This window comes from Klebsiella sp. KPN54798 (assembly GCF_021184225.1).
Taxonomy (GTDB): Bacteria; Pseudomonadota; Gammaproteobacteria; order Enterobacterales; family Enterobacteriaceae; genus Klebsiella; species Klebsiella pneumoniae.
The window spans coordinates 170,014-227,684 of record NZ_CP089234.1 but is presented as its reverse complement, the minus strand read 5'-3'; the positions used below and the strand labels follow the sequence as shown (position 1 = coordinate 227,684).

48 protein-coding genes, 1 tRNA gene and 5 pseudogenes (2 of these 54 only partly in view) are annotated in these 57,671 nt (G+C 57.7%); 24 read left to right on the top strand and 30 right to left on the bottom strand.

What is annotated here, in order from left to right; translation table 11 throughout:
* The 4 genes from dppD to dppA form a co-directional block, all read right to left on the bottom strand.
* Positions 1-97, bottom strand: the start of a protein-coding gene (dppD, locus tag LPQ25_RS01110) for a dipeptide ABC transporter ATP-binding protein (RefSeq protein ID WP_002921785.1). Its footprint begins 887 nt before the window's first position; the window shows 97 of its 984 coding nt (coding positions 1-97); it begins with the start codon at positions 95-97; its stop codon lies off the left edge, out of view.
* Between the two features lie 10 nt (positions 98-107).
* Positions 108-1,010, bottom strand: a complete 903-nt coding sequence (gene dppC / locus LPQ25_RS01105) for a dipeptide ABC transporter permease DppC (RefSeq protein WP_004145207.1) — start codon at positions 1,008-1,010, stop codon at positions 108-110.
* Between the two features lie 9 nt (positions 1,011-1,019).
* A complete protein-coding gene (gene dppB, locus LPQ25_RS01100) occupies positions 1,020-2,039 on the bottom strand; it encodes a dipeptide ABC transporter permease DppB (RefSeq protein ID WP_002921786.1) in 1,020 nt (339 codons plus the stop codon).
* 134 nt (positions 2,040-2,173) lie between these two features.
* Entirely contained in the window at positions 2,174-3,781 is a 1,608-nt protein-coding gene (gene dppA, locus LPQ25_RS01095) for a dipeptide ABC transporter periplasmic-binding protein DppA (protein WP_002921789.1), read from the bottom strand.
* Between the two features lie 656 nt (positions 3,782-4,437).
* On the opposite strand from dppA, the pseudogene LPQ25_RS01090 reads away from it, so the two are divergent.
* A pseudogene (locus LPQ25_RS01090) lies at positions 4,438-5,800 on the top strand (IS3-like element ISKpn1 family transposase).
* Positions 5,801-5,944: 144 nt separating this feature from the next.
* Here the strand turns inward: LPQ25_RS01090 and LPQ25_RS01085 are convergent.
* From LPQ25_RS01085 to LPQ25_RS01065, 5 genes are all read right to left on the bottom strand, one after another.
* Positions 5,945-6,021, bottom strand: a tRNA-Pro gene (locus tag LPQ25_RS01085).
* A gap of 119 nt (positions 6,022-6,140) precedes the next feature.
* Positions 6,141-7,535, bottom strand: a complete 1,395-nt coding sequence (locus LPQ25_RS01080; RefSeq protein WP_004188216.1) for an ankyrin repeat domain-containing protein — start codon at positions 7,533-7,535, stop codon at positions 6,141-6,143.
* Positions 7,536-7,726: 191 nt separating this feature from the next.
* A complete protein-coding gene (gene eptB, locus LPQ25_RS01075; protein WP_004152427.1) occupies positions 7,727-9,400 on the bottom strand; it encodes a kdo(2)-lipid A phosphoethanolamine 7''-transferase in 1,674 nt (557 codons plus the stop codon).
* Positions 9,401-9,642: 242 nt separating this feature from the next.
* Positions 9,643-10,848: an L-lactate MFS transporter gene (locus LPQ25_RS01070; protein WP_002921907.1), complete on the bottom strand. Its 1,206-nt coding sequence runs from the start codon at positions 10,846-10,848 to the stop codon at positions 9,643-9,645.
* A gap of 241 nt (positions 10,849-11,089) precedes the next feature.
* Positions 11,090-11,671, bottom strand: coding sequence for a lipase (locus tag LPQ25_RS01065; RefSeq protein WP_014906797.1), 582 nt, complete (start codon positions 11,669-11,671; stop codon positions 11,090-11,092).
* Positions 11,672-11,876: 205 nt separating this feature from the next.
* Here LPQ25_RS01065 and tag point away from each other — a divergent pair, with 205 nt between their 5' ends.
* Together tag and LPQ25_RS01055 are read left to right on the top strand one after the other, a co-directional pair.
* On the top strand, positions 11,877-12,458 hold the full coding sequence (tag, locus tag LPQ25_RS01060; RefSeq protein ID WP_004145213.1) for a DNA-3-methyladenine glycosylase I: 582 nt from the start codon (positions 11,877-11,879) through the stop codon (positions 12,456-12,458).
* Positions 12,436-12,876 (top strand): N-acetyltransferase, encoded by a 441-nt coding sequence (locus LPQ25_RS01055; protein WP_004181509.1) that lies wholly within the window; start codon positions 12,436-12,438, stop codon positions 12,874-12,876. Before tag ends, LPQ25_RS01055 begins: the two co-directional genes overlap by 23 nt.
* Here the strand turns inward: LPQ25_RS01055 and LPQ25_RS27260 are convergent.
* Together LPQ25_RS27260 and LPQ25_RS27255 are read right to left on the bottom strand one after the other, a co-directional pair.
* A complete protein-coding gene (locus LPQ25_RS27260) occupies positions 12,845-13,936 on the bottom strand; it encodes a molybdopterin dinucleotide binding domain-containing protein (RefSeq protein ID WP_325175775.1) in 1,092 nt (363 codons plus the stop codon). The two genes, LPQ25_RS01055 and LPQ25_RS27260, sit on opposite strands and share 32 nt — an antisense overlap.
* Before the next feature lie 181 nt (positions 13,937-14,117).
* Positions 14,118-15,119, bottom strand: a pseudogene (locus LPQ25_RS27255) (molybdopterin-dependent oxidoreductase); the annotation flags it as partial.
* Positions 15,120-15,340: 221 nt separating this feature from the next.
* Here LPQ25_RS27255 and LPQ25_RS01040 point away from each other — a divergent pair.
* From LPQ25_RS01040 to ghrB, 6 genes are all read left to right on the top strand, one after another.
* Positions 15,341-16,003, top strand: coding sequence for an OmpA family lipoprotein (locus LPQ25_RS01040; RefSeq protein ID WP_002921917.1), 663 nt, complete (start codon positions 15,341-15,343; stop codon positions 16,001-16,003).
* Between the two features lie 103 nt (positions 16,004-16,106).
* A complete protein-coding gene (locus tag LPQ25_RS01035; RefSeq protein ID WP_002921918.1) occupies positions 16,107-17,123 on the top strand; it encodes a LacI family DNA-binding transcriptional regulator in 1,017 nt (338 codons plus the stop codon).
* Between the two features lie 111 nt (positions 17,124-17,234).
* Positions 17,235-17,984 carry a sugar phosphate isomerase/epimerase family protein gene (locus tag LPQ25_RS01030; RefSeq protein WP_014906795.1) on the top strand — a complete coding sequence of 250 codons (750 nt, stop codon included), beginning with the start codon at positions 17,235-17,237 and terminating at the stop codon, positions 17,982-17,984.
* 3 nt (positions 17,985-17,987) lie between these two features.
* Positions 17,988-18,923, top strand: coding sequence for a sugar kinase (locus tag LPQ25_RS01025; RefSeq protein ID WP_014906794.1), 936 nt, complete (start codon positions 17,988-17,990; stop codon positions 18,921-18,923).
* 104 nt (positions 18,924-19,027) lie between these two features.
* Positions 19,028-20,308 carry an MFS transporter gene (locus LPQ25_RS01020; RefSeq protein WP_002921927.1) on the top strand — a complete coding sequence of 427 codons (1,281 nt, stop codon included), beginning with the start codon at positions 19,028-19,030 and terminating at the stop codon, positions 20,306-20,308.
* A 24-nt stretch (positions 20,309-20,332) separates the two neighbouring features.
* The gene (gene ghrB, locus LPQ25_RS01015; RefSeq protein WP_004145219.1) at positions 20,333-21,304 is read left to right on the top strand and encodes a glyoxylate/hydroxypyruvate reductase GhrB; all 972 of its coding nucleotides are present in this window, start codon (positions 20,333-20,335) and stop codon (positions 21,302-21,304) included.
* Positions 21,305-21,412: 108 nt separating this feature from the next.
* Here ghrB and LPQ25_RS01010 read toward each other — a convergent pair whose 3' ends face one another.
* Complete coding sequence (locus LPQ25_RS01010) at positions 21,413-22,123, bottom strand: DUF3053 domain-containing protein (RefSeq protein WP_002921929.1); 711 nt, start codon at positions 22,121-22,123, stop codon at positions 21,413-21,415.
* A gap of 440 nt (positions 22,124-22,563) precedes the next feature.
* Here LPQ25_RS01010 and LPQ25_RS01005 point away from each other — a divergent pair, with 440 nt between their 5' ends.
* The 3 genes from LPQ25_RS01005 to cspE all read left to right on the top strand — a co-directional run bounded on the left by LPQ25_RS01005 (position 22,564) and on the right by cspE (position 24,920).
* The gene (locus tag LPQ25_RS01005; protein WP_004188196.1) at positions 22,564-23,919 is read left to right on the top strand and encodes an MFS transporter; all 1,356 of its coding nucleotides are present in this window, start codon (positions 22,564-22,566) and stop codon (positions 23,917-23,919) included.
* A gap of 245 nt (positions 23,920-24,164) precedes the next feature.
* Positions 24,165-24,455, top strand: a complete 291-nt coding sequence (locus LPQ25_RS01000; RefSeq protein WP_002921931.1) for an HTH-type transcriptional regulator — start codon at positions 24,165-24,167, stop codon at positions 24,453-24,455.
* Between the two features lie 252 nt (positions 24,456-24,707).
* Positions 24,708-24,920 carry a transcription antiterminator/RNA stability regulator CspE gene (cspE, locus tag LPQ25_RS00995; RefSeq protein ID WP_000014594.1) on the top strand — a complete coding sequence of 71 codons (213 nt, stop codon included), beginning with the start codon at positions 24,708-24,710 and terminating at the stop codon, positions 24,918-24,920.
* A 97-nt stretch (positions 24,921-25,017) separates the two neighbouring features.
* Here the strand turns inward: cspE and LPQ25_RS00990 are convergent, their stop codons facing one another.
* From LPQ25_RS00990 to LPQ25_RS00970, 5 genes are all read right to left on the bottom strand, one after another.
* Entirely contained in the window at positions 25,018-26,637 is a 1,620-nt protein-coding gene (locus LPQ25_RS00990; protein ID WP_014906793.1) for an ATP-binding cassette domain-containing protein, read from the bottom strand.
* A gap of 300 nt (positions 26,638-26,937) precedes the next feature.
* A complete protein-coding gene (gene hokA / locus LPQ25_RS00985; RefSeq protein WP_002922102.1) occupies positions 26,938-27,090 on the bottom strand; it encodes a type I toxin-antitoxin system toxin HokA in 153 nt (50 codons plus the stop codon).
* 326 nt (positions 27,091-27,416) lie between these two features.
* A complete protein-coding gene (gene glyS / locus LPQ25_RS00980; protein ID WP_002922127.1) occupies positions 27,417-29,486 on the bottom strand; it encodes a glycine--tRNA ligase subunit beta in 2,070 nt (689 codons plus the stop codon).
* Between the two features lie 9 nt (positions 29,487-29,495).
* Positions 29,496-30,407, bottom strand: coding sequence for a glycine--tRNA ligase subunit alpha (gene glyQ / locus LPQ25_RS00975; protein ID WP_014906792.1), 912 nt, complete (start codon positions 30,405-30,407; stop codon positions 29,496-29,498).
* Between the two features lie 127 nt (positions 30,408-30,534).
* Positions 30,535-30,834 (bottom strand): YsaB family lipoprotein, encoded by a 300-nt coding sequence (locus LPQ25_RS00970; protein WP_002922129.1) that lies wholly within the window; start codon positions 30,832-30,834, stop codon positions 30,535-30,537.
* Between the two features lie 179 nt (positions 30,835-31,013).
* Here LPQ25_RS00970 and LPQ25_RS00965 point away from each other — a divergent pair, with 179 nt between their 5' ends.
* A complete protein-coding gene (locus LPQ25_RS00965; protein ID WP_004173929.1) occupies positions 31,014-32,009 on the top strand; it encodes an acyltransferase in 996 nt (331 codons plus the stop codon).
* Between the two features lie 26 nt (positions 32,010-32,035).
* On the opposite strand, the gene yiaA is transcribed toward LPQ25_RS00965, so the two are convergent.
* The 4 genes from yiaA to xylA form a co-directional block, all read right to left on the bottom strand.
* A complete protein-coding gene (yiaA, locus tag LPQ25_RS00960) occupies positions 32,036-32,482 on the bottom strand; it encodes an inner membrane protein YiaA (RefSeq protein WP_015875234.1) in 447 nt (148 codons plus the stop codon).
* A 31-nt stretch (positions 32,483-32,513) separates the two neighbouring features.
* Positions 32,514-32,885, bottom strand: coding sequence for an inner membrane protein YiaB (gene yiaB, locus LPQ25_RS00955; RefSeq protein WP_002922133.1), 372 nt, complete (start codon positions 32,883-32,885; stop codon positions 32,514-32,516).
* 168 nt (positions 32,886-33,053) lie between these two features.
* Positions 33,054-34,508: a xylulokinase gene (gene xylB, locus LPQ25_RS00950; RefSeq protein WP_004150156.1), complete on the bottom strand. Its 1,455-nt coding sequence runs from the start codon at positions 34,506-34,508 to the stop codon at positions 33,054-33,056.
* A 92-nt stretch (positions 34,509-34,600) separates the two neighbouring features.
* Positions 34,601-35,923 carry a xylose isomerase gene (gene xylA / locus LPQ25_RS00945; RefSeq protein WP_002922139.1) on the bottom strand — a complete coding sequence of 441 codons (1,323 nt, stop codon included), beginning with the start codon at positions 35,921-35,923 and terminating at the stop codon, positions 34,601-34,603.
* Between the two features lie 505 nt (positions 35,924-36,428).
* Here xylA and xylF point away from each other — a divergent pair.
* The 4 genes from xylF (at position 36,429) to xylR (ending at position 41,600) form a co-directional block, all read left to right on the top strand.
* Entirely contained in the window at positions 36,429-37,424 is a 996-nt protein-coding gene (xylF, locus tag LPQ25_RS00940; RefSeq protein ID WP_004210164.1) for a D-xylose ABC transporter substrate-binding protein, read from the top strand.
* 64 nt (positions 37,425-37,488) lie between these two features.
* Complete coding sequence (locus LPQ25_RS00935; protein ID WP_002922346.1) at positions 37,489-39,030, top strand: xylose ABC transporter ATP-binding protein; 1,542 nt, start codon at positions 37,489-37,491, stop codon at positions 39,028-39,030.
* Entirely contained in the window at positions 39,008-40,189 is a 1,182-nt protein-coding gene (gene xylH, locus LPQ25_RS00930) for a xylose ABC transporter permease XylH (RefSeq protein WP_002922349.1), read from the top strand. Before LPQ25_RS00935 ends, xylH begins: the two co-directional genes overlap by 23 nt.
* Positions 40,190-40,421: 232 nt before the next feature.
* Positions 40,422-41,600, top strand: a complete 1,179-nt coding sequence (gene xylR, locus LPQ25_RS00925; protein ID WP_002922351.1) for a D-xylose utilization transcriptional activator XylR — start codon at positions 40,422-40,424, stop codon at positions 41,598-41,600.
* Positions 41,601-41,638: 38 nt separating this feature from the next.
* Here xylR and LPQ25_RS00920 read toward each other — a convergent pair whose 3' ends face one another.
* Positions 41,639-42,457, bottom strand: a complete 819-nt coding sequence (locus LPQ25_RS00920; RefSeq protein ID WP_004188166.1) for a protein bax — start codon at positions 42,455-42,457, stop codon at positions 41,639-41,641.
* A 314-nt stretch (positions 42,458-42,771) separates the two neighbouring features.
* Between LPQ25_RS00920 and LPQ25_RS00915 the strand changes: the two genes are divergently transcribed.
* Both LPQ25_RS00915 and avtA read left to right on the top strand, forming a co-directional pair.
* On the top strand, positions 42,772-44,805 hold the full coding sequence (locus LPQ25_RS00915) for an alpha-amylase (protein ID WP_004145234.1): 2,034 nt from the start codon (positions 42,772-42,774) through the stop codon (positions 44,803-44,805).
* A 170-nt stretch (positions 44,806-44,975) separates the two neighbouring features.
* Entirely contained in the window at positions 44,976-46,232 is a 1,257-nt protein-coding gene (avtA, locus tag LPQ25_RS00910) for a valine--pyruvate transaminase (protein ID WP_002922359.1), read from the top strand.
* Between the two features lie 42 nt (positions 46,233-46,274).
* Here the strand turns inward: avtA and LPQ25_RS00905 are convergent, their stop codons facing one another.
* From LPQ25_RS00905 to LPQ25_RS00875, 7 genes and pseudogenes are all read right to left on the bottom strand, one after another.
* Positions 46,275-46,760 carry a 4Fe-4S dicluster domain-containing protein gene (locus LPQ25_RS00905; protein WP_002922360.1) on the bottom strand — a complete coding sequence of 162 codons (486 nt, stop codon included), beginning with the start codon at positions 46,758-46,760 and terminating at the stop codon, positions 46,275-46,277.
* A gap of 109 nt (positions 46,761-46,869) precedes the next feature.
* Positions 46,870-46,962, bottom strand: a pseudogene (locus LPQ25_RS00900) (IclR family transcriptional regulator); the annotation flags it as partial.
* A gap of 42 nt (positions 46,963-47,004) precedes the next feature.
* Positions 47,005-48,846 carry a selenocysteine-specific translation elongation factor gene (selB, locus tag LPQ25_RS00895; RefSeq protein ID WP_002922367.1) on the bottom strand — a complete coding sequence of 614 codons (1,842 nt, stop codon included), beginning with the start codon at positions 48,844-48,846 and terminating at the stop codon, positions 47,005-47,007.
* On the bottom strand, positions 48,843-50,231 hold the full coding sequence (selA, locus tag LPQ25_RS00890) for an L-seryl-tRNA(Sec) selenium transferase (protein WP_014906788.1): 1,389 nt from the start codon (positions 50,229-50,231) through the stop codon (positions 48,843-48,845). Before selA ends, selB begins: the two co-directional genes overlap by 4 nt.
* A gap of 105 nt (positions 50,232-50,336) precedes the next feature.
* Entirely contained in the window at positions 50,337-50,945 is a 609-nt protein-coding gene (locus LPQ25_RS00885; protein ID WP_014906787.1) for a glutathione S-transferase, read from the bottom strand.
* 106 nt (positions 50,946-51,051) lie between these two features.
* Positions 51,052-51,183, bottom strand: a pseudogene (locus LPQ25_RS00880) (hypothetical protein); the annotation flags it as partial.
* Positions 51,171-51,388 (bottom strand): annotated as a pseudogene (locus LPQ25_RS00875) (hypothetical protein); the annotation flags it as partial. The pseudogenes LPQ25_RS00880 and LPQ25_RS00875, both read right to left, overlap by 13 nt.
* Before the next feature lie 524 nt (positions 51,389-51,912).
* Between LPQ25_RS00875 and mtlA the strand changes: the two are divergent.
* From mtlA to mtlR, 3 genes are all read left to right on the top strand, one after another.
* A complete protein-coding gene (gene mtlA / locus LPQ25_RS00870; protein WP_002922397.1) occupies positions 51,913-53,820 on the top strand; it encodes a PTS mannitol transporter subunit IICBA in 1,908 nt (635 codons plus the stop codon).
* A gap of 100 nt (positions 53,821-53,920) precedes the next feature.
* On the top strand, positions 53,921-55,069 hold the full coding sequence (mtlD, locus tag LPQ25_RS00865; RefSeq protein ID WP_004145239.1) for a mannitol-1-phosphate 5-dehydrogenase: 1,149 nt from the start codon (positions 53,921-53,923) through the stop codon (positions 55,067-55,069).
* Complete coding sequence (mtlR, locus tag LPQ25_RS00860) at positions 55,069-55,665, top strand: mannitol operon repressor MtlR (RefSeq protein ID WP_002922401.1); 597 nt, start codon at positions 55,069-55,071, stop codon at positions 55,663-55,665. Before mtlD ends, mtlR begins: the two co-directional genes overlap by 1 nt.
* On the opposite strand, the gene LPQ25_RS00855 is transcribed toward mtlR, so the two are convergent.
* Positions 55,654-55,878 (bottom strand): hypothetical protein, encoded by a 225-nt coding sequence (locus LPQ25_RS00855; RefSeq protein ID WP_002922402.1) that lies wholly within the window; start codon positions 55,876-55,878, stop codon positions 55,654-55,656. The two genes, mtlR and LPQ25_RS00855, sit on opposite strands and share 12 nt — an antisense overlap.
* A 272-nt stretch (positions 55,879-56,150) precedes the next feature.
* On the opposite strand from LPQ25_RS00855, the gene LPQ25_RS00850 reads away from it, so the two are divergent.
* On the top strand, positions 56,151-56,513 hold the full coding sequence (locus LPQ25_RS00850; RefSeq protein ID WP_002922410.1) for a YibL family ribosome-associated protein: 363 nt from the start codon (positions 56,151-56,153) through the stop codon (positions 56,511-56,513).
* 285 nt (positions 56,514-56,798) lie between these two features.
* Positions 56,799-57,671, top strand: the 5' portion of a protein-coding gene (gene lldP / locus LPQ25_RS00845) for an L-lactate permease (protein WP_002922413.1). It continues 783 nt past the right edge of the window; 873 of the gene's 1,656 nt are visible here — the first part of the coding sequence; its start codon is at positions 56,799-56,801; its stop codon lies beyond the right edge, outside the window.

Genomic DNA, 57,671 nt, shown 5'->3' with positions numbered 1-57,671 from the left:
CCTGCTTCACGCTATAGCTGATGCGGTCTACGGCGCGGAACGGCGCGTTTTCATCGCCGAAATGCACCGATAATTTATCTACATTCAATAACGCCATCTCGAACCTCTTACTGCTTCAGTTTGGGATCGAGCGCGTCACGCAGACCGTCACCCATCAGGTTAAATGCCAGCACCGTCAGCAGGATCGCCACGCCCGGGAAGGTGACTACCCACCAGGCGCTCTGCGCGAACTGCAACACGTCGGAAAGCATGGTGCCCCACTCCGGCGTCGGCGGCTGCGCGCCCATGCCGAGGAACCCCAGCGCTGCCATGTCGAGAATGGCGTTGGAAAAGCCCAGCGACGCCTGAACGATCAGCGGCGCGAGACAGTTAGGCAGAATATTAACGAACATCTGGCGCATCGCGCCGGCGCCCGCTACGCGGGAGGCGGTCACGTAGTCACGGTTGACCTCCACCAGCACCGCGGCGCGCGTGAGACGCACATAGTGCGGGAGCGCCACGAAGGTTAGCGCCAGCGAGGCGTTGACGATGGAGGGCCCGAAGATTGCCACCAGCACCAGCGCCAGCAGCAGACTCGGCAGCGCCAGCATAATATCGACGACGCGCATGATGATTGAGTCCACCACTCCGCCGAAATAGCCCGCCACCAGGCCGAGCACCACGCCGAGGATCAGCGACAGGACCACCACCAGGCAGCCCACCAGCAGCGACAGGCGGGCGCCGTACATCAGGCGCGACAGAATATCGCGGCCCACGTCGTCGGTGCCGAGCAGATGCGCCATGCTGCCGCCGTCCTGCCAGAACGGCGGCGCCAGCAGCGAATCACGGAACTGATCCGCCGGGTTATAGGGGGCGAGGAAGTTGGCGAATACCGCGATGACGATCATCACCACCACGTATACCAGCCCGACGACCGCCCCTTTGTTGCGTTTGAAATAGTGCCAGAACTCCTGCAGCGGAGTCATGGGTACCGGCGCAGCGATAACTTTATTTTCAGTAACTTGTGACATGATGGCCCCTTACTTCTTATGCCGGATACGCGGGTTCACCACGCCGTACAGCAGGTCGACCAGCAGGTTAACGAGGATAATCATCGTCGCCACCAGCAGCACCCCGCCCTGCACCACCGGATAATCGCGACGCTGCAGCGCGTCGATCAGCCAGCGACCTAAACCAGGCCATGAGAAAATGGTTTCCGTCAGGATGGCGCCCGCCAGCAGGGTGCCCACCTGCAGACCAATCACCGTGACCACCGGCAGCATCGCGTTACGCAGCGCGTGGATCACGATCACCCGCATCCGGGTCAGGCCTTTGGCGCGCGCGGTACGGATATAGTCTTCGCCAAGCACTTCCAGCATCGACGAACGGGTCATACGCACGATCACCGCCAGCGGGATGGTGCCCAGCACGATAGCGGGCAGGATCATATGCATTAAGGCGTCAATAAAGTCGCCCTGCTCGCCCCAGATGGCGGTGTCGATCAGCATAAAGCCGGTCAGCGGCAGGGTATCGTCAAGGAACACCGTATCGCTGATGCGCCCGGAGACCGGCGTCAGGTTTAGCTGCACCGAAACCAGCATAATCAGCATCATGCCCCACCAGAAGATAGGCATTGAGTAGCCGGTCAGCGCCAGGCCCACCGCGGTGTGGTCAAAGATGGAGCCGCGTTTTACCGCAGCCAGCACGCCCACCGGAATGCCGACGGCGACGGCGAAGATCATCGCGCAGACGCCCAGCTCAAGGGTGGCTTTAAAGCGTGGGACAAACTCCTGCCACACGGGAATGCGGCTTTTCAGCGAGATGCCTAAATCGCCGTGCAGCACGCCCCAGATATAGTGGGCATATTGCTGCCACAGCGGCTTATCAAGGCCCATTTCGGCCAGCAGCTGCGCGTGACGTTCGGGGGAAATACCACGTTCGCCCGCCATAATCATCACCGGATCGCCGGGGATCATATGGACGAAGGCAAAGGTGAGAAGGGTGATACCGATAAATGTCGGGATGACTAGTCCCAGACGTCGGAGAATAAACTGCAACATAACCCGGATTCTCTCTAGTGACGCCCCGCCTGGCGACAGGGCGTCTGTATTGCTCACAAAAGCATTCCCCGGAATAGCGGGAATACGCCCCCCGCCTCTCCCACGCGGGGAGAGGGGGTCAGGCATCGTGCTTATTATTCGACAGAGACGTTATCGAAGTGGTGTTTGCCCAGCGGGTCCACCACATAGCCTTTGACTTCTTTACGCACCGGCTCATAGACGGTGGAGTGAGCAATGATCAGCGCCGGAGCCTGGTCATGCATCACTACCTGAGCCTGTTTGTACAGTTCAATACGCTTGTTGTGGTCGTCGGTAGCGCGGGCCGGCTGAATAAGATCTTCAAACGGCTTATAGCACCAGCGCGAGTAGTTGGAGCCGTCTTTCGCCGCGGCGCAGCTGAACAGGGTCGCGAAGAAGTTATCCGGATCCCCGTTGTCGCCGGTCCAGCCCATCATCACGCTCTGGTGCTCGCCCGCTTTCGCCCGCTTCAGATACTCGCCCCACTCGTAGGTGACGATCTTGGCCTGGACGCCAATCTTGGCCCAGTCAGCCTGAATCATCTCCGCCATGCGGCGGGCGTTCGGGTTGTACGGACGCTGTACCGGCATCGCCCACAGATCGATGGTGAAGCCTTTTTCCAGGCCCGCTTCTTTCAGCAGCTGCTTCGCCTTCTCCGGATCGTAGGTGTAGTCCTTAACGTCGTCGTTATAGCCCCACATGGTCGGCGGGATCAGGTTCTTCGCCGCCTGGCCTGCGCCCTGGTAAACCGCTTTGATGATCGCTTCTTTGTTGACCGCGTAGGTCAGCGCCTGACGTACTTTGACGTCGTCCAGCGGTTTCTTCTCGGTGTTAAAGGAGAGATAACCAACGTTCAGACCCGGCTGTTCCAGCAGGGTAATGTTCTTATCTTCCTTCATGCGCGCGATGTCCGCCGGGTTCGGGTACGGCATCACCTGGCACTCGTTTTTCTGCAGCTTGGCATAGCGCACGGAAGCGTCCGGGGTGATGGAGAAGACCAGACGATCGATCTTCGGCTTGGTACCCCAGTAGCCCGGGAAGGCTTTATACAGAATGCGGGAATCTTTCTGGTATTGCAGCAGCTGGAATGGGCCGGTACCGATAGGATTGAGATCCACTTTTTCCGGCGTGCCGGCTTTCAGCATGTTGTCAGCATACTCTTTCGAAAGAATGGAGGCGAAGTCCATGGCCAGATCAGCGAGGAACGGCGCTTCCGGACGGGTCAGGACGAACTGGACGGTATTATCGTCCACTTTCTTCACTTCGCTAATCAGGTCCGGTAAGCCCATCCCTTCAAAGTATTCATAGCTGCCGCCTGAAACTTTATGGTACGGGTTATTAGTATTCTTCTGGCGATCGAAGGAGAACACCACGTCATCGGCGTTCAGGTCACGGGTTGGTTTAAAGTCTTTATTATCCTGCCACTTCACACCCTGACGGAGGTGGAAAGTATAGGTTTTGCCATCCGCACTGACTTCCCATTTCTCAGCAAGTCCTGGAATAACTTCCGTCGTACCGGTTTTAAATTCGACCAGGCGGTTATAGATCGGTACGGAGCTGGCATCATAGGTGGTGCCAGAGGTGAAGAGCTGTGGGTTAAATCCTTCCGGCGAGCCTTCAGAACAATAAACCAGGGTTTTCGCTTGCACGCTGGCGGCGACGGTCATGGCGACCAGGCTCAGACCAAGCTTCAGCATCCCTGATTTCTTCAAGGAAATACTCATTATTCTGCTCCAAAATTGTGATGTTGTTTGCATATATCCGCCGGACCTTTATTTATTTTTTACCCGGTCCGGTCGGTGGTGCCCGAAGGCGTAGAGAGAGATGGGGATTCCTTTCGCAAAAACGACTGAGTTGCAGTACGGATTCTCCATGAAATGCCCCTCATGCCCTACAATCTGTCAACAGAATGGGGAAACGTCAATACAGCCAGCCGGGTTTTACATCCAGCGTGAGAAACGGCAGGCAAAGATTAAAAAAACTTCAGGACGCTATTTTCAGCAGAGAAATTTATGCTACTGGCAATTCAGCAGAATAAAGACCTTATTAATTTGCAACACCCAGTGGGAAACAATGCCAGCAAATGAGAAAAATTTCTTGCTGTGTGACCAATATGTGAGCGATTAATAGCGTGAACGTTAAAACGCACAGCGGAAAATGCTGCATTCAGCCATAAGCTTCGCGAAAAAAGATCTGTTCATCGATAAAAAAATGCAATGGAAGATGTCACAAAATAGCGAATAGCCGGCTGAAAACCTGAGTAAAGACGTTTATTGTGATTTTGGTGGTATTTTTGGCCAGTTGTGCACTGATGATGCCCGGCGGCGCTGCTGGACTGCACCCCAAAAGTTGGACACCCAACTGAGTAAGGTGCAATTTTATGGCTAAACCAAAGTATTCCCCTGAAACAAAACTGGCTGTGGTTAATCATTATTTGTCCGGTAAAGACGGAGAACAGAGTACAGCCGACCTTTTTGGTATTGAAAGAACATCTGTCCGTCGCTGGGTCAGGGCATGGCAGTTCCACGGTGCAGAAGGCCTGACTGCAAAAAATAATCATTATTCCGATGAATTTAAACTCGTGGTCGTCCGGGCGGTTATCAGTGACCGCCTGACGATGCGTGAAGCGGCTGCCCGGTTTAATCTCTCCGCAGAAATACTTGTCCGGCGCTGGCTCGACGTGTACAACGATGCCGGAGCGGAAGGTCTTTTAAACATGCAATGCGGACGGCCCGGACAAATGACAAAGCCAAAAAATATCCCACCACTGACAGATAAAGAGCTGGAAAAACTCTCCCCGAAGAGCTCAGGGCCGAACTGCGTTATCTGCGGGCAGAGAATGCCTATCTAAAAAAGTTGAAAGCCTTGGTTCAGAGCGAAAAAAATGGCAAAAAGCCCTGATAATCAGTGAACTAAGGCATGAACACGCTCTGCGGGACCTTCTGCGGGCGGCCGGTATGTCCCGTAGCACGTGGTATTACAATATGAATGCACTGAAGCAAGGGGACAGGTATGCGGGTCTTAAAGAGAACATCAGGAAGATATACCACTATCACAAAGGTCGTTATGGCTACCGCAGGATCACGCTCGCACTGAGAAAACAGGGGCTGCGGATAAACCATAAAACAGTGCAGCGGCTGATGGCAGAACTGTCACTCCGGTCTGTGATAAGGGCGAAAAAATATCGTGCCTGGAAAGGGAGAACGGGCGAGGCCGCGCCCAATATCCTGAGCCGGAACTTCGGTGCGTCAAAAGCCAACGAAAAATGGGTAACAGATGTGACAGAGTTCCCGGTACAGGGAAAAAAGCTTTACCTGTCGTCAGTTCTCGATCTGTTTAACCGGGAGGTTATCGCCTACAGCCTGTCGGAAAGGCCGGTGATGGAGATGGTGAATACGATGCTGGACGGTGCGTTCCCGAAGCTCAGACCGGGAGATGCTCCGCTGCTGCACTCGGATCAGGGCTGGCATTACAGGATGAGGAGCTATCAGGAACGTTTAAAGGCGCATGGGATGACGCAGAGTATGTCGCGTAAAGGAAACTGCCTGGATAATGCAGTGATGGAAAACTTCTTCGGGACCCTGAAATCGGAGTGTTTTTATCTGAGGGAGTTCAGGAGTGTCAGTGCGCTAAGAAAAGCCGTAGAGGACTATATCCATTACTACAACAACGAGCGGATAAGCCTGAAATTAAAAGGCCTGAGTCCGGTAGAGTACCGAACCCAGGCTCTGAGAGCCGCTTAATATGAACCATCCAACTTTATGGGGTCAGTCCATGCGCTTGCGCGGGCCTACGAAACGCGAGTCGAACCTCCTGCCCCCGGAGGTTCTCATCCTCACAGGCCCCAGATGCAAAAAAGCCTGCTCATTGAGCAGGCTTTTCGAATTTGGTCGGTGATAGAGGATTCGAACCTCCGACCCCTTCGTCCCGAACGAAGTGCGCTACCAGGCTGCGCCAATCACCGAATGCGGGGCGCATCTTACTGCTGGGATGCCTACCCGTCAATGCCTTATTTTCAAAAAATTGCTCAACCGGCGAGAAACTCAGCAGCCTGAGCAGCGAATCGCCGGTTGCTCAACGTTTTTAGCGGCAGTTCACCTCAAACGTTTTGCGATATTCGGATACCTTACATGTCACCGGCTCGCCGAGATAGGTTGCGCCCGCCGGGGTGAATGTAAACTCTCCCAGTAGCATCGTCAGCTCCCCCAGCTCCGGGCAGGATTGCTGATGACGCATAATATCCGGGCGGGTATCGTTATTCACCGCCCGGGCGATATCGCTGTATGCCAGCTTGTCGGCAAAGGCATTAGCACAAAACTGCAGTTCGCTTTGCGCCATATGCGCGGCCTGCCCCTTCAGCTCGGCATGCTGTGCCAGCAGCAGCTGGCGAACCTCGCCGGCCCGGCTGTAGCCAATCGCCGTATAGCCGGCCTTATTGCTGAGGTTGACGCTGGCGCCAGCCGCAAGCAGCGCCTCGACATTGGCTTTATTATTCATTTTGACCGCCAGCATCAGCGGGCTGAGATCGTTGGCGGAAAGCTGGTCCACCTTTGCGCCGCGCTGCACCAGCGCCGCGATCACCGCAGGCGCCCCCTGACCCGCCGCCACCTGCAGCGCCGTGAGTCCTTCACGGTTCGGCTTATCCACTTCCACCCCGGAGGCCGACAGCGCCAGCACCAGATCGGGATCATCCCCCGCCGCCGCCAGCATCAGCGGTGTGGTGCCGGATTTATCCGCCAGGCTGGTGTCCGCCCCGGCGTTGGCCAACGTCGTGATGGTTTCCGCCGATCGCGCGTGATCGACAGCGAGGAAAAAGGCCGATTCCCCGGACGCGTTGACGGCCTTCACGTCCGCGCCGTGCTTGAGGAGCAGCGCCACGATCTCGTCGACGTTCTTCTTAAACGCGCCGGGCGCCAGTTGTAACGCCATGTCTTCAGTCATCAGCGCGCGATTGCCCGTCGCCAGCGATTTCGCCGCCGTTGCGCCAACTATCTTGTCCAGCGTACTCTCCTCTTCGACAGGCGCATCGGGCTTTTTCATCGCCAGAATATGCTGATAGTCGTTTCTGACGTCCCCGCCGTCGGAGATGGCGGACATCAATGCCGTACTCTTGTCGATGGAGGTCTGATTCACCGACGCTCCCGCCTGGAGAAGATCGCCGATAATCGCGGTATCGCTGCCACGCGCCGCCGCCAGCATTAGCGCCGTGACGCCCTGGCGCGTCTGGAGGTTCGGCTTCGCCCGACGCTTAAGCAGCAATTCCACCACATCGCGACGATTTTCCGCAGCAGCGACCATCAGGCCGCTTAAGCCGGTTTTATCCTGACCATCCACATCAATGCCGTTATCCAGCATGGCTGCGATCGTCGCTGGCGCATCGTATTTACAGGCCAGCAGGAACTGGCTGGTCTCTTCCTCAGACTGGCAGCCCGCGAGCATCATCAGGCACAGTAGGACCAGCCCCTTTATCACCTTCATCCTTTCTCTCCATGAAAAGTTCATGCACAGGGGAAGCGAGGAAGCAGGGGTAATCAAAGAAGAAGAGGTCACCTGCCAGACACGTCCACTGTGCGAAAAAAATCCCTCGCGCGGCGTCAGCCGGCGAGGGATTAGCTTATCCTGGGCTCAGGAAAGGAAAACAGACCCGAGAATCTGAAAACTATCGGGCCTTACTTTTTCCACCGGCACCAGTTGTTGTTCTCATTGATCCCGCCATCCGGCGAGGTATAGCCGAGGCAGCCCATAATGGTGTCGTACAGCTCGACGTGACGGCGCGGCACCTTCATCGCAGCCTGCTGCTGCAGATGGGCAAACGCGGCGGCGTGATCGGGATTTTCCAGGTACTTATCCGACATCCACACCATCATCGGCACGCGGAACTGCTCCGGCGGCGCCATCTTGCGCGGCGTACCGTGCAGGTGTTCACGCTCGTTAATCGACTCCCCGTGGTCGGCGGCATAGAACACAATCGCTTTCTTATCCCGCAGCTGGTCGAGGACGCTGACGATAAAGTGATCGACATAGGTCACGCTATTGTCGTAGGAATTGATCAGTTCCGCTTTCGAGCACTTGTTGTCGACGCCGACGCACTCCGGTTTCCACTGGGCGAAGCTGCGCGGGTAGCGTTGGGTGTAGTTAAAGTGGGAGCCTTTGGTGTGGAGAATGATCAGATGCTTACCGGAGGCGTTGCCCTGCGCCATACCGCGCTTCATCTCATCCACCAGCAGCATATCGTCAACGCTCTTACCGCGGTTGCGCGGCTCGGCGCCAATCTGCTCGCGGTAGGCGATATTGTTGGCCATCGTGTTGCTGTAGAACCACATCTCGCTCTGCATGGCGTACAGATTGCCGCTGAAGCCCAGCTGATGCAGCACGGCAAAGACATTCTGCTCTTTGAGCGTCCGCTGTGGGTTATCTTCCGCCCCGCCCTCGCGCACAAACATGCAGCGTAACGACAGTTTGGTAGCGGTATCGCACGAGTAACCGCGGAAGGCGACGAGATTCTTCTCTTTCTCCAGCTCTGGCGTGGTATTGCGGCTATAGCCGAGGATGCCCATATGGTCCCAGCGGGTCGTTTCGCCAATGATAAACACCACGTAGGTATCATCCAGACCTTCCGGCGCGACGTAGGTGAACTTCTTCGCCGGGTTAATCAGCGATTTGTTGTCTGAGGATTCATCCACCTGCGCCCAGGCATACAGACCCAGCGCCGACAACCAGTTCGACGGCAGGTAAGAGTTGGCGATCACCCCACCATAGCTCGGCATATCCACTTCCGAATGGCGCTCCACATCATGCTGGCGCAGCTCTAGCAGGCGGATGGGTCCCCAGACAATCAGTCCGGCCAGCACCACGATCAGCACGTTTTTAACCCGCTGGCCCGGGGTGCGCAGCTGGCGCAGCAGCGTATGGCGGCAGCGGTTGCTCCAGATGAACAGCAACGGCGGCGCGCTCACCGCCACCAGCCAGAGGATCAGGTGCCAGCCGATGACCTCTTTCGACAGGTCGATATCGGTGGTCATCACCGAAGCGATAATCCCGTAGCCAATCACCACATTGAGGAACGTCATGTAGTAACTCGCCGCGGCGGAAAACAGGACAATCAGCGTCGCCAGAATGCGCCAGATACGGCGGCCGAACAGCGACAGAAGACGTAACAGGAAGAAGGTGACAAATACCGTGGCAACCAGTTCAACAACACCGGAAAGCCCTTTCCAGAAAGTGAACTCTTGAGCATAACCATCGAAACGCCGGAAAAAAACGGCGACGTTCATAAACCAGCCGATGTACAGCGCCAGCCAAAAACTAAGCTTCTGCTGCGTCATCGTTCTAATATATTTCATGCAAGCAAACCTGGAAAAAGAAGAATAAAACACCGCCTGACGCTGTGGCACGAGTCAGTAGGCTAATAGGGTGCGTTAGGGTTGGTTATCAGAAACCTCTACAAACCGCGATAAGTAGACCACAGGGAACGAGAAAAGTATCAGGAGGGAATGTGATCCAGCCAAACATTTACAAAACATTTGGCTGGATTGGCACTATTTGCTTAGGGAAATAACCAGGGGCACGTTTCACGCCGCAGGTTTCAGGCGTGCGCCTCGTTATATACCGTGCTTTTCGGCTGACGAATGGTGGTGGATAACGCCAGCGAGAGGATCAGCAGGGCGAAGATCACGCAGAAGGTCACGTAGAAACCGCCGAACAGCGAAGCGATGAGAGAGCCGCAGATGCTGCCGATACCGAAGCCCAGATAAATCACGCCATAGTTTTTCGCCAGATTGTTCAGACCAAAGAACTCACTCACCAGCGACGGGAAGACGGTAATGGTGCCGCCGAAGTTAAAGGCGACGCAGGCGATGGCGGCGAAGAAGGTCAAGGCATTCAGCGGGGCGAACAGCAGCGCGGCCATCCCCACCAGCGACACGACCTGACCGATGGTAATCACGCGAATGCGGGAGATTTTATCAGACAGGATACCTAACACCAGGCGACCGCTGAGGTTCGCAATCGAGATAACCGTTACCGCGTTGGCCGCCGTGGCGACATCCAGGTGGACCATTCCCTGGGCAATATCTTTCGCTACGCCAATTACGTACAGACCGCTCATGCAGGCCGTCAGGAACATCACCGCCAGCATCCAGTACTGCGGTTTACGCATCGATTCGGCGAGGGTGAAGTCGTTTTCCACGACGCCGTTGGCCGCGGTGGCTGCCGGGTGATTTGGCGCATCTTTCATCAGGGTCGCGCCAAAGACGATCATCACCAGCACGATAGCGCCCCAGATAACGAAGGTTTTTTCCAGGCCAACGGTGGCCAGCAGGTGGGAATCAATGAATTTGAACCCCAGGCTGCCGAGACCATAGGAGCCAATGGAGAAGGCGGAGATCAGCCCTTTACGCTCCGGGAACCATTTCACGCAGTTCGACAGGGTCAGCAGGTAACCGGCGCCGTCCGCCAGCCCCACCAGCACACCCGCGCTCAGCCACAGCATCATCAGGCTGCTGGAGTGCGCGGTCAGGAAGAAGCCCAGGCCGAGCAGGATCCCGGAGGCCATGGTGACGCGCTTCACGCCAAAGCGCTCCTGCAGCTTGCCGGCGACCGACGAAGAGAGCGCCAGCCCGAGGCTCAGCAGACCAAAGGAAAAAGCCACCTGACTGACCGGCTCGCCCAGTTTGTCAGACAGCGAACTGTTAAACAGGCTCCAGGTATAAACCGAACCGAGAGCGAATTGGGTGATGATGGTGCCGATCAGTGTCAGCCAGCGGGTCGATTGACGGTTTGCAGCGTTCATAGCAGTTGTCCTGATAAATTAACTGCCGCCACAATAGCGAAGGCCCCTCATCCAGTGGGGGAAAAAGGCATGAACTGCCATCAGCGGGGAATAAAATGCATTAATGTTGGAATGAATGGCATTGCATAACATTCATTCCGTAAATTACAGGCAAAAAGTTAGTGTGCGCTATCTCACAGAAATGCGCCATTGCTGAGATTTAACAATAACCACATCGTTTCAAATGCGTAACAATTCCCGATTAAAAATTGGCGCTGACCCCCATCAAATAGAGCGTATTTTCCCCTGACGGCAGGTTATCCGCCTGCGACAGCGTTGCCCATGCCGCCACGTGGGATCCCAACCGCATATCAGCGCCCAGGGTGACATCGCTCCAGCCTCCCTCCCTGGCACGGGTCATCGGCGCCCAGACATCGCTGGCGAGCGACTGGTTATAGCTCACCTGCGCCCAGGGATGCACGCCCCACAGCGCCTGATAATCCATGCGCCAGCCGAGCGTGTTAACGTAGCCCACCTCGCCTGCGCTTCTCACCGTCGGCGCGGTGACGTCGCTGCGCAGGCTGGCCACCGGCCCGGAGGTTACGCCGTTTGCTAGCGGGTAATTCCAGCCAACGCTCAGGCCACGGCCGCTGTCCGGCGGCGCCAGCCCCTGGTTTAACGCCAGCCCGCCGGGCGTCTCAGAGGACTTCATCCGCTCGGCGAGAATATCTTCATAACGTGGTTGGTGATCGCTATCCCATGTATAGCGTTCCGACGTATTACTTTTTGTATCGATAGCGATATATTCCTGTTGCCAGGCATTCGCTCCAGAGACACATGACACCCAGACGGATACGCTCGCCGGGATCAAGAACCCCCGGAGGCCATTGCATTTCTTTATTATCATTAATGCGACTCCAGAAAAGAGCCGAATCGGCAATATTGCTGTGTTTTTAGTGGGGATACGATTTCCCTGTATTAACTATTATCTTTATCTTTCAGCCGTCAAGGCGGGCGTCCACTTTTTTAGCGCAGAGGGAGAAACAGCTATGCAGCGTTGCGGATGGGTGAGTCAGGATCCGTTATACATCGAGTATCACGATACCGAATGGGGTGTGGCGCAAAAAGAGGGTCGCCAGCTGTTTGAAATGATCTGCCTTGAGGGCCAGCAGGCCGGTTTATCGTGGATTACGGTGTTAAAAAAACGGCAGAACTACCGCCAGGCTTTTCACCAGTTCGATCCGGTGCGCGTGGCGGCGATGGGTGATGACGATATCGAGCGACTCCTGCAGGATACCGGCATCATTCGCCATCGGGGAAAAATCCAGGCCATTATCGGCAACGCCCGCGCCTATCTGGCGATGGAAGAAAATGGCGAGTCGTTCACTGATTTTGTCTGGTCCTTCGTCGACAATGCGCCACAGGTGACCCGCGCTGCGACGCTGGCGGAAATTCCCGCCACGACGCCGGCCTCCGATGCGCTGTCGAAGGCATTGAAAAAACGCGGCTTTAAGTTTGTCGGCTCGACAATCTGTTATTCCTTTATGCAGGCCTGTGGGCTGGTCAACGACCATGTCACCGGCTGCTTCTGTCACCCTGGAGGTCAGGATGATCCGCAAGTGGGACACTGAAGATACCGCGCCGCTGCTGGCGCTGTGGCTGGACAGCACGATTCATGCCCATCCTTTTATCAGCGAAAGCTACTGGCGCGACAGCGTCGCGGTAGTACGGGATGTCTATCTTCCCGCCGCCAGCACCTGGGTCTGGGAGCAGGATGGCGAGTTAAAAGGCTTTGTCAGCGTGCTGGACTCCCGTTTCGTCGGCGCGCTGTTTGTCGCGCCGGGCGCCACCCGCCAGGGTATTGGTCGGGCGCTGCTGGATGAAGTCAAACGGCACTACGCCTGGCTGAGCCTTGAGGTTTATCAGAAGAACGAATCGGCGGTCAGTTTCTACCATGCGCAGGGCTTCCGGATTGAAGACTGCGCATGGCAGGACGATACTCAGCACCCGACGTGGATTATGCGTTGGCCGGCGGATCAAATGCCGTAAGCGGCAGCGCCGGGCCGGTATATTTCTCCAGCCACGCCAGGGCGGTGTTCCCGGCACAGCCGTTGCCCAGCCGGGATGTCGGAATATCTTTGGTTAAGACGTTCACCGCCCCGTTTTTGCAGATGCCGACCTGCGGATCCAGGTCGGGCCACGCTCCTTCATGCAGGCAAATCACCCCCGGGCGGATCCCCTCCGTCACCACGGCGCCGGCCAGCACCTGACCGCGGGCGTTCCACACCCGCACCAGATCGCCATCGACAATCCCGCGCGCCTGCGCATCCTGCGGATGAATAGTCACCGGTTCGCGCCCGGCGACGGCATAGCGCTCGCGCAGCGCGGTGTGGTTCAGTTGACTGTGCAGACGGTGGGCCGGATGGGCCGACAGCAGCTGCAGCTGCCCCGCCTCTGCGTTGCCATGCCACTCGTCGGGCTCCAGCCACATCGGATGCGGCGGACAGTCGGCGTAACCAAAAGCGGCGATGGTCGGCGAGTGGATCTCTATTTTACCGCTCGCCGTTTTCAGCGGGTTGGCCTGGGGATCGGCGCGGAAGGCGGCGAAACGCGCAAAACGGGCATTCTCCGGCTCCTCCGGCATCTCAATCAGCTGGTTAGCCTGCCAGAATTCGGCAAATGGCGGCAGCGTCACCTGCTGCTGGGCGCCGCGCCGGGCGGCCATCTGATAGAAAGTCTCCAGCCACTGCAAATCACTCTTCCCTTCGGTGAAGCGTTCGCGGCCACCCGCCTCCCAGCGTTCGCTGAGGTCGGCAAAGACCGCGAAATCGTCGCGCGCTTCATCTCGCGGGGCAACCACCTGCTTCATCGGCACCAGATGCTGGTTACTGTAGTCCCCGGTCATGGTCAGATCGTTGCGCTCAAACGAGGTGGTCGCCGGCAGGACGATATCGGCATGGCGCGCGGCGGCGGTCCAGAAGCATTCGGAAATAACGATAAGCTCCGGTTTCTGCCACGCCTGAATCAGTCGGTTGGTATCCTGATGATGAGTAAAGTTGGCGCCGCCGGCCCACCAGATAAAGCGAATATCGGGAAAGCGCCGCGCCATGCCGTTGTGCTGATACTCCGCCCCGGATTCTCCAGCGCCTCGACAATTCGTGCGACCGGGATCTTCTCCACCGCGTCCACGCCTCCGGCCACGCTCCCCTGCATCGAGCCCAGCACCGCCGCGCGGCGGGTCGGGTTGCCGCCGTTGGCAAAATGGTAGGAAAGACCAAATCCGCCACCGGGGTGCCGATCTGTCCCAGCATGGCGGCCAGAGTGACCAGCATCCAGTGTTTCTGCTCGCCATACTGCTGACGCTGCATGCCCCAGCCGGCCATCAGCATAGTGGTATTTTCGTGGAAAAGTTTCGCCAGTTCGCGGATTTTATCTGCTTTAACGCCGCAGATCGCTGCTGCCCACTCAGCGGTTTTCGCTACGCCGTCGCTTTCGCCGGTCAGATAGCGGGCAAAAATATCGTAGCCGCTGGTGCAGCGGGTAAGAAACGCATCATCCTGCCAGTCATTTTCCACCAGCGTATGGGCGATCCCCAGCATCAGCGCGACGTCGGTGCCCATATGCGGCGCGATCCACTCCATCGAATCGCCAAAGAAATCGACGGTTTCCGATCGCATCGGATCGATGCAGATCAGCCGCTTACCGCTCTGGCGCAGCCGATCAAACCACGGGATCCCTTGCTCGTCGGAGGCATTCCAGGCAATTTTCAGCGTGTTCAGCGGGTTGGCGCTCCACAGCACCACCACTTCGCTGTGCTCGAGCACCAGCGGCCAACTGGTCTGCTGCTGATACACCTCATTGCCGCCAACGACATAAGGCATGATCGCCTGCGCCGCGCCGGTGGAGTAATCGCCAAGATGGCCGGTATAGCCGCCCGCCAGGCTCATATAGCGCTGCAGCAGCGTCGCCGCCTTATGCAATACGCCGTTAGAGCGCCAGCCGTAGGAGCCGGCAAAAATGGAGGCCGGACCGTAGCTGTCGCGGATCCGCCGATGCTGGGCATCGATCAGATCCAGCGCCTGCTCCCAGCTCACCCGCACGAATTCATCCTGACCGCGGACCCCCTGGGGCTTGTCCGGTGAAGCAAGGAAGCCTTTACGCACCATTGGATAGCGCACGCGGGTTTTGCTGTGCACCTGATCGCGCACTGCCGTTTGCAGCGAGTTGGCAAACGGTGTCGCCAGCGCGCCGCGGGAAGAGAGGACGTTTTCCCCGTCCGTTTCCACCAGCATCGGTCCCCAGTGGGCGGCGGTTAAGATGGTTTTGGTTGCAGATGAGGTTGGCAAGGGCGGCTCCTGGTCAGCGAATGCAGGTGTCATGACGGCGTGATGGGCAACCGTTCAATGTTATTTACAAAAAGAGATGGTATCCGGGGAATTTTCTCCGTAATCGCGCGTCATAATCAACCGTCACGTTCGCTGTGACAAAGAATAAAAAGGATTAAGGACATTAAATGAAAAAACGCGTACTTATGATTGCGGCGCTGGTCAGCGGCACTCTGGCCATTTCTGGCTGCACCACCAACCCCTATACCGGTGAACGTGAAGCAGGCAAATCCGGTATTGGCGCAGGTATTGGCTCCTTAGTGGGCGCTGGCGTCGGCGCGCTCTCCTCTTCCAAACATGACCGCGGCAAAGGCGCGCTGATTGGCGCAGCGGCCGGCGCGGCGCTCGGCGGCGGCATTGGTTACTACATGGACGTGCAGGAAGCGAAGCTGCGCGACAAAATGCAGGGAACCGGGGTCAGCGTGACGCGAAATGGCGACAATATCGTGCTGAACATGCCGAATAACGTCACCTTCGACAGCAATAGCGCCAACCTGAAGCCGGCCGGCGCCAACACCCTGACCGGCGTGGCCATGGTGCTAAAAGAGTATGAGAAAACCGCCGTTAACGTGGTCGGCTACACCGACAGCACCGGCAGCAAGGATCTGAATATGCGTCTGTCGCAACAGCGTGCGGACAGCGTCGCCAGCGCGCTCATCACCCAGGGCGTGGCGGCCAATCGCATTCGCACCACCGGCATGGGCCCGGCAAACCCGATCGCCAGCAACAGCACGGCGGAAGGCAAAGCGCAGAACCGTCGCGTGGAAATCACCCTCAGCCCGCTGCAGTAAGCGCATCTTCATATCGCCCGGCAGCCGTTCTGCCGGGCAAAATGCTTGATATCGCTATTTTTCGCGCTAAGGTGTTGGCAGATTTTCAGCAAAGGAAGCCACCATGGCGAAAGCGGCGCGTGCAACTATCAGCGATGTGGCGAAAGCCGCAAAGACCGGCAAAACCAGCATTTCACGTTATCTTAACGGCGAGAAGCATCTGCTTTCCGACGACTTGTTATCACGTATTGAAAAAGCCATTGCCGAACTCGACTACCGCCCCAGCCTGATGGCCCGCGGCCTCAAGCACGGCCGAACCCGCCTCATCGGCCTGATCATCGCCGATATCACCAATCCCTACTCGGTCAACGTCATGAGCGGCATTGAAGCAGCCTGCCGGGAAAAGGGCTTCACCCTGCTGGTGTGTAATACCAATAACGAGCTCGATCAGGAGCTGCACTACCTGGACCTGCTGCGCAGCTACCAGGTGGAAGGCATCGTGGTCAACGCAGTCGGTATGCGGGAGGATGGCCTGAACCGCCTGCAGCAGTCGGCCCTGCCGATGGTGCTGATTGACCGTAAAATCCCCGACTTCGCCTGCGATGTGGTCGGGCTTGATAACGCCCAGGCCGCCACCACCGCCACCGAACATCTGGTGGAAAAAGGATTCGAGGCCATCCTGTTTCTCAGCGAACCGCTGGGCTCGGTGAATACCCGTCGCGAGCGCCTGAGCGCCTTTCGCGCCACGCTTGCCCGCCACCACGGCGTGGTGGCCGAAAACGCCGAGGTGCAGCTTAACGACGGCGCGATGCTGGACAACGTCCTGCGTCAGTTCCATGCCCGCCACCGCGGGATGCGCAAAGCGGTCATCTCCGCCAACGGCGCGCTGACGCTGCAGGTAGCCCGCGCCCTGAAGCGCGTCGGCCTGATCTGGGGGAGCGATATCGGCCTGCTGGGCTTCGACGAACTGGAGTGGGCGGAGCTGGCCGGCGTCGGTATTACCACCCTCAAACAGCCGACGTGGCAGATCGGCTACGCGGCGGTCGAACAGGTTATTCGGCGCATTGCCGGCACTAACGACCCCATCCGCGAACGGGTATTTTCCGGCGAGCTTATCGTCCGCGGATCAACCTCCCGTTAACGATCCTTCGTGATGCCGATCATAAATTAAACATCTCGCCCTTTCTTATGGAACCGATACCATCTAGCGTATTAAGGAGATTAAGCAACAAACGCCGGGAGTAAGAGCGCGATGGCCAGAAAAATTATTGTCGTTACCGCTGCGTATGGTAATGACCATGTTAAATCCTTAGGCGGGCAGGCCGCCGTCCTGTCGTTTATCGCCAACGCCGGCGCGGACGGCGTCGAAATCCGCCGCGAGCTGTGCAGCGCGGAAGAGCTCAACGCTCTGCCCTCGCTGGCGGCCACCATTGAGCGCCACGGCCTGCTGGCCTGCTACTCCGCGCCGCAGGCGCTGTTCACCGACAACGGCGAGCTTAACCCGGATCTCCCGACGCTGCTCGCGGAAGCGCAAACCCTGAACGCTCTGTGGCTGAAGCTCTCCCTTGGCCATTTCCTCCACAATCAGCAGTTGGATGAGCTGCGCGATATCCTCAGCGACAGCGGTATGGCGTTGGTGGTAGAGAATGACCAGACCGACTGCGGCCAGCTGGCGCCGATGCAGCGCTTCAAAGCCGCCTGCCGGGTCCATCAGCTGCCGATCACCTTAACGTTTGATATGGGCAACTGGCTGTGGGTTGGCGATTCGCCGGAAGAGGCGGCACGTCATCTTGCGCCGGCGGTCAGCTATATTCATGTTAAAGCGGCGGAGCCTCATCATGAGAAATTCCGCGCTGTACCGCCGGATCAGGCCGCCGAACGCTGGCTGGCCCTGCTCGATAATCTTCCCGCCGACGCGCCGCGTGGAATCGAGTTTCCGCTGACTGGCCATGACCTGACGGCCGTGACCCGCCGCTACGTCAACCTGTTACGCGAGGATTAAGTCGTGGAAAATTTAGATGTCATCACCATCGGCGAAGCTATGGCCATGTTTGTCGCCACCGAAACCGGGGATCTGGCCGAGGTGGAGCATTTCATGAAACGTGTCGCCGGCGCCGAGCTGAACGTCGCCACCGGCCTGGCGCGCCTGGGTCTGAAAGTCGGCTGGGTGAGCCGCGTCGGCAACGACAGCTTTGGCCGCTTCGTACTGCAATCGCTGGCGAAAGAGGGGATCGATAGCCACGCTGTGGCCATCGACAACCGCTTCGCTACCGGTTTCCAGATGAAATCGAAAGTCGACAATGGAACCGATCCCATTGTGGAGTATTTCCGCAAAGGATCCGCAGCCAGCCATCTTTCGCCGGACGATTTTCGCGCCGACTACTTCACCAGCGCCCGCCATCTGCACCTGAGCGGCGTCGCGGCGGCCCTTTCTGAGAGCTCTTACGCGTTGCTGGAGCATGCGGCGAAGGTAATGAAAGCCGAAGGAAAAACCCTCTCTTTCGACCCCAATCTGCGCCCGGTGCTGTGGAAAAGCGAAGCCGAGATGGTGGAGAAACTCAACCGTCTCGCCTTCCAGGCTGACTGGGTTTTGCCAGGCTTAAAAGAGGGCGTGATTCTTACCGGCCAGCAGACCCCGGAAGGGATTGCCGATTTCTATCTCTCCCGCGGCGTCAAGGCGGTAGTCATTAAAACCGGCTGCGACGGCGCCTGGTTCAAGAGCGCCAGCGGCGAACAGGGAACGGTCGATGCTATTAAAGTCGATAACGTCGTCGATACCGTCGGTGCCGGCGACGGCTTTGCCGTCGGGGTGATTAGCGCCCTGCTGGAAGGCAAAACCCTGCTTCAGGCGGTGAACCGCGGCAATAAAATCGGTTCGCTGGCGATTCAGGTCCAGGGCGACAGCGAGGGGCTGCCCACTCGCGACGCGCTGGGCGAGTAACTTTTCTACGCAACGATAACAGCCGTCCTGTACCCTACCTGCAGCGCGGCACAGCAGCGTCCGTTTCGACGGACGTATGTCTCCTCATTGACAGAGGCAAGCCTATGAATAGCTCAACAAATGCAACGAAACGCTGGTGGTACATCATGCCTATCGTGTTTATCACGTATAGCCTGGCGTACCTCGACCGCGCCAACTTCAGCTTCGCCTCCGCGGCAGGCATTACCGAAGACCTGGGCATCACCAAGGGGATCTCCTCCCTGCTGGGGGCGCTGTTCTTCCTCGGCTACTTCTTCTTCCAGATCCCCGGCGCTATCTATGCGGAGCGCCGCAGCGTTCGCAAACTGATCTTTATCTGCCTGATCCTGTGGGGCGGTTGCGCCTCCCTGACCGGTATTGTGCATAATATCCCGGCGCTGGCGGCGATCCGCTTTATCCTCGGCGTCGTCGAAGCCGCGGTGATGCCGGCGATGCTTATCTATATCAGCAACTGGTTCACCAAATCAGAGCGCTCTCGCGCCAACACCTTCCTGATCCTCGGTAACCCGGTGACGGTCCTGTGGATGTCGGTAGTCTCCGGCTACCTGATTCAGGCCTTCGGCTGGCGGGAAATGTTCATCATCGAAGGGGTGCCGGCGGTGATCTGGGCCTTCTGCTGGTGGGTGCTAGTGAAAGATAAGCCGTCGCAGGTGTCCTGGCTGGCGGAGAGTGAAAAAGCGGCGCTGCAGGAACAACTGGATCGTGAACAGCAAGGCATCAAAGCGGTGCGTAACTATGGCGAAGCCTTCCGCTCCCGCAACGTGATCCTGCTCTGCGCGCAGTATTTTGCCTGGAGTATCGGCGTATACGGCTTTGTACTGTGGCTGCCGTCGATTATCCGCAGCGGCGGTGAAAATATGGGGATGGTGGAAGTGGGCTGGCTCTCTTCTGTCCCGTACCTGGCGGCCACCATCGCCATGATCGTCGTCTCCTGGGCCTCGGATAAACTGCAAAACCGTAAGCTGTTCGTCTGGCCGCTGCTGCTGATTGGCGGACTGGCCTTCATCGGTTCCTGGGCGGTCGGCGCCAACCACTTCTGGGTCTCCTACACCCTGCTGGTGGTGGCCGGGGCGGCAATGTATGCGCCTTACGGCCCCTTCTTCGCCATTATTCCGGAAATGCTGCCGCGCAACGTCGCCGGGGGCGCCATGGCGCTGATCAACAGCATGGGCGCGCTGGGCTCCTTCTGCGGCTCGTGGTTTGTCGGCTACCTGAACGGCGCCACCGGCAGCCCCGCAGCGTCCTATATTTTTATGGGGGTAGCGCTTTTCGCCTCAGTATGGCTGACTTTGATTGTTAAGCCTGCTAATAATCAAAACCTTCCACTTGGCGCTCATCACGCCTGAACGACTCATACTACGGAGATTCGCATGAAGCCGTCTGTCATTCTCTATAAAACGCTTCCCGACGACCTGCTACAGCGTCTGGAGGAGCACTTTTCCGTCACTCAGGTGAAAAACCTGCGGCCGGAGACCGTTTCGCAGCACGCTGAGGCCTTCGCCCAGGCTGAAGGCCTGCTGGGCTCCAGCGAAAAGGTTGACGCCGCGCTGCTGGAGAAGATGCCGAAGCTGCGTGCGACCTCCACCGTTTCCGTTGGCTATGACAACTTCGACGTCGAGGCGCTGAACGCCCGCCGGGTGCTGCTGATGCATACCCCGACCGTGCTGACCGAGACCGTCGCCGATACGGTCATGGCGCTGGTGCTGAGTACCGCGCGTCGGGTAGTGGAAGTGGCGGAGCGCGTCAAAGCGGGTGAATGGACGAAGAGCATTGGTCCGGACTGGTTCGGCACGGATGTTCACCATAAAACCTTAGGCATCGTCGGCATGGGCCGCATCGGTATGGCGCTGGCGCAGCGCGCCCACTTCGGGTTCGGCATGCCGATCCTGTATAACGCGCGTCGCCAGCATCCGCAGGCGGAAGAACGCTTCAATGCCCGCTATTGCGATCTCGATACCCTGCTGCAGGAGGCTGACTTTGTCTGCCTGATCCTGCCCCTGAGCGAAGAGACTCACCATCTGTTCGGTCAGGCGCAGTTTGCCAAAATGAAATCTTCCGCCATCTTCATTAACGCCGGGCGTGGCCCGGTAGTGGACGAGCAGGCGCTGATCGCCGCCCTGCAGAACGGTGAGATCCACGCTGCCGGTCTCGATGTGTTCGAACACGAACCGCTGGCCAAGGACTCACCGCTGCTGAGCCTGCCGAACGTCGTCGCGCTGCCGCATATCGGCTCCGCCACCCATGAGACGCGCTACAACATGGCGGCCTGTGCGGTGGACAACCTGATCGACGCCCTGAACGGCAACGTAGAGAAAAACTGCGTCAATCCGCAGGTAAAATAAGCCATAAAAAAACCCGGGTAACGGCGGCAACCGCCCTCCCCGGGTTCTTTTTGCATCCTGTCCATCATCCTGCCCGTTCGCCGCAGCCAACGTCAGCCAGATGAAGCATTAACGGGTGGCGTTCACCGCCGCCGTCCATGCCTGATTAAACGCCTGATGCTGCGCCGCCAGCGGCCCAATCAGCGCATTGTACTGGCTGGCCTGCTGGGAGGTTGGGAACTGAATGCCGTTGGCGACAAAGCTCACCTGCGTCCCCTGCTGAGCGACAAAATCCCCAACCTGAACCAGCTGCTGGGTAAAGATCTGCGCGGCCGGGATCAGCGGCTGCAGCGCGTCGGCTGGCGCCGTCACCACCTTGGCGTAAACCTGATCGAAGACCGGCTTGAGATCGTCAGCCTGCTTCAGCGCGCCATGCGCGGCATCGGCCTGCATTTTCGCATTCTGCAGCTGCTGGCTGAGCACGCCCAGCGCGCCGTTCGCCTGACGCAGCGGCTCACGCTGGGTCATATAATCCTGCGGGACGCGGATCGCATTGACGCTGTCCACCACCGGGCGCAGACCAGCGTCCATCGCCTGGCTCACCTGCTGCGAGTAACCGTAGATCACCGCGTAGTCAGAGACAAAAGGCCCAAACTGTTTTTTCTGATCGGCGGTCAGCGTCGGCAGACGTTCACCGCTACGCATCGCCGTATTCTGCAGGAAGTCGATAAACGCTTTGCGCTGATCGCCCTCTTTATCAAAACACCCACTCAGGCTAACCACCATCAATAAGGCCGCCATAGCCGCAAACCAGCGAGAGCAGGACTTTCCTGTCGCCATTTTTTTACTCCTTTCAGCCAAAAAAAGCGCACAACGGCACACACGTGCCAGACGCTGACAAGGATAGTCCAGCTCGGCCTCGCAGGATACCCTTTCCTGCTAATCTTACGCGGGAAAAACACCATTTTGCACGCCATCGTCGCGCTGTAGAACGTCTGTTATGCGCATCACAAATATGGTCTTAAGAACAGGTGGGCCAGAATCTCATAAGCCATTGATATTAATATAAATAAAAAGCCACAACCCGGCACTGCGCCTTAAAGCGGACGATAATCGCACGCTTTGGCACGCGTCTGGATTGCCTGCCTCGCACTTCAATGATTTGATGAATGAGCGATTAACGGCGACATGTTCGATTATCGCACAAATCAAACTCAACGACGCGAAGGCGACGATAATAATAAACCTCTGTCCCTCGCTCAGTCTGCCAGGAAAGCCGTATGACTAAGACAACCATCGACATTCAGGCCTTTATCAACGAGCACCCCTTCACCCGCTACCAGTGGATGATCCTTGCGCTCTGCTTTATCACCGTCGCGATGGACGGGTTCGATACCGCAATTATCGGGTTCATCGCCTCCGACCTGGTGCAAGAGTGGGGCGTGGAAAAATCGGCCCTCGGCCCGGTGATGAGCGCCGCGCTGGTGGGCCTGGCGGTCGGCGCCTTAACCGCAGGGCCGCTGGCTGACCGCATCGGCCGCAAAAAAGTGCTGATCATGTCGATCGTGGTGTTCGGCGGATTCAGCCTGCTCACCGCCTTCGCCACCAGCCTTAATCAGCTGACGCTGCTGCGCTTCCTGACCGGTCTGGGCCTTGGCGCGGCGATGCCGAATGCCGCGACGCTAATGAGTGAATATGCGCCGGAGCGCCGTCGGGCGCTGCTGGTGAACCTGATGTTTGTCGGCTTTCCGATGGGATCTTCGCTGGGCGGCTTTTTATCCGCCTGGATGATCCCGCACTATGGCTGGCAGAGCGTGCTGGTGCTGGGCGGCGTGATGCCCCTCCTGCTGGCGGTGGCATTAATATTCCTGCTGCCAGAGTCCGTCCGCTATCTGGTGGTGAAGCAGCACCCGGCGCAGCGCATTGCTGCTATCCTGCGCCGTATCGCGCCGCTGCCGAAGGCAGTGGAATTTGTACTACGCGAAGCAGGCCAGGTGAAAGAGAAATCCGCGATCGGCGTCATTTTCTCCCCTCGCTACGCGGTGGGTACCGTGATGCTGTGCCTGACCTACTTTATGGGTCTGCTGATTTTCTATCTGCTGACCAGCTGGCTGCCGCTGCTCATCCGTGAAACCGGCGCCTCGATGAGTCAGGCCTCAATTATCACCGCCCTGTTCCCGCTCGGCGGCGGGATTGGCGTGCTGATCCTCGGCGCCCTGATGGACAAGATCAACCCCAATAAAGTGGTGGCCGTCGGCTGGCTGCTGACCGGCGTTTTTGTCTGCCTGGTGGGTTTCTCCACCAGCAGCCTGGCGCTAATGGGAGTGATGGTCTTTATCGCCGGCAGCATTATGAACGGCGCGCAGTCGTCGATGCCGGCGCTGGCGGCTGGCTTCTATCCGACGCAGGGGCGCGCCACCGGCGTCGCCTGGATGCTGGGTATCGGCCGCTTCGGCGGCATCCTCGGCGCGTTCAGCGGCGCCTTCCTGATGCAGGCTCAGCTCTCCTTTGAGACCATTTTCACCCTGCTGGCCATCCCGGCGTTCCTGTCAGCCATTGCGCTGCTGATCAAGTACCGGGTCAGTAAATCCGTGCCGGCGACGACAGATGAGGCGAGAAGCCTGCAGAAAGCCTAACCCTATAAGCCGGCGCCCCGCGCCGGCTTTGTCGCTTTTTTCTTATCCGTTTACAAAAATTTTCGAAGCCACCTCATCGCGTTAATAATCATTCTTTTAGGCTACGCTGCCGTTTGGCTGTCGGGGCAGATTCGATAGCCTGTTGGCAAATAATCACTGACGTTACCATCCCTTGCGCCATTTTCTGACTATTCTTAATGAGCTATAGAAAAATCTTTTCCGCTGTGTGATAAAAGGAGTTCTCAATGGAATATAAAGATCCCGTGTTTGAACTGCTGAGCAGCCTGGAACACATCGTTTTTAAGGATGATAATCAGAAACTTACCTCAAACCGTAAGTCCACTGTGTTTAGTGAATTTGAACAGCTGCGTAAAGGCACTGGACTTAAGATTGACGACTTTGCCAACGTCATGGGCGTGAGCGTCGCCATGGTAAGAGAGTGGGAGTCGAGACGGGTCAGACCGTCTCCCACCGAGCTGAAATTGATGCGCCTGATTCAGGCCAATCCACAGCTTTCACGACAATTACTCGATTAATCTTGCGCGCAGCGGCAAAGGCCAGTAAGGGAGCTTTTGCCGCTGCACCGTAAAAAAAAGTTTGCTATCAGGTGCTGAACGTGCGTTAATGCTCGCAGGTTTGATGTACAGACCACAGAGCAGTCGAATAGAGCAGTCCTTCTAAGGTTATCCAAAGATACCCCCGTAGTGAACTTTCCCTTTATCGCTTTAAATCTGTAGTCCAGACCCCTACGCCGCAAGGCTCACTTATTTTTTTAAAGGTAATTCACTATGTCCGGTAAAATGACTGGTATCGTAAAATGGTTCAACGCTGACAAAGGCTTCGGCTTCATCACTCCTGACGATGGCTCTAAAGACGTGTTCGTACACTTCTCTGCTATCCAGAACGATGGCTACAAATCCCTGGACGAAGGTCAGAAAGTATCCTTCACCATCGAAAGCGGCGCTAAAGGCCCGGCAGCTGGCAACGTAACTTCTCTGTAAGTTCAAGCCGCTAAGAATCGAGAATCCCTGCCTGATGGCGGGGATTTTTTTATCTGTCGCCAGTAGCCGCCAGCATAAGATGGCGGCTACCGGGCATTCAAAGCAGGGAAAAGTGCCAGCTCGTCTCCCGCCACGCCAGACTATGGGTCAGCTTCAGACCTTGTAAAAACGCCTCATCATGCGACACCACCAGCATCGCGCCGGGAAACGCCGCCAGCGCGCTTTCAATAGCCTGCGTCGATGCTAAATCGAGATGGTTGGTTGGCTCATCCAACAAAAGCAGCTGGGCAGGCTCGCGTCGCCAGAGCACGCACGCCAGCGCCGCTTTCAGGCGCTCGCCGCCGCTGAGCGCCGACAGCGGCAGAGTGACCTTATCCGCGCCCAGCTGGAGCTGCGCCAGGCGGGTGCGCAGGAGGCCCTCATCCAGTGGGGTATCTTCCAGGCTCAGGTGCGCCATTACCGACAGGGATAAATCCAGCTGCGTCAGATGTTGATCGAGGTAAGCGGCGCTCACCGAAAGCCGGACATCGCCTGACGCGGCCTGCTCCAGCCCCAACAGCGTTTTCAGCAAAGTGGTTTTGCCACAGCCGTTTGGCCCCTTTAGCGCGATGCGCATCGGGCCATCGATACGCCAGTTCAGCGGCGCAGCCGGAGCATGGTCGAGCTGTAATGACTCCACCACCAGCACCTGCTTGCCGGCGGCCACTTCGCTACCCGGCAGGGTAAACATCACTGGGGTCTCTTCCTCAACCCGCTCCCGCGCCTGCTGCACGGCGGCATTCAGACTGCTGTTCTGTTCACGATGCTGACGGCGCAGCGTTCCCGGGCGCTCTTTTGCCGCGCCTTTGTACTTCACGCGTTCGAAGGAGGCGATATTTAGCGTATCAACGGTACGCAGCGTCTGAGCCGAGCGCCGCTGGGCGGCGTCATGCTCCTTATGCATTCGCGCGCGGGTGCGCCGTCGGTCGGTCACGGCATGCTCCAGCGCCGCGCGCGCGGCCTGCTGCTCCGCCATACGCTGGCGCTGATATTCATCATAGTTGCCGCCGTAGCTGCGCAGCGCCGTCGGCGTCAGCTCAATTATCCTCGGCATCCGCGTCAGCAGCTCGCGGTCGTGGCTGGCGATCAGAGCCCCGCCCTGCCAGCTTTCCAGTTGGTGATAGAGCCACTCCCGCCCCTGGCGGTCCAGATGGTTGGTAGGCTCATCCAGCAGCAGATAATCGGCGCCCGAGACGAAGGCGCCGCACAGCAGAGCCTTCATCCGCTCGCCGCCGCTGAGTGAAAACGCGGGGCGATCGGCAGAGAACGGCGGGAGATCGGCTTCACGGAACGCTAAACTCAGGCGATCGGTGAGATCCCAGTGACCATCTAACAGCTCGAAATCGTCGGCCAGCCCTTGGCCCTGTTCAAGGCGAGACAAGGCGGCAAAAACCGACGCATAGCCCAGCAGCGTAGCGAGGGTGGTCTCCGGCGTGAGCGTCGGCTGCTGCGCTACCCAGGCAACGGCGGCGGCGCGCTCAATATGGCCGCCGGCAGGAGAATCAAGGCCCGCCAGCAGACGCAGCAGACGCGTCTTGCCGACGCCGTTCCGGCCGACCAGGCCGCAAAGGGACGGTTCCAGCGAGACGCTGAGCGGACCAAACAGGGTCTGTCCCGTCGCAAACTGACAGGTGACCTGATGTAAAACAAAAGCGGGGATGTGGGCGCAATGAGCCATAAGCACTCCTGAATGAAATCAATACTCCCCTACCCGCAACGTCTGCGAGGTAAGGCGTGAAATTCATCAGTCGTGTTTGTTCATTTGTGGGGCGCGCTCCGGTGAGACGAGGGATTCGTCGGGACATAGGATAGCCACACTCCGGTATGCGTTGCAAGCCTGTTTTATTCAACGATCTTGTAAAAATAAAAAGGCCTCCTGATATCAGGAGGCAAATGATTTATTTGGTGAACAATGAAAGGGTGCATTGAGAATGCCTGACACCGCAAGCATGGTGGGGATAGATCCCACCAGATGCTCTTACTGTTTAATATCACAGGCTAAGAATGCCACCAGCTCAATATTTCCCTGCCTGCGCTGTAATTCACATAGCGAATCACGAACCATCCAGGTCAATAATAAAATAGTGAAGCAAATCACTACTAAGCCAAACAACAGATACTTTTGCGGCATTCCTCGCCTCCAGTGTTGATTTTCAACAAGTAAGAGGCTACTCTTATGGTGTTCATGCATAGGGGAGCCTCACTTTGATTACTATCAGGTGGGGCTTTTCTCTGTCTGTCTCCCGCTGAATACCTGAGACACACAGTCTCAAGCACCCGCCGCCATTCTAGCGTAAATACCTCACAGAATTATGTTTATATATTCCTAAAACGTTTCTTCTCGATGAATGCAAATAATGAAGATATCAATGACAGAATTATTAACGGTTCACCTATTCATATTTCACGTATAAAAAAACCTGCCCTGAGGCAGGTCTTTTATTATTTCCGATACGCTTACTGCAGCAGAGAAATATCCGCGACCTGCAGGAACAGTTCACGCAGTTTGGACAGCAGCGTCAGACGGTTGATGCGAACATCTTTGTCTTCAGCGTTAACCATCACGTTCTCGAAGAACTCATCCACCGGCTCGCGCAGCGCGGCCAGCTCAATCAGCGCATCCTGATAACGGCCTGCGGCGAAATACGGCTGCAGCTTGTCGCGCAGCACCACCAGATTACCCGCCAGCTTAATTTCCGCCGCTTCTTTCAGCACCGAAGCGTGAACGATGTCGTTCAGCGTCTCATCGGATTTCGCGAGGATGTTGGAGACACGTTTGTTTGCCGCCGCCAACGCGGAGGACTCTTCCAGAGTACGGAAGTGCGATACCGCCTTCATACGCGCATCGAAATCCGCCGGGCGGGTTGGACGACGCGCCAGTACCGCCTGGATCGTGTCGACGCCGTAGCCTTCGTCCTGATACCAGGCACGGAAGCGGCCCAGCATAAAGTCGATCACATCATCAACCACGTTGGCGTTGGTCAGCTTCTCACCGTACAGACGAACCGCTTCTTCGGTCAGCGTCTGCAGATCGAGATCCAGGTTCTTCTCAACGATGATACGCAGCACGCCCAGCGCGGCGCGACGCAGCGCAAACGGGTCTTTATCGCCTTTCGGATGCTGACCGATACCAAAGATACCCGCCAGGGTGTCCATCTTATCGGCAATCGCTACCGCGCAGGCCACCGGATTAGACGGCAGCGCGTCGCCAGCAAATCGCGGCTGATACTGCTCGTTCAGCGCCACGGCCACGTCTTCCGCTTCGCCGTCATGGCGCGCGTAGTGCATCCCCATCACGCCCTGGGTGTCGGTGAACTCGAAGACCATGTTGGTCATCAGGTCGCACTTGGACAGCAGGCCCGCGCGGGTTGCGTGGTTCACGTCAGCGCCAATCTGTTCGGCAATCCAACCCGCCAGCGCCTGGATGCGATCGGTCTTGTCGCGCAGAGTCCCAAGTTGCTGTTGGAACAGCACGGTTTCCAGACGCGGCAGGTTATCTTCCAGACGTTTTTTACGGTCGGTATTGAAGAAGAACTCGGCATCGGCCAGACGCGGACGGACCACCTTCTCGTTACCGGAGATGATCTGCTGCGGATCTTTGGACTCGATGTTGGCCACGAAGATAAAGTTCGGCAGCAGTTTGCCGGCGTTGTCGTAGACCGGGAAGTACTTCTGGTCGCCCTTCATGGTGTAAACCAGCGCTTCAGACGGCACCGCGAGGAATTTTTCTTCGAACTTCGCCGTCAGCACCACCGGCCATTCCACCAGCGAGGTGACCTCTTCCAGCAGGCTTTCGCTCAGATCGGCTTGACCGCCTATCTTACGCGCCGCCTCTTGCGCATCAGCTTTGATTTTGGCTTTACGCTGTTCGTAATCGGCGATGACTTTACCGCGCTCCAGCAGGATCTGCGGGTACTGGTCGGCATGGTCGATGGTGAACTCCGGCTCGCCCATAAAGCGATGGCCGCGAATCACGCGATCGGACGGAATACCGAGGATAGTGGCCGGGATCACTTTGTCACCCAGCAGCAAAGTCACCGTGTGTACCGGACGCACGAAGTGGACGTCAGACGCGCCCCAGCGCATCAGTTTCGGGATCGGTAGCTTCGCCAGCGAGCTGGCAATCATGTTCGGCAGCAGCGCTTCGGTGCTTTCACCCTTCACATGGGCGCGATACAGCAGCCACTCGCCTTTGTCCGTGGTCAGACGTTCGGCCTGATCGACGGTGATACCGCAGCCGCGCGCCCAGCCTTCGGCCGCTTTGCTTGGCTTGCCTTCGGCATCGAACGCCTGGGCAATAGCCGGGCCGCGTTTTTCCACTTCGCGATCGGCTTGCGCCGCCGCCAGGTTGGCCACCTTCAGCGCCAGACGACGCGGGGCGGCAAACCATTCCACTTTACCGTGCGCAAGGCCAGCGTTATCCAGCTCCGCGGTCACATTCGCAGCAAAAGATTCCGCCAGGCTGCGCAGCGCTTTTGGTGGCAGCTCTTCAGTGCCGATTTCCACCAGAAAAGTATTCTCAGACATGGCCGCCTCTTATTTATTCTTGTTGCACATCGGGAAGCCGAGCGCTTCACGGGAAGCGTAGTACGCTTCCGCCACTGCTTTAGTCAGGGTGCGAATGCGCAGGATATAGCGCTGACGCTCGGTGACGGAGATGGCTTTACGCGCATCCAGCAGGTTGAAGCTGTGAGCCGCTTTCAGAATACGCTCGTAGGCCGGCAGCGGCAGCGGGGACTCCAGCGCCAGCAGCTGCTGGGCCTCTTTCTCATACTGTTCGAAGCAGGTGAACAGGAAGTCGACGTCGGCATATTCGAAGTTATAGGTGGACTGCTCCACTTCGTTCTGGTGGAACACGTCGCCGTAGGTGGTTTTCCCCAGCGGGCCATCGCTCCAGACCAGGTCATAGACGCTGTCCACACCCTGGATGTACATCGCCAGACGCTCCAGACCGTAGGTGATCTCGCCGGTCACCGGCTTACACTCGAGGCCGCCGACCTGCTGGAAGTAGGTGAACTGCGTCACTTCCATGCCGTTGAGCCACACTTCCCAGCCCAGACCCCAGGCGCCCAGCGTCGGGTTTTCCCAGTTGTCTTCGACAAAGCGAATGTCGTGGATAGTCGGGTCCATACCCAGCTCTTTCAGCGACCCGAGGTACAGCTCCTGGATGTTGTCCGGAGAGGGTTTAATCACCACCTGGAACTGATAGTAGTGCTGTAAACGGTTCGGGTTTTCGCCATAGCGGCCATCGGTTGGACGACGGGAAGGCTGTACGTAGGCGGTCGCCATCGGCTCCGGTCCTAACGCGCGCAGGCAGGTCATCGGGTGAGAGGTGCCGGCGCCGACTTCCATGTCCAGTGGTTGAACAATGGTGCAGCCCTGACGAGCCCAGTAATCCTGTAAGGTCAGGATCAGGCCCTGGAAGGTCCTGGTATCAAACTTTTGCATATGATTTCGTGCTGGATACGTGTGGATTTAAAGGAAGGAGTCAGTATACCCGCTGGCTGCGAGATATACAGTACGAAACGGCGTTGTTTCAGGAAAACGGACGAAATTTACGCCAGGCGGGGTCGATTCAGCGCATCGAAAGATGCATAAACTGGCCGTCCGGGTCAAAGGAACAGATGAAACGCTCATTCTTGCCGGTACGGCCAGAAAGCTCATAGCTCGCCTGGAATTGTTCAAAGTGGTTCACGTCAACGAGCTGCGTTTGCGTGTTATAGCGGATAGCCGCCTGATCCTTGCAAAGCTGCGCCATATTGAGCGTGGTTTGCGGCGTAATACGAGCGCGCTGCGCTTTTTGCGTCGGCGGGGAGACGGTCTCGCTGCAGCCCGCGAGGAGCAGCACCAGCATGACGGAAACAACACCTTTCACCACGTTCTCCTCCACCGCCTTGTTAGCAAGTTGTTATCTTAAAGATTCAGTATTACAGGTATTTTGCGAATATCATGAAACTGCGACAAGTCTGTGACCGAAAACTCAGACTAATCTATTGCGACACCGGGAAACCGGGCAGGTCATATCTTATTTCGCCAGCAGACATTGAGGGACTGATGCAAGAAAAGATACACTGGATCACCAACCTGCGCGGCATCGCCTGCATGATGGTGGTGATGATCCACAGCACCAGCTGGTATATCACTCACCCCCATGCGATTACCCTGCTGCAATGGGATATCGCCAATCTGCTCAATTCCGCCTCCCGCGTCAGCGTGCCGCTGTTTTTTATGATCTCGGGCTACCTCTTTTTTGGGGAACGCAGCGCCCAGCCGCGCCATTTCTGGCGGATTGGCCTGTGCATTGCGTTCTATAGCGCGCTATCTCTGCTGTATATCACGCTGTTTACCCATATCAACGTCGAGCTGTCGTTAAAGAATTTGCTGCAGAAGCCCGTCTTCTACCACCTGTGGTTTTTCTTTGCTATCACCGTCATCTACCTGCTCTCGCCGCTGCTTCAGGTTAAGTCCACCAGTAGCACAATGCTGCTGGCGCTGATGGCGATCCTCGGCATTCTGGCCAACCCCAATATGGTCAGCGTTAAAGCCGCCGGGATTGAGTGGCTGCCAGTCAACCTCTATATCAACGGCGACACCTTCTACTACGTGCTCTACGGCGTGCTGGGCAGAGCCATTGGCACCCTGGACACCGATAAAAAATGGCTAACACCGCTCTGCGCCGCGCTGTTCATCGCCGCCGTGTGGGTCATTTCCCGCGGCACGCTGCATGAGCTGCGCTGGCGCGGAGACTTCGGCGACACCTGGTATCTCTACTGCGGACCGGCGGTGTTTGTTTGCGCGGTCACCCTGCTGACGCTGGCCAAAAACTGGCTTAACGCGCGTCCCCTGCCCGGTATCGCCTGCATTGCGCGACATTCGCTGGGGATCTACGGCTTTCATGCCCTGATAGTGCATGCGCTGCGCGCCAGCCATCTGGAGCTATCCCGCTGGCCGCTGCTGGATATTGTGTGGATATTTAGCGCCGCCCTGCTCGGCAGCCTGCTGCTGTCAGGCCTGGTGCAGCGGATTGATAGCCGCCGGCTGGTCAGCTAACGGTCCGCCGCCCGGAGGGGCCCGACTTACGTCTCAGGCCCCTCTTCCGTCACGCTGAGAGGTTCCCGTAAGCGCGTCGGGTCCCAGACATCACGCACGTTTTTCTGTACCGCAACAGCGCCAAACAGGCTCAAAAAATACGCCAGCCCATAGAACCCTTTCTCGCTGAGCAGCAGAGTGGCATTCCACAGTCCGATAACCAGCAGACCTACAGCGATAACGAAGACCACCAGACAGGTGGTGTAGTACAGCGCGGTGGTCGGAATGGCTTCATACTTATCGCGCACCGTCTTTTGATAAGATGCCGCGGCAAACAGCCCCAGTACCAGGACGGCAAAATAATAGCCTTTCTCATTCAACTGCATATCGGCATTCCACAGCCCCACCAGATAGGTGACGATGCCGCCGATCAGGGTAATCCAGGAGATCAAATGAAACGCAGGAGAATACGTCGCGTGCTTGTTTTCCATCACTTTTTACCTTTTACGCGCCTCGGGGCGGCGCTTATTCCGTTTTTTGCATCGCGCGGGCGATGCGGGTCCGTTCGGGGGTTGCCGATGCGCCATATAAGCAGACAAACCATGCCGCGATATAGACGGCTTTTTCATGCCAGTCTGCCGGTACATACCAGGCGCCGACCAGCAGCAGGCCGACCGATAGCAGCAGCACCAGCCGGCATAAGGCAATAAAACCGTCGTCCTGTTCCTGCCACTGACTGGCGCGCTGATGGGCGAGAACAGCAAACATCCCCATCACCAGCACGCCGAGAAAATACCCTTTGCCGCTGAACAGCGGGCAGGTCCGCCAGATACCGAGCAGATAAACCAGCGATCCTGTCGCCATCATCCCCCTGGCAATATTGCGTTTTGTGATCATCTCACCTCCCTGGTCGACAGGGGCTGATTATGACCGACTCCCTCGGCGATGCCTCAGATTACGTACGACAAAGCGGAGATTTCGGAATAAATAAATACGCATTTATGGATGGATGTAGCCGGGACATTCAGGAAGGGAATCCGCCCGGCGCTGCCGGACGGACTGAGGCTAAGACATCAGCGGTTTCAGTTGCTGATAAATCTGGCGGAAGGTTTCCCGCTGCGGCGCATAGTGGGCCACACGGCGATCGTCTGGGCGATGGGCTTGTTCAAGCGGCAGCGGCTTCAGCAGCCCGGGGCGGTCTGCCTCGTCGTGAACCGCCAGCTGCGCCAGCCTGGCCGCCCCCAGCGCCGGGCCGACATCGCCCCCGGTACGGTAATCGAGCTGCAGGCCGCTGATATCCGCCAGCATTTGCCGCCAGTAAGCGCTGCGCGCCCCGCCGCCGATAAGCGTGATGCTCTGCGGCTTGATGCCGCAGGCGTGCACCACGTCCATACCATCCGCCAGCGCATAGCCCACCCCCTCCAGCACCGCCCGCGCCAGCTCTGCCGGCCCATGCTGATGCGTCAGGCCAAAAAAGACGCCCTTAGCCTGCGGGTTGTTGTGCGGCGTGCGTTCGCCAGACAGATAGGGCAGGAACCACACCGGACCGGCGCTTTCATCCGCCGTCTGCGCCGCCGCGATCAGCGCCGGCACGCTGGCGAGACCGGTTAATTTTGCCGCCCAGTCCAGACAGGAGGCCGCGCTGAGCATCACCGACATCAAATGCCAGCGGCCCGGCAGGGCATGGCAGAAGCTGTGCACCGCGCTTTCGGGTTTGCTAAGGAACCCTTCACTGACGGCGAAGTAGACGCCAGACGTACCCAGCGACAGCATCGCCTGACCGGCATCGGCCATGCCGACCCCGACCGCGCCCGCGGCGTTGTCGCCCCCGCCGCCCACCACCAGCGCCGGCGGCATATTCCACGCCTGCGCCACCTCAGGTCGCAGTTGCCCGGTGACGTCGCTGCCTTCGAACAGCGCCGGCATCGCATCCCGACTGAGATCGCAGGCGGCGAGCATCTCGTCGCTCCAGTCGCGCCGGGCGACGTCCAGCCACATCGTGCCGGCGGCGTCAGACATATCGCTGGCGAGCTCGCCGGTCATGCGCAGGCGCAGATAATCCTTGGGCAGCAGCACTTTATCGACCTGGCTGAACACTGCCGCCTCGTGGCGCTGTACCCATAAGAGCTTCGGCGCCGTAAAGCCCGGCATCATCAGGTTGCCGGTGATCTGCCGGGAAGCGCTGACTTTGTCTTCCAGCAGCTGGCACTCTTCGGCGCAGCGGCCGTCATTCCATAAAATGGCCGGACGCAGCACCTGTAACGATTTATCCAGTAGGGTGGCGCCGTGCATCTGCCCGGCAATGCCCAGCGCCTTCACGTCGCGCAGGCTATGCTGCGCGCCCAGGGCTTTCATCGCCGTGTCCGTCGCCAGCCACCACTGTTCGGGATCTTGCTCCGACCACAGCGGATGCGGACGCGAGACGGTGAGTTTTTCGGTATGCGATGCCACTACCTCACCCTGCTCATTGAGCAGGATGGCTTTGACGCCCGACGTCCCCAGATCGATGCCGATATACATACTCCCTCTCCTTAAACGCGCGCCACGGCTGAGCGTGGCGCGAACAGAGCATCCTGGTTGCGGCGCCGGTCACCCCGGGCACCGCCGTATGATTACTTGTCAAACAGATAATGGTTGACCAGGTTTTCCAGTTGTTCCTGCTGGCCGCTGCGATGCTGCGGCGCCAGCTGATGCTGAGCGGCATACTGGGCAATATCGCTCAGGGTCATCTGCCCGTTAAGGATCTGCTGCCCCAGCTCACCGTTCCAGCCGGCGTAGCGTCTGGCCACGCGCTTATCCAGTTCGCCGTCCTCGATCATCCGCGCCGCGACCTTCAGCGACAGCGCCATGGTATCCATCGCGCCAATATGACCATAGAACAGATCGTATTTGTCGGTGCTCTGCCGGCGCACTTTCGCATCAAAGTTGAGGCCGCCGGTGGTGAAGCCGCCCGCTTTGAGGATTTCATACATCACCAGCGCGTTCTCTTCGACGCTGTTCGGGAACTGGTCGGTATCCCAGCCCAGCTGCGGATCGCCGCGGTTGGCGTCAACGGAGCCGAACAGCCCCAGCGCAATGGCCGTCGCAATTTCATGATGGAACGAATGGCCGGCGAGCGTGGCATGGTTAGCTTCAATATTCAGTTTAATCTCTTTTTCCAGACCAAACTGTTTGAGGAAGCCGTAAACGGTAGAGGCATCATAGTCATACTGATGCTTGGTCGGCTCCTGCGGTTTGGGCTCAATCAGCAGCGTACCTTTAAAGCCGATTTTATGCTTATGCTCCACCACCAGCTGCATAAAGCGGCCAATCTGCTCACGCTCCTGGCGCAGGTCGGTATTCAGCAGGGTTTCATAGCCCTCGCGACCGCCCCACAGCACATAGTTTTCACCGCCCAGTTGATGGGTGGCATTCATGGCGGTGACCACCTGGGTGGCCGCCCAGCTAAATACTTCCGGATCCGGGTTGGTGGCCGCGCCGGCGCCGTAGCGCGGGTTGGTAAAGCAGTTTGCGGTCCCCCACAGAAGCTTCACGCCGCTCTGCTGCTGTTTCTCAGCCAGCACCTCGACCATCCGGGCGAAGTTATTGCTGTACTCCTTGAGGGAAGCGCCTTCCGGCGAGACGTCAACGTCGTGGAAGCAGTAGTAAGGCACGTTGAGTTTATGGAAGAATTCGAACGCCACATCGGCTTTGCGTTTGGCCATCTCCAGGGCGTCGCCAGGCTGCTGCCAGGGACGATCAAAGGAGCCCACGCCAAACATATCGGCGCCATTCCAGCAGAAGGTGTGCCAGTAACAGGCCGCAAAACGCAGATGATCTTCCATCCGTTTGCCCAGCACCAGTTCATCCGGGTTGTAATGACGGAAAGCCAGCGGGTTAGTGGATTTCGGGCCTTCGTAACGAACGCGATCGAGTTGATCGAAATAGGTCTGCATAGAGAACTCCATATTCAGAGATGCGGCGAATAACCAATCAGATACCCTAAATAATTCGAGTTGCAGGAAGGCGGCAAGAGCGTGAACCTCCAGGCGCTGGCACCAGCAAGAGGTCGGAGCAACGAATGTCACCAACCCACCTACAACTTGAAGTATGACGGGTTTAAGCCAATATAGAATTTCGCTTTCATTTTCCTCAATTACGTTATTTCACACCGCCATTGAGAGAATCCACAAACGTGCGCCAGCTCGCAAAAATAATATCCAGTCGCCGTTGCGCCGCTTTGTCAGAGACAGTCCAGTGCAATAATAAGAGCGTGCATGAATAAAATACGATCGCCGTCATAATTTGCACATTAAACGAAATTTCATAACGGCAAAATAAGAACCGGTAATTGCCAGCCCTGCTTTCCGCGTTAAGAATCTGTAACGTATCCGCAACCTCATGTATCAAACATTATTTTCCGTTCGTCTTACCTACCCTTACAAAAAAGGTATCGTTATTATGAAGATAAAGAACCTTTGCCTTACGCTTTGCGCCAGCTCCCTCCTGCTCGCCAGCATGGCGGGGATGGCGAAAGAAGTGAAGATTGGCATGGCCATCGACGATCTGCGTCTGGAGCGCTGGCAGAAAGACCGTGATATTTTCGTCAATAAAGCAGAATCCTTAGGCGCCAAAGTTTTTGTCCAGTCCGCTAATGGCAATGAAGAAACGCAGATGTCGCAAATTGAAAACATGATCAACCGCGGCGTCGATGTGTTAGTCATTATTCCTTATAACGGCCAGGTACTCAGTAACGTTATTAAAGAAGCCAAGCAGGAAGGTATTAAAGTCCTGGCCTATGACCGTATGATTAATAATGCCGACATTGATTTCTATATATCTTTCGATAATGAAAAAGTTGGTGAAATGCAGGCGCAAAGTCTGGTCGACAAAGTGCCGCAGGGTAATTATTTCCTGATGGGCGGTTCGCCGGTGGATAATAACGCTAAACTGTTCCGCGCCGGACAGATGAAAGTTCTCAAGCCGTATGTCGATGAAGGCAAAATTAAGATTGTCGGCGATCAGTGGGTTGACGGCTGGCTACCGGAGAACGCGCTGAAAATAATGGAAAACGCGCTAACGGCGAATAATAACAAGATCGATGCCGTGGTCGCCTCCAATGACGCCACCGCCGGCGGCGCCATCCAGGCCTTAACCGCCCAGGGGCTGGCCGGCAAAGTGGCGATCTCCGGTCAGGATGCTGACCTGGCGGGCGTGAAGCGCATTATTTCCGGTACCCAGACGATGACCGTCTATAAACCGATAACCACCCTGGCCACCAACGCCGCTGAAATCGCCGTTGAGCTGGGTAACGATAAGCAGCCGAAGGCCGATACCACGCTGAATAACGGCTTAAAAGACGTCCCTTCGCGCCTGTTAACGCCAATTGAGGTGAATAAAGAGAATATCGACGCCACGGTGATTAAAGACGGTTTCCATAAAAAGAGTGAACTGTAATGGCTGACGCCCCGCTGCGGGGCGTCATTTTCATCCCGCCGGATATCACTGTTGCGGAGTCTTTATGACCTGGCTACTCGAAATGAAGAACATCACCAAAACCTTCGGCGCTGTTAAAGCCGTGGATAACGTCAGCCTGCGCCTGAACGCAGGCGAGGTGGTCTCGTTATGCGGTGAAAATGGGTCGGGGAAATCGACGCTGATGAAGGTGCTGTGCGGTATCTATCCGCACGGAAGCTATGAGGGCGAGATTATTTTTGCCGGCGAAACGCTGCAGGCAAACCATATTCGCGATACCGAACGCAAAGGCATCGCCATTATTCATCAGGAGCTGGCGCTGGTGAAACATCTCACCGTGCTGGAGAATATTTTCCTCGGCGCCGAGATCTCCCGCCATGGTCTGCTGGATTATGAAACCATGACGCTGCGCTGTCAGAAACTGTTGGCGCAGGTCAATCTGCCCATTTCCCCCGATACCCGCGTCGGCGACCTCGGCCTTGGTCAGCAGCAGTTGGTGGAGATCGCCAAGGCGCTGAATAAACAGGTTCGCCTGCTGATCCTCGACGAACCGACCGCCTCCTTAACCGAACAAGAAACCGCGACGCTGCTGGCGATCGTTCGCGATCTGCAAAACCACGATATCGCCTGCATCTATATCTCGCATAAGCTCAATGAGGTCAAAGCGATCTCCGATACGATCTGCGTGATCCGCGACGGCCAGCACATCGGCACCCGCGATGCCAGCGGCATGAGCGAAGACGATATCATCACTATGATGGTCGGCCGCGAGCTCACCGCGCTCTATCCCAGCGAGCCGCACGCCCACGGCGAGGAGATCCTGCGGGTTGAACATTTAACCGCCTGGCACCCGGTAAACCGCCATATTAAACGGGTCAATGACGTCTCATTTTCCCTGCGTCGCGGAGAAATCCTCGGCATCGCCGGGCTGGTCGGCGCCGGACGTACCGAGGCGGTACAGTGCCTGTTCGGCGTCTGGCCGGGGCGCTGGCAAGGGGAGATCTTTATTGATGGCCAGCCGGTGAGCATCTCTAACTGCCAGCAGGCCATTGCCCACGGCATCGCCATGGTGCCGGAAGACCGCAAAAAAGACGGCATCGTGCCGGTGATGGCGGTGGGCAAAAACATTACCCTCGCGGCGCTCAACCAGTTCACCGGCGCAATGAGCAGCCTGGACGACGCCGCCGAGCAGCACTGCATTCAGCAGTCCATTCAGCGTTTGAAAATTAAAACCTCCTCGCCGGAGCTGGCGATTGGCCGTCTGAGCGGCGGCAACCAGCAAAAGGCGATTCTGGCGCGCTGTCTGCTGCTCAATCCGCGCATTCTGATCCTCGACGAACCCACCCGTGGCATCGATATCGGGGCGAAGTATGAAATTTATAAACTGATTAACCAGCTGGTGCAGCAGGGCATCGCGGTCATTGTCATTTCATCCGAACTGCCCGAGGTGCTCGGTCTCAGCGATCGGGTGCTGGTCATGCACGAAGGCAGACTAAAAGCCAATTTGGTTAATCAACATCTGACCCAGGAACAGGTGATGGAAGCCGCGCTGAGGAGCGAACGCCATGTCGAAGAACACGTCGTCTGAAATCAAACTCACCCCAACCGCCCCCGCGGCCCTGCCGGCGCTGAAGGGGCTGAATCTCCAGGTCTTCGTGATGATCGCCGCCATCGTCGTCATTATGCTGTTTTTCACCTGGGTTACCGATGGCGCCTACCTGAGCGCACGCAATATCTCCAACCTGCTGCGGCAGACGGCCATCACCGGCATCCTCGCCGTCGGCATGGTGTTTGTGATTATTTCGGCAGAAATCGACCTCTCCGTTGGCTCGATGATGGGGCTGCTGGGCGGCGCTGCGGCGATCTTTGACGTCTGGCTCGGCTGGCCGCTGCCGCTCACCATTCTGGTGACGCTGGTGATGGGCCTGCTGCTCGGGGCGTGGAACGGATGGTGGGTAGCCTATCGCAAAGTGCCCTCGTTTATCGTCACCCTTGCCGGGATGCTGGCGTTTCGCGGCATTCTGATCGGCATCACCAACGGGACCACCGTCTCGCCCACCAGTCCGGCGATGTCGCAGATCGGCCAAAGCTACCTGCCAGACGGCATCGGCTTCGGCATCGGCGTTGTCGGCATGGCGGTGTTTATCGTCTGGCAGTGGCGCGGGCGGATGCGCCGGCAGGCGTTAGGTCTGGCGACCTCGTCCTCCACCGCCGCCGTCGGCCGCCAGGCCATTACCGCGGTGATTGTGCTGGGCGCAATCTGGCTGCTCAATGACTATCGCGGCGTACCGACCCCGGTGCTGATCCTCGCCGCCCTGCTGCTGGCGGGCCTGTTTATGGCCACCCGCACCGCCTTTGGTCGCCGCATCTACGCCATCGGCGGCAACCTGGAGGCGGCCCGTCTGTCCGGGATTAACGTCGAGCGTACCAAGCTGGCGGTGTTTGCCATTAACGGCCTGATGGTCGCTATTGCCGGGCTAATCCTCAGCTCACGGCTCGGCGCGGGGTCGCCTTCGGCGGGCAATATCGCCGAACTGGACGCCATCGCCGCCTGCGTCATCGGCGGCACCAGCCTGGCGGGCGGCATCGGCAGCGTCGCCGGGGCGGTAATGGGGGCGTTTATTATGTCGGCCCTGGATAACGGTATGAGCATGATGGACGTCGCCACCTTCTGGCAATATATCGTTAAAGGCGCCATTTTGCTGCTGGCGGTGTGGATGGACTCTGCCACCAAGCGGCGCGCATAAGGAGAGACTCTCTGAAGAATGTCTGAATTCTTTGCGCTACCGCCAAACTTCGCCATAAGGCGCTTGAAATATCTCGGGCATTAGCCGGTAGTGTATACCCAACATCATTCGGGTTGCAGACGGCGCCCCCGGCCGCGTACCGGCGTACGTGGCCGGGATGAGTGGTAAGTCAGGCCATCGGCAACATCTTGAATGAAGGGGTATGACCGGGGTTAGAGCAGGAACATTATCTATGTTTGAAAAGCGTCACCGTATTACGCTGTTATTTAACGCCAACAAAGCTTATGACCGCCAGGTAGTTGAAGGTGTCGGCGAGTATCTGCAGGCCTCCCAGTTGGAGTGGGATATCTTTATTGAAGAGGACTTTCGGGCACGCATCGAAAACATCAAAGAGTGGTTGGGCGATGGCGTTATCGCCGACTATGACGATCCCGAAATCGAAAAGCTGCTGGCCGATGTCCACGTGCCCATCGTCGGCGTCGGCGGATCTTATCATCAGCCAGAGCAGTACCCGCCGGTCCACTATATCGCCACCGACAACGCCGCGCTGGTGGAAAGCGCTTTTCTCCATTTGAAGGAAAAAGGGGTGCACCGCTTCGCGTTTTATGGACTCCCCGCCTCCAGCGGTAAACGCTGGGCGGTAGAGCGCGAGTATGCCTTCTGCCAGCTGGTCGCGAAGGAGAAGTATCGCGGCGTGGTCTACCAGGGGCTGGAGACAGCGCCGGAGAACTGGCAGCACGCGCAAAACCGGCTCGCCGACTGGCTGCAAACCCTGCCGCCGCAAACCGGCATCATCGCCGTCACCGACGCCCGCGCCCGCCACGTCCTGCAGGCCTGCGAGCTGCTGCATATCCCGGTGCCAGAGAAACTGTGCGTTATCGGCATCGATAACGAGGAGCTAACCCGCTATCTCTCTCGCGTCGCCCTCTCCTCTGTCGCCCAGGGCACCCGCCAGATGGGTTATCAGGCGGCAAAATTACTCCACCGGCTGTTGAATAACGAGGCCCTCCCGCTGCAGCGCCAGCTGATCCCGCCGATGCGCGTCGTTGAGCGACGCTCCACCGACTACCGGTCGTTAAACGATCCCTCCGTGATACAGGCGATGCATTACATTCGCAACAATGCCTGCAAAGGCATCAAGGTGGAACAGGTGCTCGACGCCGTGGGCATCTCTCGCTCTAATCTGGAAAAACGCTTCAAAGAGGAGGTCGGGGAGACCATCCACACGGTGATCCACAGCGAAAAACTGGAAAAGGCGCGCAGCCTGCTGGTGTCCACTAGTCTGTCGATCAATGAGATTTCGCAGATGTGCGGCTATCCGTCGCTGCAATATTTCTATTCGGTGTTTAAGAAGGAGTACGACGTGACGCCGAAGGAGTACCGCGATCGGCACAGCGAGGTGATGCTGTAGGGTAAAAAAATGCCCGGCGACAAGGCCGGGCATCCGGATTACAGATGGGCGGCGATGAGCCGCTGATTGTCCTGATACATCGCGAAGAGATAGTTGTTGTAGCTCGACCCTTTGGTCGAATACCCCTTCAGCTTATGGATCATGGTGCTGGCAGTTACTTCCTGATCCGCCTTGCGCAGCTGCAGGCGCGACTTGCGGAAAGAAGAATAGGCCGGGTGGGTGTTCAGGTTTGTTACGTAAGCCTGCACCGACTGCTCTACCGACTCAAACTGCGAGTAACCTTTCATCGCGCCGCGGCAGCGACCGGCGCCGCACTTCATGCCGAACAGGTTGTTATTCTCGCGCGCCAGCCTGGAGGTACCCCAGCCACTTTCCGCCGCCGCCATGGTCGCCACCATGCTGTTCGGAATAATGTCGACACGCTCAAGCAGCGCGTTCCAGGGCACATGACGCGTATTGCCTGACCACTTCACCTTATAGCGGGAAGCGATATCCTTCAGGCGCGCCTTCTCAGTCGGCGACCAGCGAGCATCGTACTGCTTGGAAATAAGCCAGTTACGATCCGCAGTAATCGCCTGATTCTGCTTGGTAATATAAGGCATGACCGTCCGGAGAAACGCTTTTTTCCTTGGTGTTCCGGAAGGGTATTTTCGCAAGTCAGGAAGTGAACTGCTCTTTACACTATTGCGAGAATACTCTTGTTTACTGCTTACCTTAGTACTACTTATCTTCTTTACCGTTGGGGCTTTATGACTCTTTGTCGCTGTGTGCGTTGTCGCCAACACACTACCTGAAAAGATGCAGGTTAGTAACATAAGTATGGCGGCCCCATATCGTCGTATGGGATTCGATATCATCAGGTCTCCTGGTCGGATATATGCATTCCAACACCTTGTTTTTCACAAAAAAACGATAACTGAATCGCTAATAGTATCAAAAATACGCACTGAGGGCATCAACAGAAATAGTCCAATTCCGAATTGCTGTCATCTGAAATCGGTTTCTGCGGCGCATCGCCAGCGCGAAAATGCTAGCTTCGTCTCATTTTTAGCCTATTTTTTGAGCGGTATCACTCACCCCTTTTCATCCTCCTGGTAAAACGCGCGTCAGGAGGAGTTCACCCGCGCGGCGACAAGGCACACTAGATAAAAACCGCTCACAGGATCTCGCAATGAAACTCGCTGCGCTTGCCACGTTATTCGTGCCTGGGATGGCCTTTGCCGCCTGGACTACCACCGACTTTCCTGCTTTTACCGAAGAAGGGACCGGCCGATTCATCAGCCAGAAAGTGGTTGAGAAGGGTACACGTCCCCTGCAGCTAAATTTTGACCAGCAGTGCTGGCAGCCTTCCGGCGGCATTAAGCTCAACCAGATGCTGTCCATGGAGCCCTGTCGCGGCACACCGCCGCAATGGCGCATCTTCCGCCAGGGTCTGTATACCCTGGAGGTGGATACCCGTTCCGGCACGCCAACGATGATGATTTCGCTGGAGGAAAAAGAGACCAGCGCCGCGGCGCCGCAGATCCGCCAGTGTCCGAAGTGGGACGGAAAACCTCTGACCATCGACGTCAGCAAAACCTTCGCCGAGGGCAGCAAGGTCCGCGATTTCTACAGCGGTAATGTCGCGACCGTCAGCGGCGGCAAAATCACCCTGCAGCCCGCCTTCGGCAGCAATGGCCTACTGCTGCTTGAGCGCGCCGAGACGGCCGCCCCGGCGCCGTTTGACTGGCACAATGCCACCGTCTACTTCGTCCTGACCGATCGCTTCGTAAACGGTAACCCGGCCAACGACAACAGCTATGGTCGCCATAAAGACGGCATGCAGGAGATCGGCACCTTCCACGGCGGCGACCTGCAGGGATTAACCAGCAAGCTGGATTATCTGCAGCAGATGGGAGTTAACGCCCTGTGGATCAGCTCCCCGCTCGAGCAGATCCACGGCTGGGTCGGCGGCGGCACGAAGGGCGATTTCCCTCACTACGCTTATCACGGCTATTACACCCAGGACTGGTCGAAACTGGACGCCAACATGGGGACCGAAGCGGATCTCCGCCGACTGGTGGATGAAGCGCATAAGCGCGGAATACGTATTCTGTTCGACGTGGTGATGAACCATGCCGGCTACGCCACCCTGGCCGACATGCAGGAGTTCCAGTTCGGCTCCCTGTATCTGCAAGGAGATGAGCTGAAAAAAACTCTCGGCGAGCGCTGGACGGACTGGAAGCCGGGCGCGGGACAGACCTGGCACAGCTTTAACGACTATATCAACTTCAGCGACAAAGCCGGGTGGGAGAAATGGTGGGGTAAGAAGTGGATCCGCACCGATATCGGCGATTACGACAATCCGGGCTATGACGATCTCACCATGTCGCTGGCCTTCCTGCCGGACCTGAAAACCGAATCGAAGGAGGTCTCAGGCCTGCCGAACTTCTATAACCATAAACCAGACACCGCAGCGAAAGCGATCCCGGGCTATACGCCGCGCGACTATCTGACACACTGGCTGAGCCAGTGGGTACGTGACTACGGCATCGATGGCTTCCGCGTCGATACCGCCAAACATGTGGAGATGGACGCCTGGCAGCAGTTAAAAACCCAGGCCACCGCCGCGCTGGCGGAGTGGAAGAAAGCCAATCCGGATAAAGCGCTGGATGCGGCGCCGTTCTGGATGACCGGCGAAGCGTGGGGACATGGAGTGATGCAGAGCGATTATTATCGCCACGGTTTTGATGCGATGATCAATTTCGACTACCAGGACCAGGCGGCGAAAGCGGCGACCTGTATGGCCAATATTGACCTCACCTGGCAGCAAATGGCGGACAAGCTGCAGAGCTTTAACGTCCTGAGCTACCTCTCCTCGCACGATACGCGGCTGTTCCGCGAAGGCGGCACCACCGCGGCGGAGCTACTGCTGCTGGCCCCTGGCGCCGTGCAGATTTTCTATGGCGACGAATCATCGCGCCCGTTCGGCCCCACCGGCTCGGACCCGCTGCAGGGTACCCGCTCGGAGATGAACTGGCAGGATGTCAACGGCAAGGCGGCCCGCAGCGTTACCCACTGGCAGAAGATCGGCCAGTTCCGCGCTCGCCATCCGGCAATCGGCATGGGCAAACAGACAACGCTGTCGATGCCACGTGGTTACGGGTTCGTGCGTGAGAGCGGTGAAGACAAAGTGATGGTCATCTGGGCCGGGCAGCAGCAGTAATCCACATGTGGCTCTCCGCCCTGCGGGGAGCCACCATTCAGAACAAAATGCTAACAAAATAGCAATATACAGGATAAAGATAAAAACCTGCCTCCTCCCGCCGATTTGCACCACGCCAGCGCTGGCGTTATGGTTAGCCACTTTCCAGAACCACCGATAGACTATTCGCGATGACATTTTCCCTTTTCGGCGACAAATTCACCCGTCATTCAGGCATCACCCGCTTGATGGAAGACCTTAATGACGGTCTGCGCACGCCGGGCGCTATTATGCTGGGCGGCGGCAACCCCGCTCAGATCCCGGAAATGAATGACTACTTCCAGCAGCTGCTGGCCGACATGCTGGATAATGGCAAAGCCCTTGATGCGCTTTGTAATTATGATGGTCCACAGGGCAAAAGCGAGCTGCTGGCTCTGCTGGCGAATATGCTGCGCGACGAGCTGGGCTGGGAGATCGAACCACAGAATATTGCGCTAACAAACGGCAGTCAGAGCGCATTTTTCTACTTATTTAATCTGTTTGCAGGCCGTCGGGCAGATGGCACCACCCGTAAGGTACTGTTCCCACTGACGCCGGAATATATCGGCTACGCCGATGCCGGTCTGGAAGAGGATCTGTTCGTTGCCACCCGGCCGAACATCGAACTGCTGCCGGAAGGCCAGTTTAAGTACCATGTTGATTTTGAGCATCTGCAGGTGACGGAAGAGACCGGGATGATCTGCGTCTCGCGCCCCACCAACCCGACCGGCAACGTCATCACTGATGAAGAGCTGATCAAACTGGATGCGCTGGCGAATCAGCACGGGGTCCCGCTGGTGATTGATAACGCCTACGGTGTACCGTTCCCGGGCATTATCTTTAGCGACGCCCGACCGCTGTGGAATCCGAACATCGTGCTGTGTATGAGCCTGTCCAAGCTGGGCCTGCCGGGCAGCCGCTGCGGGATTATCATCGCCAACGAAAAAATCATCACCGCCATCAGCAACATGAACGGCATTATCAGCCTCGCCCCTGGCGGCATCGGGCCGGCAATGATGTGCGAAATGATTAAACGACAGGATCTGCTGCGCCTGTCAGAGACGGTGATCAAGCCCTTCTATTACCAGCGGGTGCAGGAAACCATCGCCATTATTCGCCGCTATCTGCCGGAGGAGCGCTGCCTTATTCACAAACCGGAGGGGGCAATCTTCCTCTGGCTGTGGTTTAAGGATCTGCCGATCTCCACCGAGCTGCTGTATCAGCGGCTGAAAAAGCGCGGCGTGCTGATGGTGCCGGGGGATTACTTCTTCCCTGGTCTGGATAAACCGTGGCCGCACACCCACCAGTGTATGCGCATGAACTATGTACCGGACCCGCAAAAAATCGAAGCCGGAGTGAAAATCCTCGCCGAAGAGGTTGAATTTGCCTGGCGCGAACAGGAAGCATAATCTCTGACGCCGCGGGCGGGTAACGTTCGTCAGCGACCCCATTCACGCCAGCGCCAGCCGCTGGCGTTTTTGCGCGCATAGCGCTTCCAGCTCCGCGGGAACCATCACCCGCAGCGCCTGCGTCGGGCAGGCGGCCACGCAGGCCGGTCCTTCGGCGCGGTGATGGCATAGATCGCATTTCAACGCCTGCGCCTGCTGGTTCATTACCGTAACGGTCATCGCGCCGTACGGGCAGGCCACCATGCAGCTTTTGCAGCCGATGCAGCGCCGCTGATCGACCCACCAGACGTCATTGTCGCGCTGAATCGCCCCCTGTGGGCAAACGCTGGCGCAGGGCGCATCCTCGCACTGCCGACAGGCCATCGCCGTCGATATGTCACCGCTTTTCACCACCCGGATACGCGGCGCGAAATGGTTCGTCGACAGGGCGGCGACATCCTGCGCCTGCTGGTGCGCCACCGCGCAGGCCACTTCGCAGGTACGACAGCCGATGCACCGCTGGGCATTGGCAATAAGAAACTGGTTCATCCTCTGCTCCCTGGGGATAAAACCGCAGGGTGCCAGAATAGTCCCTGCCCGCGCTTTGATCCTGAATGGAATCAGCGCTGTTTTTTGTCAGATGGCCGGCAGGATGTGGTCATTTGCCTGACGCTTCACGCACCGTGAAACCCAGCTCACGCGAAATTGCTTCGGCGGTCTCACGTAGTGGTTTTAACAAGTTCTTTTCGCCAGCTCCCCGGCACGAAGTCCGCCGGGGAGCCGACGTTAATGATTACCGGAACAATGCCTTATCGCGCAGGATATGATCGTTACCGCGACGGCGGGTGAAGCCAATCCGATCGAAATACTCCAGGATCTGGATCGCCAGCTTCCGCCCTACGTTTAAGGTATCGCGGAAATCCGCCGCGCAGGTTGAACCGCGCAGCCGATCCAGCTCGCGCACCCGCTGGGCGAACTGCACAATGCGATCGTTGCGGTAGTAACGATCCTTGACGATCGCGGTAATCATCCCCTGCTGCGCCGCCTGGCGCAGCACCGCGCGCATCAGGGACTCTTCAACATGGACTTCGCGCGCAAGATCGCGCACCCACCACGGATCGTCGCCGAACAGAGTCTCCACCTTATGCCAGACCGCCTGCTGCTCGTCGGTAAACCCGGCTTTATGCTCCGGCAAATGCAGCCAGCCGTGATGACTGTGGACTAAGCCGCTCTCGCGCATCTGCTCAATCAGCAGCAGCACCAGCGCTTCATCTTCCATCGGCAGCGCGATGCGGCGCAGGCGCTCCCGGCCAGGGCCCGGCTCGTCTCGATGCTGCTCATGGTAGCGCGCAAGGGCATCCAGCAATTTTCGCTGCCAGCGGGCGGCAAGCGGCGCGCTAAGCAGGCGCTGTCCGGCCTGCAGATAGTCCGGTCGCTGGATCAGGGCCGCCATTCCGGCTTCGCTGAGCTGCCGCGCCCAAGCGAAGTGCTCAAGCCGGACGGCATCCCGCTGCAGATGCAGCTCCAGCGCCTGCGCATCGTCAGCGCCGACCGCTGCCAGGGCGTGCAGCCACTGCAGATATTCCGGTTTACGTTTGCCGCGACGCGGAGGATCCAGCGTCACCACCCGTGCGCCCGCCAGCGTCAAGCGAGCAGAGATATCGCGGAGCACCAGCCGGTCGTTATCCGCCAGCCACAGCGGAGTATCCAGCACCAGCTCCGCCAGGTTGCCCTCAAGAAGCGACACCCGGCCGGTAATGTGGCTGGCAGCATGGTGAATATGCAGCGGCTGCCACTGGCTGAGCGGCGTATGGCACTGCAGCTCGACAATCACCCGTTCTGCTGGCTCCGGCGGTGGTGAGGAGAGCAGCCAGTCGCCGCGGTGCACTGCCTCTTTTTGCGCATCGCCGACAATATTCAGCGCAATGCGCTGTCCGGCGTGCGCCTGCTCAACCGCTTGATTCTGGGCATGCAGGCCGCGGACGCGCATCGGCGTGTTGACGCCGGTAAGCCATAGGGTATCCCCGACCCGTACTTCGCCGGAGAGCGCCGTCCCGGTGACCACCAGCCCCGCGCCTTTGACGGTAAAAGCGCGATCCAGCGCCAGGCGAAACCGCTGCTGCTGCGGGCGGGGGCGCTCCGCAAGCTGCAGCAGATGGCTGCGCAGTTCCGCAATACCGATGTTTTCCGCCGCCGCGGTGGGAAAGAAAGCGACGGCGTCAAAGCCCAGCTCGCCCAGGGTCTGCTCGACCTCTGCCTGAACCTCCGCCACCCTGGCGGCCGCCACGCGGTCCGTTTTGGTCAGCGCCACGGTCAGCGTCGGCTTTCCGGTCAGCTGCAGGATCGCCAGGTGTTCGCGGGTTTGCGCCATCACCCCGTCATCGCAGGCTACCACCAGCAGCGCATGGTCAATACCGCCCACCCCCGCCAGCATGTTGGACAAAAACTTTTCGTGCCCGGGAACGTCAATAAATCCCAGCACCCGCCCGTCCGGCTGCGGCCAGTAGGCATAGCCGAGATCGATCGTCATTCCCCGCGCTTTCTCCTCCGGCAAACGATCGGCATTCACGCCGGTTATCGCCTGCAGCAGCGTCGTTTTGCCGTGGTCAACATGTCCAGCGGTGGCAATAATCATCGTAACAACATCTCCATAAAGCGGGTTTCATCTTCCAGACAGCGCAGGTCCAACCAGAGCCGACCGTCATAAATGCGGCCAATCACCGGACACGGCAGCGCGCGCCAGCGGGCCGCCAGCGCCTCCAGCCGGCTACCGCGGCCGTCATGCGGGGTAAAGGTCAACGCCGCGCTGGGCAGGCGGTCGACGGGTAACGAGCCGCTGCCAATCTGCGACTGGCAGGCTGCCACGCTGACGGCAAAATCAGCATAGTGTGCCGCCAGGCCAGGCTGCAGGCGTTCAGCCCGCCGGCGGATCTCCTCCGCCGGACGGGTGAGCAGGCGCAGCGTCGGCAATTTCTCCCTCAGCGCCTCCGGGTGCTGATAGAGGCGCAGCGTCGCCTCCAGCGCTGCGAGGGTCATTTTATCGGCGCGCAGGGCCCGCTTCAGCGGATGGCTTTGCAGCTGGGCAATCAGCGCGCGTTTGCCGACGATAATCCCGGCCTGCGGGCCACCGAGCAGCTTGTCGCCGGAGAAACTGACCAGGCTCACCCCGGCGGCGATCATCTCCTGCGGCATCGGCTCCTTTGGCAGGCCATACTGACTGAGATCCACCAGCGACCCGCTGCCCAGGTCGGCTACCACCGGGACATCAAGTTCGCGGCCAATGGCCGCCAGCTCCGCTTCGTCGACGGCTTTGGTAAAGCCCTCAATACTGTAGTTGCTGGTGTGGACCTTCATCAGCAGCGCGGTATTGTCATTCACCGCCTGGCGATAATCTTTGGCATGGGTGCGGTTGGTGGTACCCACTTCGTGCAGCTGGCAACCCGCCTGGCGCATCACGTCGGGGATGCGAAATGCCCCGCCGATCTCCACCAGTTCGCCGCGAGAGACCACCACTTCGCGACCGCTGGCGGTGGCCGCCAGCATCAGCAGAACGGCCGCCGCGTTGTTGTTCACGATACAGGCGTCTTCCGCGCCGGTGATCTGGCACAGCAGATCGGCAATGGCGCGATCGCGATGGCCGCGCCCGGCGTCGTCGAGATCATATTCGAGCGTCACCGGCGCGCGCATCGCGCTGGCGACCGCCTCCACGGCCGACTCCGCCTGGATGGCGCGCCCCAGATTGGTATGCAATACCGTACCGGTGAGATTAAATACCGGACGCAGGGCGCTCTGCCGGCCGGCGGTGAGCCGCTGCGCGCAGGCGCTCGGCCAGTCATGGCTCCAGTCCGGCAGTGTCTGATACTGGCGGATTTGCTCCCGCGCCTCATCCAGCATCTGGCGCAGCTGCGCCACCACCTGCGAATGGCCGTGCTGCGCCAGCAGGGAAGAAAAAGCGGGGTCGCGTAATAAGCGGTCAATGGCCGGAAGCCGGGTATAAAGCGCACGAATTTCGGTAGTCATGAATGGGCCTGGCGGTAAGTTATTTTCCCCCCTCCCGACGGGAGAGGGAGTCAACAATCAGCGGCGATTGTAACGCCTCCTTGCGCAAACTGTTACCTGCCTGGGTCAAGTCCGCGGCGGTTCAGTGCGCGCAAAGCTGGTGCGCTGGAACAACGCATCCACCAGCTTCACCAGCTGCGGCCGGGTGGCGCACCAGCCGGGCGCTACCCGGCGAAAGTTCAGATAAGCAATGGCGCAGGCCGTGGAAATGGTCGCCAGATTAACCTCGTCGCCGCGCAGCGTTCCATCCGCCGCGCAGGCTTCCAGCCTGTCGAGACCGCGAGCCACTTTCTCCCGCTGACGGAGCAGTTCTTGCTCTGACTGTTGCGCGCCCGGGCGAGCCTTTTCACGCACCAGCGCCTGGGCGGCCTCCATCACGCCATCCGCCAGCGCCTCTAGCTGGCGCATCCTGAGAGCGGCTCTGGGGTCGGCGGGGATCATCGGCGGCGCCACGCCCAGCAGCTCCAGATACTGGGCGATGACCGGGGAGTCAAACCAGCACTCACCGTCGTCCGTCACCAGCGCCGGTACCTTGCCCAGCGGGTTATAGCGCACCACACCGTTGCTTTCGCTGTAGGGGGATTCGTTGACAAACTCAAAAGGGATGCGCTTTTCCAGCAGGATCACCGATATTTTGCGCACAAAGGGACTGGTGTAGCTGCCGATCAGTTTCATAGCCTGCTCCTTATCGCCAACAAATTATCGCCAACAAAGATATGAGTATGGCTCAGGGCAGGACAAAAGGCAGGTGAGCGTCCGGCTCAACCTGCCGCCGATCGCATTAATGATCGAGATAGAGGTAGTGCATCCAGCTGGTCATCCGCAGCAGCACTTTACGCATCACCGAGACGTGGGTGAAATGGTCGGAGTAGACCGCTATCTACGCGTAGATACCATCGGGTAATGCTGATAGCCCTTGTTCAAGCGATCGCGTTCCGTCGACACGCGGGTGGTATTGGCCTGGCCTCAGAGAGCTGCGGCTTGGGGACGTTAATACAGTACAGCGTCGTTACCAGGTTGGCCTGCAGGCGGTCGACTCGCGCCTGATAGGGCGCCGGGTCAATCGTAAATAGCGCCTCGCCTTTCTCGACGCGCTGAGTGGCTCTATCGGTTCGGCTTTACGGGAATTATTTATATGATTTTATTCACAATATACTAATATTCGCCCCGCTATTTTGAGGATAATTCACGCCTTTCATTTATGCCATCCGGCGTAAAAAAGTTATTCGGCAATTAAGGTTGCTTAGTTACAGGGTCATCCCGGCGTGGAAGCAAAACCGGGCCGAGATCACAGCGGCGTAAACCCCTCGCGAAATTCTTTGTGATCAAAATCACAAACAAACAACAAAAACACGAAACAAAAATGTGACATATATCACACAAAAAGGCAGATAAGCGGCTAAAAAGGCGCTGTGTTGTTTTTTTACACAGTAATTTTGTGATCATCATCACTACAAAACCCTCTTAGCCCCCTATATTCATGTGATCCAAATCACATAAAAGGGCGCTGACTGGACAGCTAAACGATTCAGTGCCAGATTTCGCACTATCAATCAGGGCCCGGCTACCTCTGCCGCCACATTAACAACAAACCTCGGGCTTTAAGCCTGCGCGCTACGCAAAACAGAAGAAGGGGTGTTTTATGTCATCCGATATCAAGATCAAAGTGCAAAGCTTTGGTCGTTTCCTCAGCAATATGGTGATGCCGAATATCGGCGCGTTTATCGCGTGGGGTATCATCACCGCGCTTTTCATTCCGACAGGGTGGTTGCCAAACGAAACGCTGGCGAAGCTGGTCGGTCCGATGATCACCTACCTGCTGCCGCTGCTGATCGGTTACACCGGCGGTAAATTAGTCGGCGGCGAACGTGGCGGCGTGGTCGGGGCGATCACCACCATGGGCGTTATCGTCGGCGCGGATATGCCGATGTTCCTCGGCTCCATGATTGCCGGCCCGCTGGGCGGCTACTGCATCAAGAAATTCGATAACTGGGTAGACGGTAAGATCAAATCCGGTTTTGAAATGCTGGTGAATAACTTCTCCGCCGGCATCATCGGGATGATCCTCGCCATTCTGGCCTTCCTCGGCATCGGCCCGGCGGTCGAAGTTCTGTCGAAAATTCTGGCGGCTGGCGTTAACTTTATGGTGGCGCACGACATGCTGCCGCTGGCGTCTATCTTCGTCGAACCGGCAAAAATCCTGTTCCTTAACAACGCCATCAACCACGGTATCTTCTCGCCGCTGGGTATTCAGCAGTCCCACGAGCTGGGTAAATCCATCTTCTTCCTGATTGAAGCTAACCCGGGTCCAGGGATGGGCGTTCTGCTGGCGTACATGTTCTTTGGCCGCGGCAGCGCAAAACAGTCTGCAGGCGGGGCTGCTATCATCCACTTCCTGGGTGGTATCCATGAAATCTACTTCCCGTACGTACTGATGAACCCGCGCCTGATCCTGGCCGTTATCCTCGGCGGGATGACCGGTGTCTTCACCCTGACTATCCTCAATGGCGGTCTGGTTTCCCCGGCTTCCCCAGGCTCTATCCTGGCGGTACTGGCGATGACGCCGAAAGGCGCCTACTTCGCTAACATCGCCGCGATTATCGCAGCGATGGCGGTCTCCTTCGTGGTCTCTGCGGTTCTGCTCAAGACCAGCAAAGTTAAAGAAGAAGACGATATCGAAGCCGCAACGCGTCGTATGCATGACATGAAAGCGGAATCCAAAGGCGCCAGCCCGCTGGCGGCCGGTAATGTCACCAACGACCTGAGCCATGTGCGTAAAATCATCGTCGCCTGCGACGCCGGGATGGGTTCCAGCGCCATGGGCGCCGGGGTACTGCGCAAGAAAGTGCAGGATGCCGGGCTGAGCAACATCTCGGTCACCAACAGCGCAATCAATAACCTGCCGCCGGATGTTGACCTGGTCATCACCCACCGCGACCTGACCGAGCGGGCCATGCGCCAGGTGCCGCAGGCGCAGCATATTTCGCTGACTAACTTCCTCGACAGCGGTCTGTACACCAGCCTGACCGAGCGCCTGGTCGCGGCCCAGCGCCACATCGACAACGAAGTCAAAGTCACCGATAGCCTGAAAGACAGCTTTGACGATACTAACAACAACCTGTTCCAGCTGGGCGCGGATAACATCTTCCTCGGTCGCAAAGCAGCCACCAAAGAAGAAGCCATTCGCTTCGCCGGTGAGCAGCTGGTGAAAGGCGGCTACGTCGAGCCGGAATATGTGCAGGCGATGCTGGACCGCGAAAAACTGACCTCGACCTATCTCGGCGAGTCCATTGCGGTACCGCACGGCACCATCGAAGCGAAGGACCGCGTGCTGAAAACCGGCGTCGTCTTCTGCCAGTACCCGGAAGGCGTGCGCTTCGGTGAAGAAGAAGATGAAGTCGCGCGTCTGGTCATCGGCATCGCCGCTCGTAATAACGAGCACATTCAGGTTATCACCAGTCTGACTAACGCGCTGGATGACGAAACCGTGATTGAGCGCCTGGCGAAAACCACCAGCGTCGACGAAGTTCTGGCACTGTTAAATAAATAATCAACGCTATCCAACCCTCTCCTTTGGGAGAGGGTTGGGGTGAGGGGAAAGGCCTCACCCCAGCCCTCTCAGGTGAAAACATTAATTGAAGGTTAATACTATGAAAGCATTACATTTTGGCGCAGGTAATATCGGACGTGGCTTTATCGGTAAATTGCTGGCCGACGCGGGCATCGAACTGACGTTTGCCGATGTCAATCAGACCGTACTTGATGCCCTGAATGCCCGTCATAGCTATCAGGTTCACGTCGTCGGTGAGAATGAGCAGGTGGACACCGTCTCCGGCGTCAATGCCGTCAGCAGCATCGGCGATGAGGTTGTGGACCTGATCGCTGAGGTGGATCTGGTCACCACCGCCGTCGGTCCCGTCGTGCTCGAGCGCATCGCGCCAGCGATCGCCAAAGGGCTGGCGCAGCGCAAAGCGCAGGGCACCGAACGCCCGCTGAACATCATCGCCTGCGAAAATATGGTGCGCGGCACCACGCAGTTAAAAGGCCACGTGTTTAACGCGCTGGCGGAAGAAGATAAAGCGTGGGTGGAAGCGCATATCGGCTTTGTCGACTCTGCCGTAGACCGTATTGTGCCGCCATCGGCTTCCGCCACTCATGACCCGCTGGAAGTCACCGTGGAAACCTTTAGCGAATGGATTGTCGATAAGACTCAGTTCAAGGGCGCGCTGCCGACTATCCCGGGAATGGAATTAACTGATAACCTGATGGCATTTGTCGAACGCAAGCTCTTCACCTTGAACACCGGGCATGCTATAACCGCCTACCTCGGAAAACTGGCGGGCCATCAGACGATTCGCGACGCGATCCTCGACGAGAAAATTCGTGCCGTCGTGCAGGGCGCGATGGAAGAGAGCGGCGCGGTGCTGATCAAACGTTACGCCTTTGACCCGCAGAAGCACGCGGCTTATATCCAGAAAATACTTGGCCGTTTCGAGAACCCGTACCTGAAAGACGATGTTGAGCGCGTTGGCCGTCAGCCGCTGCGCAAACTGAGCGCTGGCGACCGTTTAATTAAGCCGCTGCTGGGTACACTGGAATACGGGCTGCCGCACCGCAACCTGGTGAAAGGGATTGCGGCGGCGATGCATTTCCGTAGCGAAGACGATCCGCAGGCGCAGGAGCTGGCGGCACTGATCGCCGACAAGGGGCCGCAGGCCGCGCTGGCGCAGATTTCCGGCCTGGATGCCGCAAGTGATGTCGTCGCGGAGGCCGTTAACGACTACAACGCGGAAAAATGATGCACAACCTGGCGCGGCCGACGTCGCGCCCATTACGACTCCTGTCAGATATGCAGGCAATGATGGAAGAAACACAAGCATTTGAAAACCGTGTGCTTGAGCGTCTGAATGCTGGCAAAACCGTACGAAGCTTCCTGATCGCCACCGTCGAGCTGTTAACGGAAGCGGTCAATATTCTGGTGCTTCAGGTGTTCCGTAAAGACGACTACGCGGTGAAATACGCCGTCGAGCCCTTGCTGGAGGGCAGCGGGCCGCTCGGCGATCTCTCTGTACGCCTGAAGCTGATTTATGGCCTTGGGGTGATAAGTCGTGCCGAATATGAAGACGCTGAGCTGCTGATGGCCCTGCGCGAAGAGCTTAACCACGACGGCAATGAGTACAGCTTTACCGACGACGAAATTATCGGTCCGTTCGGCGAGCTGCACTGCGTCGCCGCCCTGCCGCCAACGCCGCAATTTGATGACAGCGATGCCGAACTGCTGGCAATGCAGAAACTGCGTTACCAGCAGATGGTGCGCTCAACGATGGTGCTGTCCCTGACTGAGCTGATTTCACGAATCAGCTTAAAAAAAGCCTTTCAGAAATCAACGCTCTGATTCCGGTTCCGTCTGGTCGCAGGTCGGCCGGTAAAGCTGACGATAATATTCCAGACGCTGCAGGAACAACGCTTCCTTATCCTGAGGAATGTCTCGCGGTACATGCTGCAGACGCGGAGACTTTTTCAAATACTCCATAAACGCCTGACTGGAAGCCATAAAATCAACCGCTTTGTCGATTAAACGTGGTACGCCGTCGCCGATCTTTGCCATCACGTCCTCCTTTTGGGAATAATCTGATTAAGCATTAGCCAATTCACCAGCGTGGGTTAAGGAAAACGTGCTTATCTGCCGACAGGCTTCACAGAAATGAAATTAGAACGGGTATTAGGCGGAATATTAATAAAATTCAAATTATTAGCGATAAATGATATTGCATTCCGCCGGCGACAAACGGCGAATTTTTGATAAATAGCTATCAACAATAGCGGTCACGGCACATACTATAGGCGAATGAAGCCCCTTTATTAACAGATCAAATCACCATGAAAGAAGTCGAAAAGAATGAAATCAAGCGTCTGAGCGATCGTCTCGACGCCATCCGCCACCAGCAGGCCGAGCTGTCGCTGGTGGAAGCCGCCGATAAATACGCTGAACTGGAAAAAGAAAAAGCCACTCTGGAAACGGAGATTGAACGTCTGCGTTCCGTCCAGAGCCAGAAGCTGAGCAAAGAGGCGCAGAAGCTGATGAGCCTGCCGTTCCGCCGCGCGATTACCAAAAAAGAGCAGGCCGATATGGGCAAGCTGAAGAAAAGCGTTCGCGGCCTGGTGGTTGTCCATCCGATGACCGCCCTGGGCCGGGAAATGGGTCTGAAAGAGATGACCGGTTTCGCCCGCAGCGAATTTTGATCCCCAGCCCTCTCCGTACGGAGAGGGCTATTCTGTCTTCACTCCCCCACATTTTTACCTTCAGCCGGGTCGATTGGTCCAACCAATAATTTCATCCACCCCCTGGCAGTTCACAAATCCGTCAAAACCCATCACAAAAACGTTGCTTAAGAGCAACATCTGATTAACCATTCGTTGTCATCAACCCTGATACCCTTAATTGGCCGGGCCAACTTTACCTTCGGTGGGATCGGCAATGAGCGCAGACTCAGCCCTCCTCTCCTGGCGGCCCGATGGAGACCCTGCATGAATCTCTGGCAACAAAACTACGATCCCGCCGGTAATATCTGGCTATCCAGTCTTATCGCATCGCTACCGATTCTGTTTTTCTTTTTTGCGCTGATTAAGCTCAAACTGAAAGGCTACATCGCTGCCACCTGGACCGTCGCAATCGCGCTGGTCGTTGCCTTACTGTTCTATAAAATGCCGGTGGACCGCGCCTTAGCCTCGGTGGTCTACGGCTTCTTCTACGGCCTGTGGCCTATCGCGTGGATTATTATCGCCGCGGTCTTCGTCTATAAAATCTCGGTGAAGACCGGACAGTTCGACATCATCCGCTCATCGATTCTGTCGATTACGCCGGACCAGCGCCTGCAGATGCTGATCGTCGGCTTCTCGTTCGGCGCCTTTCTCGAAGGGGCGGCGGGTTTCGGCGCACCGGTGGCGATTACCGCCGCGCTGCTGGTTGGTCTCGGGTTTAACCCGCTGTATGCGGCTGGCCTGTGCCTGATCGTCAACACCGCGCCGGTGGCCTTCGGCGCGATGGGCATCCCGATTCTGGTCGCCGGCCAGGTGACCGGTATCGATAGCTTCGCCATCGGCCAGATGGTGGGCCGCCAGCTGCCGTTCCTGACCATTATCGTGCTGTTCTGGATCATGGCGATTATGGATGGCTGGCGCGGCATTAAAGAGACCTGGCCGGCGGTGATAGTCGCAGGCGGTTCGTTCGCTATTGCCCAGTACCTCAGCTCTAACTTCCTTGGCCCGGAGCTGCCGGATATCATCTCGTCGCTGGTCTCCCTGGTCTGTCTGACCCTGTTCCTCAAACGCTGGCAGCCGGTACGCATCTTCCGCTTCGGCGATCTCGGCGCCTCGCAGGTGGATATGACGCTGGCCCGC

What these genes read in the sequence shown, in the direction of transcription:
- dppC (WP_004145207.1), bottom strand. Translation starts at nt 1,010, where the DNA reads ATGTCACAAGTTACTGAAAATAAAGTTATCGCTGCGCCGGTACCCATG.
- dppB (WP_002921786.1), bottom strand. Translation starts at nt 2,039, where the DNA reads ATGTTGCAGTTTATTCTCCGACGTCTGGGACTAGTCATCCCGACATTT.
- dppA (WP_002921789.1), bottom strand. Translation starts at nt 3,781, where the DNA reads ATGAGTATTTCCTTGAAGAAATCAGGGATGCTGAAGCTTGGTCTGAGC.
- LPQ25_RS01080 (WP_004188216.1), bottom strand. Translation starts at nt 7,535, where the DNA reads ATGAAGGTGATAAAGGGGCTGGTCCTACTGTGCCTGATGATGCTCGCG.
- eptB (WP_004152427.1), bottom strand. Translation starts at nt 9,400, where the DNA reads ATGAAATATATTAGAACGATGACGCAGCAGAAGCTTAGTTTTTGGCTG.
- LPQ25_RS01070 (WP_002921907.1), bottom strand. Translation starts at nt 10,848, where the DNA reads ATGAACGCTGCAAACCGTCAATCGACCCGCTGGCTGACACTGATCGGC.
- tag (WP_004145213.1), top strand. Translation starts at nt 11,877, where the DNA reads ATGCAGCGTTGCGGATGGGTGAGTCAGGATCCGTTATACATCGAGTAT.
- LPQ25_RS01055 (WP_004181509.1), top strand. Translation starts at nt 12,436, where the DNA reads ATGATCCGCAAGTGGGACACTGAAGATACCGCGCCGCTGCTGGCGCTG.
- LPQ25_RS27260 (WP_325175775.1), bottom strand. Translation starts at nt 13,936, where the DNA reads ATGGCGCGGCGCTTTCCCGATATTCGCTTTATCTGGTGGGCCGGCGGC.
- LPQ25_RS01040 (WP_002921917.1), top strand. Translation starts at nt 15,341, where the DNA reads ATGAAAAAACGCGTACTTATGATTGCGGCGCTGGTCAGCGGCACTCTG.
- LPQ25_RS01035 (WP_002921918.1), top strand. Translation starts at nt 16,107, where the DNA reads ATGGCGAAAGCGGCGCGTGCAACTATCAGCGATGTGGCGAAAGCCGCA.
- LPQ25_RS01030 (WP_014906795.1), top strand. Translation starts at nt 17,235, where the DNA reads ATGGCCAGAAAAATTATTGTCGTTACCGCTGCGTATGGTAATGACCAT.
- LPQ25_RS01020 (WP_002921927.1), top strand. Translation starts at nt 19,028, where the DNA reads ATGAATAGCTCAACAAATGCAACGAAACGCTGGTGGTACATCATGCCT.
- ghrB (WP_004145219.1), top strand. Translation starts at nt 20,333, where the DNA reads ATGAAGCCGTCTGTCATTCTCTATAAAACGCTTCCCGACGACCTGCTA.
- LPQ25_RS01010 (WP_002921929.1), bottom strand. Translation starts at nt 22,123, where the DNA reads ATGGCGACAGGAAAGTCCTGCTCTCGCTGGTTTGCGGCTATGGCGGCC.
- LPQ25_RS01005 (WP_004188196.1), top strand. Translation starts at nt 22,564, where the DNA reads ATGACTAAGACAACCATCGACATTCAGGCCTTTATCAACGAGCACCCC.
- LPQ25_RS01000 (WP_002921931.1), top strand. Translation starts at nt 24,165, where the DNA reads ATGGAATATAAAGATCCCGTGTTTGAACTGCTGAGCAGCCTGGAACAC.
- cspE (WP_000014594.1), top strand. Translation starts at nt 24,708, where the DNA reads ATGTCCGGTAAAATGACTGGTATCGTAAAATGGTTCAACGCTGACAAA.
- LPQ25_RS00990 (WP_014906793.1), bottom strand. Translation starts at nt 26,637, where the DNA reads ATGGCTCATTGCGCCCACATCCCCGCTTTTGTTTTACATCAGGTCACC.
- hokA (WP_002922102.1), bottom strand. Translation starts at nt 27,090, where the DNA reads ATGCCGCAAAAGTATCTGTTGTTTGGCTTAGTAGTGATTTGCTTCACT.
- glyS (WP_002922127.1), bottom strand. Translation starts at nt 29,486, where the DNA reads ATGTCTGAGAATACTTTTCTGGTGGAAATCGGCACTGAAGAGCTGCCA.
- glyQ (WP_014906792.1), bottom strand. Translation starts at nt 30,407, where the DNA reads ATGCAAAAGTTTGATACCAGGACCTTCCAGGGCCTGATCCTGACCTTA.
- LPQ25_RS00965 (WP_004173929.1), top strand. Translation starts at nt 31,014, where the DNA reads ATGCAAGAAAAGATACACTGGATCACCAACCTGCGCGGCATCGCCTGC.
- yiaB (WP_002922133.1), bottom strand. Translation starts at nt 32,885, where the DNA reads ATGATCACAAAACGCAATATTGCCAGGGGGATGATGGCGACAGGATCG.
- xylB (WP_004150156.1), bottom strand. Translation starts at nt 34,508, where the DNA reads ATGTATATCGGCATCGATCTGGGGACGTCGGGCGTCAAAGCCATCCTG.
- xylA (WP_002922139.1), bottom strand. Translation starts at nt 35,923, where the DNA reads ATGCAGACCTATTTCGATCAACTCGATCGCGTTCGTTACGAAGGCCCG.
- xylF (WP_004210164.1), top strand. Translation starts at nt 36,429, where the DNA reads ATGAAGATAAAGAACCTTTGCCTTACGCTTTGCGCCAGCTCCCTCCTG.
- LPQ25_RS00935 (WP_002922346.1), top strand. Translation starts at nt 37,489, where the DNA reads ATGACCTGGCTACTCGAAATGAAGAACATCACCAAAACCTTCGGCGCT.
- xylH (WP_002922349.1), top strand. Translation starts at nt 39,008, where the DNA reads ATGTCGAAGAACACGTCGTCTGAAATCAAACTCACCCCAACCGCCCCC.
- xylR (WP_002922351.1), top strand. Translation starts at nt 40,422, where the DNA reads ATGTTTGAAAAGCGTCACCGTATTACGCTGTTATTTAACGCCAACAAA.
- LPQ25_RS00920 (WP_004188166.1), bottom strand. Translation starts at nt 42,457, where the DNA reads ATGATATCGAATCCCATACGACGATATGGGGCCGCCATACTTATGTTA.
- LPQ25_RS00915 (WP_004145234.1), top strand. Translation starts at nt 42,772, where the DNA reads ATGAAACTCGCTGCGCTTGCCACGTTATTCGTGCCTGGGATGGCCTTT.
- avtA (WP_002922359.1), top strand. Translation starts at nt 44,976, where the DNA reads ATGACATTTTCCCTTTTCGGCGACAAATTCACCCGTCATTCAGGCATC.
- LPQ25_RS00905 (WP_002922360.1), bottom strand. Translation starts at nt 46,760, where the DNA reads ATGAACCAGTTTCTTATTGCCAATGCCCAGCGGTGCATCGGCTGTCGT.
- selB (WP_002922367.1), bottom strand. Translation starts at nt 48,846, where the DNA reads ATGATTATTGCCACCGCTGGACATGTTGACCACGGCAAAACGACGCTG.
- selA (WP_014906788.1), bottom strand. Translation starts at nt 50,231, where the DNA reads ATGACTACCGAAATTCGTGCGCTTTATACCCGGCTTCCGGCCATTGAC.
- LPQ25_RS00885 (WP_014906787.1), bottom strand. Translation starts at nt 50,945, where the DNA reads ATGAAACTGATCGGCAGCTACACCAGTCCCTTTGTGCGCAAAATATCG.
- mtlA (WP_002922397.1), top strand. Translation starts at nt 51,913, where the DNA reads ATGTCATCCGATATCAAGATCAAAGTGCAAAGCTTTGGTCGTTTCCTC.
- mtlD (WP_004145239.1), top strand. Translation starts at nt 53,921, where the DNA reads ATGAAAGCATTACATTTTGGCGCAGGTAATATCGGACGTGGCTTTATC.
- mtlR (WP_002922401.1), top strand. Translation starts at nt 55,069, where the DNA reads ATGCACAACCTGGCGCGGCCGACGTCGCGCCCATTACGACTCCTGTCA.
- LPQ25_RS00855 (WP_002922402.1), bottom strand. Translation starts at nt 55,878, where the DNA reads ATGGCAAAGATCGGCGACGGCGTACCACGTTTAATCGACAAAGCGGTT.
- LPQ25_RS00850 (WP_002922410.1), top strand. Translation starts at nt 56,151, where the DNA reads ATGAAAGAAGTCGAAAAGAATGAAATCAAGCGTCTGAGCGATCGTCTC.